The sequence below is a fragment of the Ensifer sp. Root423 genome (assembly GCF_001426275.1).
In the GTDB taxonomy this organism is placed as follows: Bacteria; Pseudomonadota; Alphaproteobacteria; order Rhizobiales; family Rhizobiaceae; genus Ensifer; species Ensifer adhaerens.
On record NZ_LMEG01000046.1, the window covers coordinates 57672 to 115342 of the forward strand.

The following is a 57671-nucleotide window of genomic DNA, read 5'->3' on the forward strand; positions in this document are numbered from 1 at the left end:
AAGGGTCTTTAGCCGTCTTCCCATCGTCGGCTGCGTCAGGCCCAACTTCCTCGCGGCCGCACCCAGCGTTCCCTCCCTCGCGATCGCAAGGAAAAGACGGATGTCGCTCCATTCCATCATGACTTAAGGCCCATTCAAAAATGCATGATCAACATACAATCTATACGATTTCCATTCGGAAAATTCCATATCAAAGTGCTGACATCAACTGAAAGGGATCAATCCTATGGGCACGATGAAAGCATTAGTTCTTGAAAATCACGGTACCGAATTCCGCATCGCGCAGATCGCACGACCGGCCGCGGCCGAAGGCCAGGTGCTCGTCCGAGTAAAGGCGAGCGGCGTAAATCCTCTGGACACGAAGATCCGCGCAGGAGCAGCCGCTCATGCCAGACATCCTCTTCCCGCAATCCTGGGTATCGACCTTGCTGGGGTTGTTGAAGAAGTCGGCGCAGGCGTGACCGGATTTCGCCGCGGAGATGAAGTCTACGGCATGACAGGCGGTGTGGCTGGCGTTCAAGGTTCGCTGGCAGAATTTGCGGCCGTCGATGCACGGTTGCTGGCCATTAAACCATCTCACCTTTCCATGCGGGAAGCAGCCGCTCTACCCCTCATCTTCATCACGGCGTGGGAAGGCCTCGTGGATCGCGTCGGCGTCCGGGCTGGCCAGAAGTTGCTCGTCCTCGGTGGCGGTGGTGGCGTTGGTCACGTAGCAGTTCAGATTGGCAAATCTCTTGGTGCGGACGTCTATGCAGTCGATGGAGCCCGGAAGGCTGACTACATCAAGAGCCTCAATGCGACGCCGATCGACTACGCCACGGAAACCGTCGAAGAATACGTCGCCAAATACACACAAGGGCAAGGATTCGACGTCGTCTACGACACGATTGGCGGCGCTGGCCTGGACACTGCGTTCAAGGCAGTCACCCGATTTGGGCGCGTGGTTAGCTGCCTCGGCTGGGGCTCGCACGCCCTCGCCCCGCTTTCATTCAAGGCGGCGACATACTCCGGCGTGTTCACACTGCTTCCGTTACTCACTGGCGAAGGTCGTGAGCATCACGGGGACATCATGCGGGAAGCAACGCGCCTTGCAGAAAGGGGTCAGTTGATGCCGCGTCTCGACGGTCGATCTTTCACACTTGAGAATGTGATGGCGGCCCACGAGTTGATCGAAGTCGGCAAGGTTGACGGAAAGCTCGTCGTAGACATCGCTTAAAGGCCAGGGTCTCGCGTCATCATGGCCGGGACCCGTTTGCCCTGCAATCCCATCGAGTTCTGCATACGCCCAGACGCGAGGATGTCCTTCTCTTTGTCTCGCTCGCAAAAGATCATGCGGGACAGCTGGGTGGAACAGATCTGGTGTGTCTGGTTTAGCAGCAAAAGACCTGCCGTTCGAACGGACCGTGATCCCGACGGCGAACAAGACTGCCTTCGCGCCGATGCGAGGTCTTCCATTCAACTTCGCCAGTCCCGATCGATGTGGCCTTCTTCGGCTTTTTGAAAGTGTTGGGAGCATACCAGCCAGCCTTTCAAAGGCCTCAACAGCACGACACATGCTGCCGTGGTTAAAGGTAGAGTTGAAAGGAGATGTACCGAGAGCGAGGGCTCGAATGTCAGTTGGAGCCACAGAGCGAAAGCAAGCGCAGGAACGGCGACGATACTCATGGCGAAAAATGCGGGGCCGTCCGCAGGGTCAGCGAACGCATAGACCAGACCACAGACCTCACAAGACGGCGCCAATGACAAGAGCCTGTTCAACAGGTATCCCCGTTGACACCGCGGACAACGCCCCTTGAACCCGGAGAGCGCAGGATTGGTAGTCTCGTTGTAGTCGATGGTCATGTATTCGTTCCCTCGCCATCGAAATCGAGATGGATGCTGTTGAAGGCTAACTGGCCTCGGCCTTGGGTGGCAACGCCGCTGCAAACTCGTCACGAGACGTCGGGTTCCCGTCAATCATCTCGTAGACGGCCTTAGAGCGGCCAAGGGTTTCCATTAGCGAGGATGGCCCGGCGAAGGGTTGCCCGCCAATGTGCCAGCCATCGGTGTGAAGCTCCTCTATCAGAACCCAGGTAACGGAACGGAACGCCTCCGAGCCTTCGAACTTGACCATTACATCGGTGATCGCCTTCGCCAGCGCGTGTTTTTGGGTGCTTGTAAACACACCATCCACGAGTTTGATATTCACAAAGGGCATCGTCTTCTCCTCTGGTTTCTTGGGGAAATTCGACAGGGCCGACCGCAACTAATCGAGCTCGACAACAAGCTTGCCGTTGGCCTTTCGGGTCTCGATTAGCTCGTGGGCGCTTGCAGCGGTCTCGAGCGTGAATGTCCTCGGATCGAGGCGCGGCGACACCTTCCCTGCCTCCACCAGTTTCGTAGCCTCCCGCATGATATCGCCATGGTGCTCACGCCCCTCACCGGTCAGGAGTGGGATCAGAGTGAAGACACCAGAGTAGGTAGCAGACTTGAACGAGAGGGGAGCCAAGGCATGAGTTCCCCAACCGAGGCAACTCACCACGTGTCCGAATCGGGCAACGGCCTTGAATGCGGTGTCCAATCCCGCGCCGCCGACAGTATCGTAAACGACATCGAATCCTCTACCGCCGGAGTGCTTTGCAACGTAGGTCTCCACGTCTTCGGATGAGTAATCGATCGGCGTTGCTCCCAGACTGCGCAGATAGTCTGCCTTGCTCCCCGAATCGACGGCACAGACGTCAGCTCCCAACGCAACAGCGATCTGGACGGCGATATGCCCAACGCCACCGCCGGCGCCAATTACGAGAACTGATTGTCCGGCCTGAACGTTCACTCGGTCGACGAGCCCCTCCCATGCGGTGATGAAGATCAGTGGCAGTGCCGCCGCTTCGCGCATCGAGATGTTCGACGGCTTGATAGCCAGAAGGCGCTCGTCAACCGCCGCATACTCCGCAAGCGATCCTTGATTGCCGCCCACACCTCCGGCCATCCCGTAGACCTCGTCACCGGGAGAAAACCTCGTCACACCCTCACCAACCTCCTCCACGACCCCGGCAAGATCGATTCCAAGTATCGCAGGTAATCCATGTCGGGCGTGCGCCGCGGCTCCGGCACGGATTTTTGTGTCCAGGGGATTCACACCGCTAGCCCTGATACGAACCAAGACCTCACCAGACTTGGGTACCGGATGCTCCAATTCAGAAACCAGGAAGGGACCATTCGCGGCTTCTACCACCGCTGCTCGCATCGTCGGCATCTCGCGTCTCCTTGTAGCGTTCGTCCGGGGAGACTGTGCGCCAACTTCCTGGTGGCGGAAATCATATATACCTTTAGACGCTTGCTTTCGGCGAAGTGGCAACCGAGTCCGGCGGTTGCAAAATCGGATTCGAGCTCTCGCCCTAATGGAAGATATGATTTCCGATTTTCCGCAGAAGTGTACCCTTTGATCAGGGCTGATCAGACATGATCGAGCCGATCGTGGCCACTTGGTATTGGGAGCAAAAGTTTGAACAAGCTGCTCGACAAGGCCATCGTTGCTCATGGGGGGCTGACAAACTGGGGCGCACATAATGTTGCGAAGGCAACGGCTTCACTGGGCGGCGATTTATGTGTGAAGTTCGGCGAACTGACACCTCGACAGATAACTGTCTTCCCGCATCTTCAACGAGCGGTTATTGAGCCCCTCGGGTGCGTCGATTGCCGAAGCGACCTCGAACGCAACCGCTTATCCATCCTGGGTAGCGACGGGTCCCTTGTCACTGGGGTCGAGGACGTGCGTTCCGCGCAATTGCAATACGACTTCAAACTGCCGGTCGATCCATTAGTCGGAGTTTTACTGGCGTGCTCCACTGTTCGATCGTTCTTGACCGCGCCCTTCCACTTGATACTGGAAGGTGTCGAGGTATGCGAACTCGTTCCCTGGAACGAAGGTGGAAACCAATGGCGAGTTCTCAGGGCCGAGTTGCCGCCAGACCTTGCAACCGCCGCCCGGGTCCACGACTACTTCTTCGACGCCAACTTCCTCTTGCGGAGGCATGACTACCACGTCGATGGCGACGCGGGCATAACCATCACGGAATTGCTTTCTCACTACGAAGATTGTCGTGGGGTCAACATGCCAACGAAGCTACGCGGGTACCCTCGCCGGGCAGACCTTACGCCCGATTTATCTCGCTTGATGATATCCATTGATATAAGCGGCCTGCAGTTTTCGGTCGCCTAGAGTTCGCACCCGACCACGCACTTGCAGGGGCCGGATGTGGTGGACACTTCTGACTTCCGCTTCGGTGAAAAGGAAAATGCGATGAAGGACCTCACGCGCTGTGTCGTGACACCCAACGTAAATGCCGAAGGCTTCGCAACGCTCGGGGTTGGAGTGCATCGTGCTTCAACGATCGTCTTCGACACCGCCGAGGGTTACGCAAACCGCGGACAACGCGGACCTGACGGCTACAGTTACGGTCTTTACGGGACACCGACCACCAGAACGCTCGAGGCAAAACTGACAGCTCTCGAGAACGGTGCCAGAACATTCCTCGTGCCCTCGGGCCAGGCGGCCAACGCGATTGCGATGCTTCCATTTCTCAAGGCGGGTGACGGCATCCTCATAGCCGATTCTGTGTACCCCCCGGTGCGCGATTTCGCCAATACGGAACTCGCGCGCTTCGGTATCGAGGTTGCCTACTACGATCCCGTCGATCCATCCGATCTCGTCGCTAAAATCAACGCCAGAACCAAGATAGTCTGGTGCGAATCTCCTGGGTCGACGACAATGGAAGTCCAGGACCTACCCATTATTGCGGACATAACCCATCGGCACGGGGCACTGGTTGGCTGCGACAATACCTGGGCGACACCTCTGAACTACAAACCCCTGACGCTCGGAGCAGACATCGTCACAGAGGGGCTGACCAAGTACATTTCGGGGCATTCAGACGTACTGCTGGGATCGTTGACGGTCCGCGATGAACAACTAACCGCTCCGATACGGTCAACGCTCGGACGAATGGGGATCTGCGTGTCACCGGATGACGCCTCTTTGGTCTTAAGAGGACTAGAAACGCTCGGCGTTCGCATGAGACATGCAAGTCAAGGTGCCCTGCAGTTGATCGAAAGGATACAGGCAGCGGAAATCGTGGAACGTGTTATCCATCCAGCATTGCCGACCGATCCTGGCCATTCGATCTGGAAGAGGGACTTTCTTGGGGCGTCAGGTGTCTTTGGCGTCGTTTTCAAAAGAGGCCTGTCCGATCGCGTCTCGCCCTCTCTCAATGTGCTCAAGACATTTGCAATAGGGGCATCCTGGGGCGGAACTCGCAGTCTCATTGCGCCCATGCCTGTCAAGGCCTACCGCACGGTGCGGACGTGGGACGCAGATGATCTCGTCTTGCGCATAAGTGTTGGCCTTGAAGATCATCAGGACCTTGTCGATGATATCGAAGCGCTTCTCGCCGAGATTTCCAGATGATGACGGCACGGACACTTGGGCCTCCTGGCTCAGGCGATCTGGCTCTGGTCTGCCGGCTTAGCCGAGTCGTGCAATTCACATCGAGGTAGGCCTTCGTCGCCCCCGATGGCCTCAGGCAGTTTTCGGGAGTGCCTGAGCATGAACCGAATCTTTCTTTTCTCAACCGAACCTCCGTTCACCCAATTGCGGGTAACCCTGACAGGCCCGACCTGGGCTGAGCCTCAATGTAACCGCTGAGGTTGTCATAAAGCCTTTGATTTGACGGCATCCATCACTCGCGTGGAATAAACGAGTCCTGCTCCAGCGTTGACGCCAATAGCCGTCCCGAGCGCCTCGGCGATCTCTTCGCGCGTTGCACCCGCTTTAAGCGCGGCGTCGGTGTGAACAACGATGCAGCCATCGCAGCGCAGCGAGACCGCAGCCGCTAGAGCGATCAGTTCGTTGACCTTGCTACCCAGCAGATTGGTTTTACGGGCCGCTCCACCGATTGCCTGGTAGCCTCTGATCACGTCCGGACTCAGTGCGGCGATTTCGCCTACCCCCGCAAGCACCTGCTGATGATAGGCATTCCAATCGATCATAGACATCACATACCCTCGTGATTTCGCAACTCAGACGCCATGATAGACAAGACGCGTGAAGAACTCGGGACTGATGACGAACTGCCCCCACTTTGCGTCGAAGTCGGCAGTCGGTTTCGCGGCAATGATCTCGTCGATGGGCTTTCCCTCGGACTTCAGCTTTGCCACATTTCCGCGGATGTCGACGAGCATCGTACGGTAGTCACTTAATTCGGACTTTTTGCTGAGAGGCTGACCGTGCCCCGGAATGACAACTGTCTCTTCGGTGATGTTAGAGAGAATGTCTTCAACCGCCTTGATCTTGCCGTCGATCCCTCCACCAGTCGAATAGTCGATGAATGGGTAAATGCCGTTCCAGTACAGGTCTCCGGTGTGGACGATGTTTGCCTCGCTGAAGGTGACCGAGATGTCGCCGTCAGTATGCGCGTTCGGATGGTGCTTCAGCATCAACGTTTCCTTGTTGAGCTCGAGCGACATCTCGTCGCCGACCGTCTCCGACGGCACGGCAGCGAGCGGCGACCGTGGAAACTCGAAGTCCCAGTCGTCCACCCTTTGAACGGTCATGAGATGTTTCCTGGTGTTCTCGTGCGCCCGGATCGCGGCCCCTTCGGCGTTGAGCCACTCGTTTCCATCCGTGTGATCGAAATGCCAGTGTGTGTTGATAAGGTGCTTGATTGGCTGCTTTCCGAGCCCGGACAAGGCTTCGAGGATGCGAGGACGGGACGCGGTTATGCCTCCGTCGATCAAGACCTTTCCGTCTCCCCCGGTCAACACTGCTATGTTCCCGCCTGAACCTTCAAGGATCGAAACGCCCGCCTTAGTTTTGTGAATCTTGATCGGCGCTTTTGCCGCCTCGTCGCGGATCATGTCCACGATGCCCTGGGCTTTCGCGAAAACCTGCCGGGGACTAAGCCAGCCTCCGGATGCCGCGAACGTGGAGGCTGCCATGCAGCAGAGACAAAACCCGCGGCGGGAAAATTTGAAATCTTGGGTCATGGAAGATCCTTTCGGAAATGGTGGCGGGGCGGCTCCAGGGAGCTTGGGGTATCACCTGAAGCCGTCTTTCCCGCCGGGCGATCATGCCTGGAAAAACGCCAGCAGATCGGGATTTATGATATCGGGATGTGTGCTGCACATACCGTGCGGCAGCCCCTTGTAGACCTTCAGCGTACCGTGCTTCAGTAGCTTGATCGACAGGAGGGCAGCGTCGGCGATCGGAACGATCTGGTCATCGTCGCCGTGCATTACCAGAACCGGAACATCGATCTTCTTCAGGTCTTCAGTGAAGTTTGTCTCCGAGAAGACCTTAATGCATTCATAGTGCGCGATCGCTCCGCCGATCATTCCCTGCCGCCACCAATTCTGGATCAGCCCCGGGAAAACCTTGGCGTCCTTCCTGTTGAAGCCGTAGAAAGGACCCGTGGGAACGTCGAGGTAGAACTGCGCGCGGTTGGCTGCGAGTTGGGCGCGGAGATCGTCGAACACTCCGATGGGCAAGCCACCGGGATTGTCGTCGGACTTCAGCATCACCGGTGGGATCGCCGAGATTATCACTGCCTTGGCCACTCTACCCTTTCCATGCTGGGCAACGTAGCGAGTGACTTCGCCGCCTCCTGTCGAATGCCCCACATGGATCGCGTCACGCAGGTCGAGCGCCTTTGCAAGCTCAGCGACGTCGGCCGCATAAGTATCCATGTCATTACCGGTCGCGGTCTGCGTCGACCGGCCATGGCCGCGCCTGTCGTGGGCGATTACCCGGTAGCCCTTGCTGAGGAAGAAGAGCATCTGGTTGTCCCAGTCATCGGCGCTGAGCGGCCAACCGTGATGGAAGACGATGGGTTGGCCCTTTCCCCAATCCTTGTAGAATATCTGCGTCCCATCCTTAGTGGTGATCGTACCCATTGTCTTTTCCTCGGCTGATCGTTGCTGTGTCTGTCCACTCGCGGTCGATACCGGAGCAATTGGTGAAAACCCAAGGAGGGAAGCTCCGACAGCTCCTGCGGCGCTGCCCAACACGGCGCGACGTGAGATCGGAGGAAGCCCTGATTTTCGTTCTGCCATGACCTACATCCTTCAGTGGGCCATCGCTTGGACGGCGGCTGGGACAGCGAGTTCAACGGGATTTCAATCTCGTGCGTCGATCGCTTTCGGTGTCTTCAATGTTAGACAGGAGGCCCTGCTCGGCCAATCATATGTTTCCGTTAGTCGTGGAAGCGCAACTAGCCTGATCTTATTGATCGAAGTATAGTTTCACCGAACTCCAATGGTGCAACCTGGGAGAATGTCGTGAGGGTGCATCAAGTACGGCAATACGCACCTGCACTTGCTACGGGATGCGCCGGAACTGCTCTGGGGATGATGGAGCAGGAGCCGTACGGTGCGTTGTTCCTAGCCCTTGCGGCACTCATGCTTATCAAACGCAGGCAGGTCGCTGTGGCAATTGCGTTGCTCTTGATTGTCGTCGGCGCTCTGATCGTCTTCCTATCGTCCGATGGGTTCGCCTCCATAGCCCGCTCGGCGGCATTTCTGTTGTGCGCACTGGGCGCCTTCTGGCTGGTAAACATATGGCGAGCGCGTGCTGCTGCCGACCAACACCTCAATGACGCGAAACTGATCGTTGAAAGCATGCCGGGGCTAGGTTGGGCTACCGACGCCAAGGGAAACTTCGTCTACGTGAACCCGAGCGTGGTCGAGTACGTCGGCAAGCGGACCGACGAATTCAACGCCACAGGGCGAACCGGGCTGGAGGCCGTTCACCCAGACGAGGCCGAGCGCGTAACCGAGGCTTGGCTTACTAGCATGCGGACCGGTACCTCCTTCGAGTCAATTCATCGCATAAAACGGTCGGACGGCGAGTATCGCTGGTTTCACGCTTACGGCCGCCCCCATGTCGATAAGGAGGGCAACACACTCGGGTGGTTCGGAACAACAATCGACATCGATGAGAAGAAGCGCGCTGAGCAGCGGCTGGAGGATAGCGAAAGGCAGCTTCAAACACTGATCGATACGATGCCGGTGATGATATGGTGCGCCTCCCCGTCGGGCGTGCCGATCTACCAGAACCCCAAGACCCTCGAGTACCTCGGAGCGACATTCGAAGAGATCAGGGCGAACAATTTCGGTGTCGTTCATCGGGATGATGTTGAAGGTTTCCAGTCGGCGTGGGCGGCCTGCGTCGAACGAAAGGCATCGCTCTCACTGGTCTGCCGATTGCGATATAAGGACGGCACCTACCGTTGGAACAGGATCGACGCGGCCCCGCTCCTCGGCGAGGACGGTGAAATCATCGAGTGGTATGGGACCAACGTCGACATCGAGGAGCTTCATAGGACGCAGGAGGAACTCCGGGCGAACGCCGACCGGCTGAGATTGATGCTCGACACGCTTCCTGCCTTTGTGTGGTGCGCGAGTCCGGAGGGACAGCCCACCTATTTCAACGAGCCATTGATGAAATATTCCGGGGTGACGCTCGAGGAGCTTCGTGGGGTAAACGGTTCGGGCTTCGCGCCGATGATCAGCAGTCTCGTTCACCCGGCGGACGCGCCTTTTTTGCGGCATCGCTTTGAGCAAAGCTTCAAGTCCGGCGAACCCATTGCACTGAAATACCGCCATCGTTTGGCCAACGGCCAATATCACCTTGTCGACTGCAGGGCACGTGTCCTGCGCGACTGCCAAAGCAGGCTCTTTCAGTGGTACGGTGTCATTGTCGACGTCGAGGAAGAAACCCAGGCGCAGGCGCAGCTTCAGAAGGCCCAACATCAGCTTGAACTCGCGGCACGTGCCGCCAGTCTATCTGAGTTATCCGCTTCAATTGCCCACGAGTTGAACCAACCTTTGGTGGCCGTCGTCACAAACAGCAGTGCCACCGAAAGCTGGCTCAGTGCGAAGCCACCAAACATCGACAGGGCGAAATACAGTGCAAGAAAGGCGGCAGATGCCGCGAACGACGCAGGCGAAGTGATCAGCAGGATAAAGGCTCTCTTCAGGCAATCGGGCGGGGTGAAAAGCCCGGGAAACATCAACGAGGTCATCGAGGAAGCCTGCACGCTGCTGCGCGAGAGGATTTCAGGTTCGAAATGCGATCTGCGAACTCGCCTGGAGCCGGACCTGCCGACGGCGAACTTCGACAGGGGCCTCATCCTCCAGGTACTTGTCAATCTCATTCAGAACGCGATGGATGCGATGGCGACATTGAACGGGGCAATACGATTACTGGAAATCCGCTCGCGGTTCGATGACGGGACAATCCTCGTGGATGTGCGGGACAGCGGGGTCGGGCTACACGACAACGAGAAGATATTCGAACCATTCTACACCACGAAGCATAACGGCATGGGCATCGGGTTGTCGATCTGCCGAAGCATCGTCGGCGCACACGCCGGAAAGCTATGGGCTTCGCCCGCGGAGCCCACCGGCGCGGTATTCAGCTTTGCACTCCCCTTGTCCGGAGAATAACCGATGTACAGTGAGGATCATGCAGTCTTCGTGATAGACGACGACAAGCGCGTCCGGGACGGACTTTCCGAGCTCCTAGAATCGTGGCAGGTCAACGTTGCGACGTTCGCAACGGCGCAGGAATATCTGGATGCCCCAAAGCCCCAGAATCCTTCATGTCTCGTACTCGACATACGGTTGCCAGATATCGACGGTTTCGAGCTCCAAGCGCGGTTGGCGGATGAACCGCATCCTCCGATCATTTTCATAACGGGCCACGGGGACATACCGATGACGGTCCGCGCGATGAAGCTGGGCGCAGTCGATTTCCTTGCGAAACCGTTCAGGGAGCACGACCTGCGCGCTGCGATCGAATTGGCACTCGCGCGCGACCGCGAGGCGCGACACGATCGAGCCGCACTCAGTGAACTACAATCTCGGCTGGAATGCCTTTCCGCCAGGGAACGCGATGTCCTCCCACTCGTTGTAAGTGGATTAATGAACAAGCAAGGTGCCGCCGAGCTTGGAATAAGCGAGATCACCTTCCAAATCCATCGAGGCAACATGATGCGCAAGATGCATGCCGACTCCTTGGCCGACTTGGTGCGGATCGCCTCCAAACTCAGCATACCGATTACGCACTCCCGACATGGAAACTGACGAATGATAGCGCAGGCGAGCCATACCTTTGCAATTGTGGATGACGATAAGCGGGTTCTTGAGGGGCTGCGTGAGCTTCTTGAGTCCGTAGGTTATCTGGCCCGAACCTATAGGTCGCCGAAAGCTTTTCTCTCGAGTGGAGACCTCTCCGCGTGTGACTGCGTAATCACGGATATCAGCATGGGCTCGATGGACGGGTTCGAGTTGGAGCAGGCGGTCAGAGGCCGGGAACCTGAAATGCCGATGATACTGATGACAGGTCGCAGCGACATTGAGGATCGTGGTTTCGCGGGAGCCGATGACCGCAGAGTCTTCATGCGAAAACCACTGAACAGCAAAGTGCTTCTCCAGGCGATTACGCGGCTTCTTGCATTTCCGCAATGATCGGGGTCGCCCGGCCCTCCTTGGCCTCGGCAAGGTTTTTTCTGTATTGGCTGGGCGCGGTCCCCATTACCTTCCTGAAGGCCTTCGTGAACGCTGCCTCCGACCGATACCCCACGCTTCGCGAGATCACAGAAAGCTTGTTTGCATTGCCCTCAACCAGCCTGGCAGCCTGGTAAATCCGCCATTCTGTCAGATACTCCAGCGGAGCTTGTCCTACGACATCCTTGAAGCGGGCGGCGAAAGCTGAGCGCGACATACCAGCCTTCTTTGCGAGCTGATCCACCGTCCACGGCATTTGGAGCTCTGAGTGCATGGCATCGACCGCCAAGACCAGATTCCTGTCGGAGACTGCCGCCAGCCATCCCGTCTTTGGCGCCAACCCTAGTTGCGCGAAAGCACGGATCGCATGAACAAAAAGCAGCTCGAACAGGCGACGCACCACGGCATCCGAACCGAGCCCCGGAGAATCTGCTTCTGCCGCGAGCAACTCAAGCACCGATTGAAATTGCCGGCTCCGGCTCTGCTCCGATTTGAGGTGAAGCAGTTTAGGCAGCACATTCAGCAAGGGCCGGGCGTCAAGTCTGTCGATCTCGAAGAAGCCGCTGATGAAAGTGGTCGTCGCACCGCCTCCACCGAACTGGATCCTGTTGCCCACACGAAGGGTCTCGACATCAAGACAGTCCGCCGTGCGCGAGTCTGCATGATCGTAAACCCGGTAAGGCTCGTTCCCGAACATGATGAAGACGTCGCCTGCGCGCAACGACACCGCATGGGGATTTTCCCGTGTGGTGAGGACTCCTGATCCGCGGACCACGAGAACGAATTTAATCGCCGGGTCACCGTCCGAGGCGACGCCCCATGGGGCAGTCGCGTCCAGCGTCGTGAACTTCGCTTTCCTAATTCGCATCGAAGAGAAGATGTCGGTCAAAGGGTCCAACTAAATGTTCCTATTATGGACGATCGAGCCAGAACTTGGGACGATCGAGGCTGAAGGCTCTTGCATGTCATCGCTATATGGAGGCTCGAAAAGGAGATTCCAATTGCAAAACCATCACGCCCTGGTCGAAACCATACGCACGTCGAAAGCTCGCTACTGCCGATACGTGGATACCCAGAACTGGTCGGAATTCGCTGCGATGTTCGCACGTCATCCGTCGCTCCGTTTTATCGGCGAGGACGGTGTCGTGGTCGCCGAGTTCGACTCCCTCGACGAATTCCTGGCCGTCACCAAGGGCTACCTTGCCGGGGCACGGACAATCCATCAGGTCCACAATGACGAGATCGATGTCATCTCGGAGACCGAAGTCCACGCAATCTGGTCCATGGAAGACTACCTGATTTTTCCCGATGTCAATGACAGCCGACCCGCCTCGATGCACGGGTACGGCCACTATCACGAAACATGGCGGCTCGAAGACGGAAAGTGGCGCCTGGCGCACCTGGAGCTTCGCCGCACGATCCTAGAAATCAAGCCGAAGGAGAATGCGGTATGACCCTTAATCCCATCAAAGTAGGCATCATCGGCGTTCATCCGGACAAGGGCTGGGCCACCACCGCACATATCCCTGCCCTGAAAGCGTTGCCTGAGTTCCGGATCGCGGCTGTAAGCCACAACAGGTCGGAAATGGCTCGCGCGTCGGCCGAGAAGTTTGGCGCGGATCACAGCTATGGAACGACGCATGAACTTGTGAAGGATCCGAACGTTGACCTGGTCGTCGTGACCGTCAAGGTTCCACATCACCTTGAACTCGTCACCATGGCCCTGGAAGCAGGTAAAGCCGTTTTTTCGGAGTGGCCCTTGGGCATGAACCTGCGCGACGCCGAAAAAATGCTAGCGCTGGCCAAGAGCAGGAATGCGTTTACGGCGATCGGCCTTCAAACGCGTTCCGTTCCGGCCGTCAACTTCATCAGGGATCTGATTAAGGACGGCTATGTCGGCGACGTGCTGTCTGTTTCCGTCATCGGATCTGGCATCATCTGGGGTGAGGAGATCAACGAGAGCTACCTATACACACTGGATATGGCAAATGGAGCTTCGATGTTCCACGTGCCTTTCGCCCACACGCTTGACGCGACCCTCTACGCCATCGGCTCGAGACTGAAGTCCGTCAGGGGCGCGCTGTCGAACAGCCGTGCGATGACCCGTATAGCGGAGACAGGGAAAGAGGTTCCATTAACAGCGCCAGATCAAATCATTGTCGCTGGCTTGCTCACGAACGGCGCAGCCCTCAGCGTCCACTTCCGCGGCGGTCTCTCGCGCGGCACGAACTTCCACATCGAGATCAACGGCACCAAAGGCGATCTCATCCTGACGAGCCCCGTCGGTTATGTCGGGCTGGGCGGCTTCACTGTAAAGGGTGCACAGGGGGCCGAGCAGATGCAGGAATTGCCAGTGCCGCCTCTCTACGAGACCCTTGGCTTCGAGGAAGGATTCAGTCAAAGCGTGGGAGTCGCCTATTCCCGCATCGCGTCCGACATGAGAAATCACACCAACCTGTCTCCTACATTCGAAGACGCTGTGAAACTGCACCGCGTTCTGGATGCCATCGTCTCAGGCAACGGGGAACGGCGCGATGTTTGAGAAGATGCAGGCACTGGTTGTCACTAGGCCCGGCGGACCTGAAGTCCTTCAGGTGCGCGAAGTCGACCGCCCTCGGCTACGGGACGAGCTTGATGTTCTGGTTGAAGTGAAGGCGGCCGGCATCAATCCTGCAGACTGGCAGAACAGGAAGAATGGAGCCGTCTACGACAGCGAAGGGAGTTCACAGAAAGAGCCTACGATCCTCGGCATCGACGGTGTCGGCGTTGTGGTCGAAGCCGGACGAGACGTGGTGAACGTCAGCGTTGGTGACGAGGTCTGGTACGTGGACGGCGGCTACGCCGGAAACCCCGGAAGCTATGCAGAATACAAGGTCGTCCGCGCCGATTACGTCACTGCGAAGCCGAAGAAACTGGACTTCGTGGAAGCCGCCGCCCTGCCAGTTGTGGCCCTTACCGCATGGGAGGCCGTGTTCGAAAAGGCGAAGGTTAGCCGAGGTGATCATGTCCTGGTCCACGGCGGCGCGGGCGGACTCGGGCATATCGCAATCCAGTATCTGACTTCTCTCGGAGCCAGGATCGCCACCACCGTTTCCAACGAGGCTAAGGCCGCATTGGTGAGGGAGCTGGGTGCCGATATTGTAATTAACTACCGGGAGGAGAGCGTCGAGGAAGCCCTTCAGGCTTGGCGAGGTGAGCCCGGCGCGAAAGTCGTATTCGACTTCGTGGGCCACGGGAACTTCGCGGCAAGCTTCGGCCATACGGCGCCCTACGGACGGCTGATAAACACTGTTGTATCGGATTGGCCCGCCGAGGGAAACGGCCCGGCCGAGTGGAAGAACCTGGACATCAGCTTCGTCAACATAGGTCTGCCGCAGATCAGCCGCCATCATGCACATCGCCTACGCCAAACCGCTGCACTCTCCCAGATTGCCGAACTCGCTGATCGGGGCAGCTTGCGGGCACACATTGACAGGGTGGTGTCTCTCTCGGGCGTAGGCGAAGCGCAAAGGGCACTTGAAGCAGGCGAAACTCTGGGCCGCCCGGTCCTTTTGATCTCAGGTAAATGAAGCCATGCAGCGTTGGGAATATCGGCCGCAGGAACGCGGTCTCGCACAATGTGACGTTCCGATCCCCGAGCCTGGACCGAGGGAAGCTCTCGTCAAGGTGAAAGCGGTGTCTCTCAACTATCGGGATGCCGCCTTGATCGACGGAGCGATGGATTCTGGCCCAGACGGAGTCCTGGTGCCGGGGTCAGACATGTCGGGAGAGGTTGTCCGACTGGGACCGGATACAAAACGCTTCTCGATCGGAGACCGTGTCATCTCGGCGGATACCATGAACTGGATCGATGGTCCGGCTCCGCCATACGAGACCAATAGCGTCCCGCTTCTTGGAAGGCTCGCCGAATACGTCTGCGTGCCGGAAGACCGCCTCGTCGCTCCGCCGCAGAATCTCACGCATGTCGAAGCAAGCACCCTCCCCGTCGCGGGACTGACGGCATGGTTTGCGCTGGTTGAACTTGGCCACGTAAGAGCCGGACAGACTGTGGTGGTCCAGGGTACAGGGGGTGTCGCGTTGTTCGCTGTCCAGTTTGCCGCAGCGCACGGGGCGCGCGTTATCGTGGTGACGAGTAGTGACGAGAAGATCGAACGTGCGCGTGCGGTCGGTGCCTCCGATGGCATAAATCGCCAGACCCATCCTGCCTGGCACGAGCGTGTGTTGGAACTCACCGATGGCTTCGGCGCACATCACGTACTGGAGATGTCGGGCGGCGAGAACCTTGGATTCTCCGTTGTTGCGCTGGCTCTAGGTGGGCGGATATCTCTGGTCGGGTTACTAGGAAGCTCGGAAATCCGCGCGCCGATCGGACCAATTCTGTTCAAGCGGGCACAAATCGTCGGCATCGGTGTCGGACATCGCCGGGCGCAGGAGGACATGGTCGCGGCAATCGACCGGCTGTCCCTGCGACCAGTGATCGACAGGACCTATCCATTCGCACAGACCCCGGAGGCGATTGCTCATCTGCGTCGCGGTCCGTTCGGGAAGATTGTCGTGTCCATGTGAAGAGTTCGAGACCCGGTGCCAAGGGCACCGGGTCTCTGTCTTGCTGGCGGCTATTGCAGTCCATGTTCACGAAGGAACGAAACGAAAGCTCGCATGGAAGCGCTCAAATGGCGATGTCGAGGATAATACAGTGATAGTCCGGGATACGGTGGCGTCCATTCTTCCAGGACCTGCGCAAGGATTCCGGCATCCAGGGCAGGACCAGCCATCCACTTGGTCAAGTAAGCAAGCCCGTAGCCGTCGATGGCGGCTGCTAGAATGAGGCGGGAATTATCGAGGACCAGGCCACCCCTTGTCTCGGTAGCAAGAGCTTCCCCCCGCCGTTCGAATTCCCAACGGTAAAGACTCCCGCTGGGCATCCGGAGTTGAATGCATCGGTGATCGACCAGATTGGCCGGCGAGCGCAAAGCAGGCGCATCCGCGAGATAGGAGGGAGCGGCCACAACGACATGCTGCTGCATCGGCCCAATGGGGACGGCGATCATATCGTCGGAAACAATTTCACTGGAGCGGATGCCGCAGTCGAAACCGTGCTCGGCGATGTCGACCAGCCGTCTCTCGCTCACCACCTCAACCTGCACGCCGGGAAACGACGCCATGAATTTGAGCACCAAGGGTCTTAGCACCTGCTCGGCAGCCGTGGCATCAGAGTTTATTCTCAACGTTCCCGACGGCTTGGCATTGAAATCACCTAATTCATCGGCGGCCTTCGCGATCTCGTCTAGTGCGGGTTCAAGCCGGGAGAAAAACCGCCGCCCGGCATCGGTCAGTGAGACATTGCGCGTGGAGCGATGAAAGAGCTGGGCGTTCAGACGGTTCTCAAGGTTCGCAACGCTGTGGCTGAGAGCAGATGGGCTGAGGTCACATCTGCGAGCGGCGGCGCGAAATCCGCCGAACTGAGCAACGGCAACGAAAGCCGCCAGCTCAGCAGGCGACAGGGCGCTCACTGTGCGAAATATCTCAGCATACTGTCCAGTCGTGTCCATCTACACAGAACAATGCACCAAGGTTATCTGAGTTGCAACCATAACAGTGAAAGGTCGAAGCAATGACTGACCAGCTTCCTTTTGGATTCTCAACGACGGCATCAGAAGTGCTCTCAGGGGTAGATTTGACTGGCAAAACGATGATCGTCACAGGCGGAGCCAGCGGCATCGGTATCGAAACGGTGAAGAGCCTTGCCGCAGCAGGAGCGTCGGTCACCATCGCGGCGCGCCGCCTGGGAGCTGCTGGAGAAGTCGCCCAAGCCCTCAGAGCCGAAACTGGAAACCCGAAAATTGACGTGCGCGCGCTCGACCTATCTGACTTGAAGTCCGTCCGCACTTTCGTAGCGGACTGGGATAAACCTCTTCATGCCCTGGTCAACAACGCGGGGATCATGGCGTTGTCCGATTTGCAGCGCTCGGCCGAAGGGTGCGAGATGCAGTTCGCGACAAACTTCCTCGGTCACTTCGCTCTGACGCTAGGCCTCCGTCGCCATCTCGCGAACGCGCAGGGTGCGCGTGTCGTCTCGGTCAGTTCAACAGGCAGTCTCTTCGGGCCTGTGTTCTGGGACGATCCTCATTTCCGGTTCATCCCCTACAATCCCCTGCTCGCATATGCTCAATCCAAGACCGCCTGCATCCTGCTCTCGGTCGGCATCAGAGATCGCTGGGCCTCTGATGGAATCGTCTCGAACGCGCTCAACCCCGGTGCGATCGCCACCAATCTTCAACGTCACACCGGAGGATTGAGAACGCCCGAGCACCTTCGCAAGACACCTGAACAAGGGGCTTCCACATCCGTTTTGTTGGCCGCGTCGCCTCTGGTGGAAGGAATGAACGGACGGTATTTTGACAACTGCCAGGAAGCCCCTTTGGTCCCGAAAAGACCGGAGGGTAAGCTCGAAGGGGTCGCGTCGTACGCAATCGACAGCTCCAACGCGGATCGGCTTTGGGAAATGGCTCTCAATTTCGTCGGAGACGCGAAATGAGCGCGGTCGTGCGTGTGGGATTCATCGGCCTGGGCGATCAGGGTGCGCCCATGGCAGTGGCAATCGCCGAAAAGTTCGAGCTTCATGTGTGGGCCCGACGAGGCGCCTCATACGAGGCCCTCAGACACGCCCGGCACATACGGGCCTCCAGCCCGGCCGAGCTGGCGGCAAGCGTGGACGTCTTGTGCCTGTGTCTCCGAAGCGACGCAGATTTGCATGAACTGTTCGCGGATGGCTCGGTGTTCCGCGAACTCGGCGGGCATAAGATCATCATCAACCATGCGACGGGCGATCCGATCGAATCGGAAGGATTCGAAAGACTGGCGGCCGAGTGGGGCGTCCGGTTTCTTGATGCGCCGGTCAGCGGCGGGCGCCCGGGTGCGGAAGCTCGCTCTCTTACCTGTTTCGTCGGCGGACGAACTGACGCCCTCGACGAAAGCCGCGGCATCATCGAGTGCCATAGCTCCAGCATCATAGCCATGGGTCCGGCAGGTTCCGGACAGACGGCGAAGCTCTGCAACAACGCTCTCACGATCTTGAACCTGCGCAATGTGGTCGAGGTGTTCGCCGTGGCGGACAAGCTGGGGCTATCCCTCGTCGGCCTTCGCGAGGCGTTCGCGCACAGCAGTGGAGGTAGTTTTATCCTCCAGGCTCTCGGAACCAAGGTGACGGTGACGAACGCGGCGCACATCGCCGAACTAAACCGAACGGACCTGCGTGAGTTTGCGGAGGCGATGAGCCGAAAGCACGTCGATCCGACGGCTGTATTGCAATGGGGTATCAGGGGCCCAGACGGCCTTGAGGAATTGGTCCGTAGCCTGCAGCAGTCGAAGCCTAATATGAACCCATGATTGGTGGGGGCCGCCCCTATGTGTAGCTTTGTTCAAGCGGGCATCTTTCCATAGTTCGAAATCGCAAGTCGCTCGCGCCGTCTTCGCAACAAGGGAGTCAAGACATGTCTGACGCCAATCACGCAATCACTATCGATGTCCCGGTTGAACTGAAGTCCGTAAAATCCGTGCACAGCATCGGCTCGCTTCAGTTCGAAGGCGATCTGCCGGCCGCGATTTTCCACCTTCAACTCATTACGAACGATATTGCGGACTGGGGCGCTGACTCCGAAGTGATAGTGGTATTCCACACGAACGCGGGGCATCTTACGCTGCATGACGAGGCGTACAACGGCTCACGGAAGATCGCAGCGGGAAATCCCAACAAGAACCTGATCGCCGATTTGGTGAAGCGAGGTGTCAAGATAGAGCTCTGCGGGGCCACCGCAGTGGCGAACGGCTGGGGCAATGCAGACCTCCTTCCGAACGTGAAAATCAACACGGACGCGATGGCACGAACCATCCAGCTTGTTCAACAGGGCTTCGTGAAAATCACAGAGGCGTAATGGCTCAATGGTGCTCCGCTGGGGCAACCCCTATTAAAGGATCGCAAGGTTCGCCGCCTCACGATGCGGAAACCAAGGCAAGGGTCGAAACAGTCCCCCCAGCGGGAGTCCTATCGCCTCAAGCTAGAAATACATCAGCTACGTCCGCCACCAACGACTCCAGCCCCGACCGGCACCCTCAGTGACCTCGATTCGCGTCGCGGCGAAACACGCGCTGTTCCAGCCGATACATTATGCGATCTTCGTGGCCCAAAGAGTGAACATCACAGCAACAAGGCTACAAGGCTTGCAGTTCAAGCCGCCAAATTGTTGATGTCGGGGCGAGTAGCGGTCGCGACCAACGCGCCTGCCCATTGACAGACGATCAGCTCTGATGGCTTCGTTCAGACCGTTTGCGGTCAGAAACCGAGGATCGCTCGCCTTGTTCTGATTGCATACTACTGCGGACGATTGTTGTTCGCGTTCGAAGAGCGCGAGTCTTGTTCTCACCTTGGCTTGGCCTCAAGGAGGGGAGCCACGAGACGCCGACGATGCCACCTCTCGCTGCATGTCTGCGACTACTCGCTGAAGTCGACGAGATACTCGGACCCCGGTCTCAGGCCGGTCAGAACCAGATGTTCCCGCGCGCGGGTGCACGCCACGTAGAGCAGCCGCCGCTCCGTTTCGTATACATCGTCAAGCTCCGCCTCGTCGGCGGCATCCGCTACGCGCTCGTCGAGAGGCAGGATTCCTTCATCGCAAGCCATCACGACTACGGCGCGAAATTCCAGACCTTTTGCCAAGCTCATCGGCGACGTGACAATGTCGGCAGCCTCATCGCTTCCAGGCACTCCTGATCGGGCACGCTGGATCAATTGTTGTGTCCGCACGAAGACGCCGATCTCATGAGCGGCGATACCTTCATCCAGCCAGGTTGCGATGGTCGCGCGCACACTATCGGCCTCCCCGCGCTCATTCTCGAAGGTTCTGATTTCCGGCGGCGGACCAGAGAACACGGAAACGATACCGCGACGCTCGTCCTCGAGCCCATCGGTGTCGCGTAAAACGTTGGGCAGGAGCTTGTCGGCAGCCCGGCGGATCTGCTGTGAAGTGCGATAGCAGACCTTGAGCGTATGCGACCTGCCGCGAACGTCGATGCCCAGGCCAGCCCAAGAAAAAGGATGCTGGAAGATGCGCTGGCCAACATCTCCAGAGAGAAAAATGGCGTCGGCACCGGCCGGAGCCAATGCAGCAAAGAATCGGAGCTCTGCCGGCGCAAGATCTTGTGCCTCATCGATGATGATGTGGTCAAATGGCTTCGACTTCCTGTCGCTGATCGAACCGGCAAGGCTCGTGAAGACCTCAGACCAGGTTGTATAGCGCTCAGCCGACAACGACGCGCGTACCGACGCAAACACGGGCCAGAGCCGCTCCCGCTGGTTCGGACCTAGGCGGCTCTTGCGGCCCATTCTTTGAACGGTCGCATAGGCCTCCGGCGACGTAATCCCCCAGGCGTCGATCACATGGGACCACTCCGACAGCAGGAATCGATCCGAAAATCCCATCAGATCGGCTTTGGTCGCGGCATCGTGGAGCCATTCCCTAAGCATCGATTCTGACGCAATCCGGGGGCGCACGCCATACTCTAGCTGATGCATCTGTTCCGCTATTCCGCGAAAAGAGGCGGTGGTGATGCGAGGTACGATGCCGCCAGTCTCCGGCGCGAGCACGAGAAGCTTCTTTGCCATGGCGTCGGCAAGGGGCTGAGAGAAACTTGCCAACAGGATCCGAGCATTCGGGTTTTGCCGGGCCAGCCGGACCGCGCGATGGATCGCGACGATCGTCTTGCCTGTCCCGGCCGAACCCGCCACGCGGGCAGGTCCGGCGAACGTTTGCTCAACCAGCGACCGTTGCGAGGGATGGAGGAAGACACCCCATTTCTCCCACGGGAAGGCGAGTGCCTGTTCCAGTTCATCTTGGTCAGCGATCGGACGAATCCTGCGCAATGCATCAGGGTGGGAGAATGGATCGGCGAGGCGAGCAACAGACGGGGGCAGTATTCCCGTGGCAGCATATTCCAATAGCGCTTCGGAGGCTTCTGCTGGCAGATGCGCCGCAAGCGCAAAAAAGCCTTCCTCGTAGGTGTCGCGGACATCGGCTAGCCAGTCTTCGGGAACACCCGCTGATAGCAGCGCCTCATCGTCGAGAGACGCGAAAAGCGGCTTAGACGATGAATCCTCCTTCACGCCTTTCGCAGGCTCGGGGAAAACGAGGTTGAGCGTTCCGGGCGGCGCAACGTCTTCGACGCGCTCGCGCACTTCGACGATCTGTATTGCACCGGTCCGTGGATGCGCCTAATCCGCCGGCGCTCAGCCCACGCATAAGCCGCGTCGTGATGGTCGACATAGGCGACCAACACGCTGTCTCTCGTCCTGTGGACGATCAGCCTTATGTCTCGATTGACACGAGCCGACCAGAAGTTCGGATCCTTGCTGTTGTCAATGCGATGGAGCTGTAGCCCGTTGCCGGACGGATCCATCTGTAAATCAAAGACACTGGCCTTGACTGCCTTCTGATCCACGCCTGATAGGCGGCTGAACGAGGCCGTGAATGTCTCTGCTATCAGGAAGTTCACGTCACCACCTCACTTCCATTGTGCACGCAGCCGGTCGAGCTGTTCACTCCAAAATTCGATCTCATCAATAAAGGAATATCCGAGCGATCGCGAAAGGTCGAAAAAGCCCTTGCCCGGTTGCAGATCGTGTTTGTGAACCACCAACGCGGTGATGAGTGGTCGTCCGCCTTCGTGCTCATCAGTGGAAAGTTCACCAAGAAAGTGAGCGAGCCGCGGGTCATGCGGCTCCATCTGAATCGCCGAAATCTTGCTTGCCAGTGCCGAATAGGTGATCGGGTCGCAGCGCTTCGCTCGTTGCCTGAGAATGATTAGGGCCTCGCCCTTGGCCTTCTTCCAGGCCAAGGCATCAAATCCGTGATCGAAGTTTTCCCGCCGCATTTCCATTAGGCCCATTGGTCAGAAAGGTTGTGGCGAGTTCCGAGCATGTAGAGGCCACTATGCACGTCCAAGATACTCCAATCCGATTTACCCTTAAGGAGTTGTTGCATCAAAGCGTTGTTTTCATAGATGGCGCCGGGCTCGAATGCCTCGTCATCAAGTGCGCTTCCCGCAGGCTTTTGGGGCAGCAACTTCGCTTGGTGCAGTAGCGACAGACCCATATAAATTGGCCCTCCCGGCGGAAGCATGACTTCACGGTTCTTGAGTGTGGAGGCCAAGGCAGGCTTCGAGAACAATGCCACCATAAACATTGCTGTCGCATTCCAACTGCCTATGTAGCGCGGTCGCTCTTCTGTTTTCGACAGTATCGGCTGCAGCCATCGCTCTTGCGCGCGGCCATAGCTCGCAAGATCATCCGGCAAATCTATGGGCAACCTGACTTTTTGAAACATTGCATAGCCGCCGGTGAGAGACTGTTCTATCGGGGTGGGGCCGCGCTCAAGGTGAAATGTCTTCGCCTTGCCAAGTGACGTAGCATCAAGACTTGAGAGCACCTTCGTCGCGTTGTCCGTAAAGTCGTCGTGTATCTGTGCTAGATGCCCCCAACCTAGCCCGACGGCGAAGCAGACGTGCCAGGGGTCCCGATCGGGAAACTTCGCCAACTGATCTATGATTTCGTCGAACGCGAACTTATTCAGTTTCTTACTCCCATCGTGCAGGAGTTGCTGAACTTTTGATCGTGCGGGGCCTCCGCCGATTCCGCCGCCCTTCGCGCAAAGTTCGTTGAAAGTTGTTTGGACCATATTGAGCGGTTTTGCGATCTTCATGCTCAAGCTCCGAACACTTTCATCACTTCATCCCCAAAATGATTGATGACCTTCACCGCAATCCTGCCCGTTGACGGGCGTTCGAAAGGGCGAGACGTGTCCGAATAGAGCGTCGCCCAGGCGTCCTCGTCGATATCGGCCTTGAGCGCCGTGCGCAGGCTCTTGTAGGGATCGTTGGCGCCGAGGAAGTATGCGTGGCGGACGAAGAAGCTTTCCTCGTTGTAGTCTGAGTCGATGAACCAAGCGGCGATGCCGGCGGTGTCGTTCGAGCGTATGTCCCCTGTGTTCGGGTCGAACACATCGACGCCGTTCACCTTCACGCGGATCTGCGGCCCGCCATCATCGAGAATATCGACGTCCGGTTCGCCGAAGACAACGAACATATTGCCCCGGCCGGTGTTCTTCAGCTCATCCGACATATGCATGTCAGGGTTGATGCGCGCCTTGAGGATTTTCAGGCTGCCGAGGCTCCCAAGTTCCGATGAATGGGCGTCGAAGTTGAAAGCGCAGGCAATCAACACATCGAAGCGGGCGTCGACCGCCTCGCGCGCGGCAGCGACGATGTCCTGCCGCCCGACCGTGCCGTACTCTGGCCCGATCAGGATTGCAGCACGACGCTCCGGCCCGCTCTCGCCCTCGATGAAGGTGCCGCTTGCGCCGATAAACTTGCCGCCTGGCCAGGGTGTCAGGCTGTCGAAGATGATGCGGTCGCCCTTATCCTGCTGCTTGACGCCTTCGGTCCTTAGATAGTCGATGACGATCGCCGCGAAGTCCTGGCCCGCGAGATCGGCGTCGACGGCAGAGCGCCGGCCCTCTACGGCTGCGATGTCGTCGATCAGTTCCTCCTCGCTGGCCGGCAGCACGCGGTGCGGCGACAGGCTTTCCACAGTGAACGGTCCGGCGACGCGAACGCGGTTGTTATCGGCGTAGGGCTTGTCGTAGAGGTATTCGACATCGGCCCGAGCGGCGATTGAGGCGTCGATCTCCGTCTGGCGGGCGATTCGGGCATCCCACCAAGCTTTATATACACCTCGGACATTGTCGGACCACGAATTGTCCGGTTCCCGCGGGATCTCCCATTCGTGCCAGTCCTTTCCGACAAGTTGGTTCAATTCGGCCCTACGAGGTTCAAGTACCGCCTGCCACTTTTCCCAGATGTCATCGATCACGGGATTGTTGGCGACAGACTTCAGCGTAATGTGCGGAACGCGCTCGTAAACGAATCCTTGTCGGATATCGTTGCGGACTGGCGTGTCTGGCTGCGGACGCTGTGTGAGCACGGCCTCCTTGGCGCGGCCCTCGCGGCTGTCAGCCAGCAGATACCACGGATACCGTGCCGCCATCAGCCGTGTGCGGGCGAGTGCCAGCGCGACGCGACTGGTATCCATGGTGATCCAGCGGCGGCCCCACTGCTCTGCAACGAAGGCAGTGGTTCCCGACCCACAGGTTGGGTCCAGTACGAGGTCACCCGGATCGGTGGCCATCAGGATGCAGCGCTCGATTACCCTGGGGAGGGTCTGAACGATGTAGACACGGTCCGCGCCGAAGCCGCTGGTTTGTGTATCCGTCCAGATGTTGAGGATCGGTGTGACGTCATAGTCGGTCAGATAGTTCACGAACCGAAGTGTCTTTCCCTGCGCTACAAATCGATCAGCTTTTGCGAGACGCTGTAGTCCTTCGCCATGTGTCTTCCAGTGTGAGTTAGACGAAGGTTTGAATTCATTGCCACGCCAGACAAGTGGCCGATCTCTCTGCGAGGGTCCGTCTGAAAACATCGGATACGGCTGCATGATCCTGCCGTCTCGCGGCAGAGACTCATCTCCGGATTTTTCTCGCGAGTTCATAGCTCGCCGCAATCCCGAAGCTTCTTCAACCCACTCGTAGTTGGTAGCGCCTTCCTCGCCAGGGATCTTCTTGCTGTACATCGGTCGCGACTTCAAACGGGTTTTGTCGCGCGCATACCAGACAATGTAGTCGTTGACGTTAGCGATAGCGGATGAGCTCTGACCACCTGTCTTCTTAAAGACGATCATTGAAACGAAATTGGTTTCACCAAACAATTCGTCTAAGATGGCGCGAACGCGATGAACATGTTCATCACCGATTTGCACGAATATACTTCCGCTCTCCGTCAACAAGTCGCGCATCGCAGTAACGCGGTCGCGTAAATACGTTAGGTAAGAGTTGATGCCGTCCTTCCAGGTGTCGCGAAACGCCTTCACCTGTTCGGGCTCTCGGCTGATGTCAGTCTGTTTGCCGTCTTTGACGTCACGGGACTGCGTCGAGACCTGCCAGTTCGAGTTGAACTTGATACCGTAGGGCGGGTCAAAGAAGATGCATTGCACCTTGCCGCGCAGGCTCTCGCGCTCGGCCAGGCTCGCCATCACCTGCAGGCTGTCGCCAAGTATCATGCGGTTCGACCAGTGCTGATCGTGCTGGTAGAACTCCGCGCGCTGGTCCGGCTCGATGCCGTTGAAGTCGGCGAATAGATCCGGCGCGTCAGTCTGCGCCTCCCGGTTTGCTGCCGTCCGGCGCTTCAGGTCGTCGATGATCGCCTTTGGGTGAATTTTCTCCTGGATGTAGAGCGGCGGCACGTTCACGATGAGCTCGGACCAGTCTTGCTGGTCCTTACCCCGCCAAACGAGTTGCGCGTCCGAGAGTGTGAGCCGCCCCGTTTCAGCCAACATCTGCATCTGCTCGTCGGAGATAGTGATCGTCGCGCCGTTCCAGATCAACTCGGGCTTGCTCGGCTCCTCCTCTGTCCGGGTCGTGCCAGGGGCCAGCGGCCGCGCCCGCGCATAGTGCTTCGGCGGCATCGGCGAGGTGTCCTCGTCACGCCGGAAGAAGCTTTCCATTTCGGCCGTTGGAATGTTGATGCGGCTGGCGCCGTCGTGCTTCAGCGCATCAATAATGCGGGGGGATTTAGGTGTACGGGCCATTCGGTCAACCTCGCTCCAGCGGAGCCGTGTAGTGTTGGATTCCGTGAAGCTTCACCAGAGCAGCTATCTCACCGGGCAGCTCATTCTCGGTTACGAGCAGCGCTTCAACGGAGGTGGTGTCTCGAACATCCATGGCCTGCCGTACCGCGCGGTACTTGACGCATTGATATACGCCGCGTCGCAAATCCACTTCGTTTGAAATCCGAGACTTCACCTCAACGACAATGGTGCGATCAACCAATTTATAAACGACGTCGATCCGGTCACCCGAGTCCAGATCAACTTCGGTGTCAGTTGTTGCCTCGGCAAAAGCATTGTCGACCAATCCGGGATTGTCCCTGATCCACAACCGAAGTGATTTGTGATAAGGTCCCTCGCCGCCGCTGCCATAGTTCCGACCGGTCTGAATTCCGTCCTTCTCAGTACCTCGCTTGCGGTCTTCGCGATCACTCTCAATCGCGCGCTCATCAAGAGATGTACCAAAGACCCTCCGATAAAGATCAGCCCACTCGCCTGCGGAAACCTTGTAGACTTCGCCCGCTGCTCGCTCGAAACTGTGCTGCCAAAGGGTTGGGAAGCGCTTCTTGGCGTCGTCGCGATCAAGACGCTTCTCTTTGAAGCGGTGTGCCATAAACGAGCCGGCGCCCTTGCTGGGTTGTCTATCCTTTTGGTTGACCGCCAAGACGTTGATTAGGGGAGCAGTCGGCTCGACCTTCTGGATCTTGCCCATCAGGGAGCCGACGACAAACCCGAGGCGCGTCCTGAAGATAGTGGAAAAGCCTGCATCGTCCTCGAGCTTCGCGCCAAGTTCCCCGTATGTCATCGTCGAACCATCCAGGGCAACCGCGATCAGAAGTCGCATGGTCGGTGCAAGCCCGTGTGTGATCAAGTTGTCGTTTGTCGCCGCATAAGGCTTCAGTTTAGCCATTCCTTGCCTCCAGCAACCTTATAACCAACGCGGAAAAGTCCTCCTCCATCACCGTCCAGTCCCGAAACTCAGTAAACTCCCATCGGCCGAAGCCACCAAGGGCATTGACACCCTTCACCCAAAGGTCCCGCGTCGTCTGGGCCTTCGCCTTGTCAGTTTCATCGCGAATGCCCTTGACCTCCAGGACCATATTGAGCGGCTCAGCGCTGCCGTCATCGAGTCGCACGAGGAAGTCCGGGACGTAGCGGCGCAAGACGCCGCCGTCGAGGTATGGAATTTCGAAGCCCATCGCCTGGTTCTTAGCATATGCCGTGACGCGCGGGTGCCCCTCCAGCGTTAGCGCGAGCTGTTCCTCCCAGGTTGAATCAAGGACGACATGGCTGATGTGGCTCTTTGCAGGCCGAGCCCCAGTCGTCCAGCACGGCTTTGATGTGATGAAGTTGACGTGCCGCGTGGATCCCTTGGGATTGTAGGGATCCAGGACCGCCAGGATTCGCCCTTCGCCGCCGCGCGTGAGCGCGATGTCGATCTTCTCGGCCGCGCGGGCAAGCTGGTCTTGGTAGAGGATCGCCCCGACAGGTACGCCCTTCGTGACGAGGTAGCCCTCGTCCAGCCATCGGCGCGCCAACCGTTGGATCTGCGGAAAGAGATGTTGCTTGGGAAAGCCGTCATCATCACGGAAATGAGTGTAGAGAAGGTGCTTCGCGAGATTGAAGCTGATCTCGGATGGTCGCAGGCGCTCAAGAACAGCCGGCGTAATCGTGACGCCTGCACCGACGATGCCTTCCATCACGACAGAAGTCGGTCCAATGTCTTCGGGCGTAATCACCAGACGGCTGTCGCCGTTAAAGACAGCTTCCAGCTTCTCTGATGGCAGTTCGCGCCGGTAGCCACTGACGCGTGGGAAGACGATCTCCAAGCTTGCCCGCTCCTTGACCGCGTGCACGCGGGTCACGGGCTTCGGTTTGGTCGGCTTAGCGACCTGTGGAGCTGACGCGAAGTCGAAGGGGATGCCCATGATATCGGCATACTCGACATCAAACAGGCCGGTCTTCGGGTTCAGCTCATAGGACTGGCGACGTAGCCCCCGGCCGACCACTTGTTCACACAGGAGCTGCGTGCCGAAGGCACGAACGCCCAGAATGTGGGTGACGGTGTTCGTGTCCCAGCCCTCCGTCAACATCGACACCGATACAACGCAGCGAATTTGCTCGCCGAGTCGGCCTGGACGTCCGACGGTGTTCATCACCTCGCGCAGCAGCGCGCTCTCGTCGGTCGCGGTCCCGATGCTGCCGGCGCCTTCCCGGTCTGCCATCTCGCGCCTGAACTGCTCGATCTCCGCTTTGGCGGCCTCGTGGAATCCTTTGTCCAGCACGTCCCCGGATTCAATTTGGCGCGAGTCGATGAGCAGCGTACGCGGGCGTGGCAACCTAACGCCGTTTTCGTCATAGTTTCGGAACAGTTCGAGATGTCCGGCATGGAAGGCGGCGCGTTCGCCTTCTTCGGCGTCGCCTCGCTCGAATCCTGCGATCCATTCGAACACGAGCTTGGAGATTGCGGTGTTCTGGCAGACCACGATGAAGACCGGCGGAACCTCGATTCCTTCGCGCTTCCACCGATCGAACTCACCCTCGTAGTGGCTGTAGAGGGCAGTAAGCGCGGTCCTGAGCTGGTTTGGAAGATCGAATGGGCTGAGCTTGTTCGCGCCGGCTGCTGTTTTCGGAAGGTCTTTTCCGATGTGCTTCCAGAGATCGCGATAGATCACCGAGTCGGTCTGAACGAGATTGTCCGTTACCGGGACGCGCGGAAGTTTCACGATGCCGCATTCGATTGCGTCGATCAGGCTGAAGTCAGAAACGACCCACGGAAACAGAAAGCCTTCGGGATATCCTGATCCCTTCAGGAAGAATGGCGTTGCGGACAAATCGTACACAGCGCGAACACCCTTCGACAGCTTTCGATCGAGGGCTTCGATACCATTGATCCAAAGACGCGCCGCCTCCTCGTTCTCGGCCGCCTCCTTCTTATCATCACCAGTCAGGGGGCCTTCGGCGTCTCCATCCACCTTGTGGCGATAGCAGTGATGCGCTTCGTCGTTGATCACATTGACGCGGTCGAAATTCAGCAGTTTTTCGCATGCTCGCTTGAGCATGTCCGCGTCCGTTTCGGTAGTCTTTACCGGCTCCGGCGAGTTGCCTTGAAGGAAGCTGCGAGCGACTTTGGGCAAAGCAAGCGTCTCGCGGTGCTGAAACGAGTGGTAATTTGTGATGACGATTTCGGCCCGGCGAATGTCTGGCAGCATCTCCGGCGGCACGATCTCGCGAGTCTCGTAGTAGTTATCGGCCTCGCTGGGCAACAGAACTCGCAGCCGGTCGCGGATCGTGATGCCTGGTGTGATAATTAGAAAGGCGCGGGAAAAATCCTTCGAAGTACGCCTGACAGCATTAACTGTTTGCCATGCGATCAGCATTGCCATCACAGTCGTCTTGCCGCTGCCCGTCGCCATCTTCATCGCTAGGCGGAACAGCGCTGGATTGGCTTCCGCATTAGCGGCAGCTATGTCATTGATGAAGGCCTTCGTGGCAGCGCGCTTCGGCGCCACCTCTGTCAACCAGATTATCGTCTCGACGGCCTCAACCTGGCAGAAGAAAGGTTTAGGTCCGTTGAACTCGTGCGTCCGCCAATGCTCCAGCAGTCTCTGCGTCGCCGCTGTTACACCCCAATCTGCCGGATTGTGTAGCTTGCGCCACGCGTCGAGATGTCCCCGGACCGCGTTGATCAACGCGTTCTCATTGTAGGTCTCGAGATCCAAGGACGCCTGGGATGCCGCCGCCTTCTTACGAGATGCTGGGACTGGGACGATGAAGCGGGACGCGCGACGACCTTGCCGAGGCTCGCCGTCGAGAGGCTGACCGTGCTTATCCAGTGGATGATGGAATTCGGGGGCGCGGTAAGGCGAATTAAGAATAGGACGGTCGTAAAAGCTGCTCACTACTAACGCTCCCCGAGAACGTCGATTCGATTGTGGTGTCTCGGTTGCAACTCGTAACGTCCATACGGGGCGACGACCAGTGGGAAATTGACGGTGCGAGAAGTAAAAGAAGCCTCGCACGCTTACCAACTTCTCAGACCTGTCCCCGAATCAAAGCGACCGGGCCGCGCCATGCGCGTCAACTGCAGCTTTCCCGCGGAGCCTGTCCGAGGGCCAGGTCACGGGCAACTTCGCCCGCGGCGACCTGATCTGAACCATGGTTGACGATTGGCGTGACGCGGGAACGGTCGATGCCGACCCGTACGCATCACTCTACGGCGGCAACAACGATCCGCGCATTCGGCTTCTCGCCGTGCAGATGATCGTCGGATCACACCGGGCGAAACCGGCATCGAACGGGTCATCGGTGCTAGCATTCCTGCCGTAAGCTTGACGGGAGGCCGGCACGGCACGCACTAAGCCAGCTTGGTTTCTCCGATCAGGCAACGGCCCGGCCAACGGCCGCGCCTTTCTATCGAACCAGCGGCCAATATAAATGAAAAACAACCTGGAGTTAAGACTTCGCAGCTAGACGCTTCCTGAACGCTCAGAAAGACACCTATGCCCATCATTCGTCAAAGGCGACGCGACATTAACGCTGCCAACCACATCACGCCCGGCACCTACCACAATGTTGATGTCGACTGGGCATCGATGCTCTGGGGAGCGATCACGGTTGGCCGTCGGTCCTGGTTCGACGTCGTCCGGTTTGGCTCGGCGTCTTTGATGGAAATTGTCTGGCGGTGCGCTATGGCACGGGCCAATATCCAGACGCACCTGTCTGGGGGCACAACGCACTTCCGCACGACATCGGCGTTCGATTCGCTCGATGGCTCGGAAAAAGGCGCCGTGACCTATTTCTTGGGGCTGATCCTGGCCAAGCTGGCGGCAGAAGACCTTCATTCGGTCCCCTGGGTCCTTCATCTAGACGTCTATAGTAAGATCAACGCGCATGGACACACGGTCGCGGTCACGACGACCCCCGGAACGAAAAGCAGGCCTGATCTGATCGGTCGCGCCGTTTCGGGGGACTGGTTAGTCTGCGAGGCCAAGGGCCGAACGACCTCCATTACCAACCACCAGCGGATTTCGGCAAAAGAACAAACGCGCCAGATCAGCACGATCAATGGCGTGGCGCCCAACGCGCGCTACGCGTCGTTTGCAAGTTTCAGCGGCAGTGCACGCAAGCTCATCCATGAGTGGATAGACCCGGTAGGGTCAAGCGATACCGCCGAGCCGCTCGAACTTCCTGAGCCTGAGTTCATCATGAGCTACTATCGGACGGTCACTGATTTCCTTCGATATGACAATCCAGCGGTGCTTGGCCGCCTTGATGAAAAAGACGGGCTCCTTCTTCGAGAGGTGCCGGGAATGGATCTCTGGATCGGTCTGGATCTAGAACACCCATCTGCCCGGATGCGCGACAGCCGCGGGGCAGACGACCCCGACTTCGCTCCACGGATCCTAGAGCGCGCCCTGAAATATAAGCCTCCCGAACGTGCCCCGGGTCGCAAGATCGGGCTCGACGGCATCGCAGTCGTACTTGGCAAGAGTTGGTTATAGCACGGATGGTCGTTATGCCTGTTCACGGCCGACGCTGCGCAAGCATTGGCCAGGGACAGGAGGGGCGTGGTTTGTAAACTGCATGAGTTGTTTGGGGGTGGCAATGGCGCAAAAGAAAACAGCATCCGAAACAGAACAGCAAACTCTCGACAAAAGCCGGATAAGGGCGAAACTGCAAGAAGCGTTTCAGCGCGGTCTAGAGAGCCTCCGGACTATCACACACTATACGACGCTTGAAGGCTTCCGTTCCATTGTAGCAAACAATCAATTGTGGGTTTCGAATATCCGGTTTTTAAACGATAAGAAGGAGATGGACTACGGTCTCTCCGAAGCCACTAGATTTCTGGATGAGCGGGCTTCCTCTAGTAGAATGACAGATGACACCAAGCTGTTTGCTGCCGTAAAAAAGCGCATCAAAGACAGAGGCATTCCCTCCGCGTACGCGTGCTGCTTTTGCGAACAAGCCGATAGCCTTGGCCAGTGGCGTGGCTACACCGGTGGAACGCAGGGTATTGCAATAGAATTTTACGCCAGCCGCCTGCGTCAACAGTTCAAGGCGTCAAACGCCACGCTTCAAAAAGTCATCTATGGCCAAGACCAGACTCGCAAAGTCCTGCAGCAGGAAGTCGATAACCTTTTCAACCAGATCAACGGCGATCTTTTTGCGGACGTTCTCGGCGACGACAGGTTGGAAAGATTTGAAACGCTCCTCCTGCAGCTTGCCCCACGATTTAAGCACAAAAGTTTCGAGGATGAACGTGAATGGCGGCTGATAATTAGCGATCCTGCCCGAGAGACCAATATCGAATACCGGACAAGGGACAACGTCCTCGTTCCTTATATCAAACTCGGCAGCCCAAGTGTTCCATTGCCTATAAGCCGCATTCGTATCGGACCAGGCAAAGACATGGACATCACACTCCAAAGCGTCGAGCTCTTTCTGCGAGCTCAACTCGAACATGACGAGGTAGAGGTCGTTAAATCGGCAGTACCATTTAGGACATGATCGTCCTATTATAATGGATATTGATGATGCACGAGACCTCTCGAGCCTTCTCCGAAGGCATTGCATCCAGTTGCAGATTCAGGCAATACCCAATCAACAATGACTCGTTACCAAAGACAAATGGGAGCGGGCCCTGTCTGGTGGCAGGGTTACTATTGAGCACTCGGTCGATACAGCACGACGGCTACGGTTAAGCTGCTTCTCGTTGCAGAAGATGCTCCCCAATCTGTGCAATCGAAAGCATCGGTCGAAAACGAATTTCTTCCTGATCCGCTTGGCGCTCTAGTTCCTGCACGCTTTCGAATATTTTATCGACTTGCCGCTGGCTGAGTTGTGGGTCATTGGCAGAGGGATGTTGAATGAGCATTTCATGCTCTCGGCGTAGAAGGCCAACGCGCTCATCGTCTCGAGCGACTTTGAGGTCCCACATGCGGCGCTTTATCCTGTCGATCGAGGCAGTGTAACCATTTGGAGAAAGTGCAGCGAAGTTCGCGACAAGCTTCGACCCCGAGAAATCTATATGAACACCGTGGGCATTTCCCCGCCGACGGCGTGCGTTTGTGAGGATGTCGCGACTAAACGCAGTCTTCAGCCTCGGGTTTCGTTCTACAACGTACTTCAACAACATACCGCCGAGGCGATCGCTGGCTTTGTCCGGCGCAATCTCGTCGTTCTCAAGCAACGTTGGCTCGTGATCATACGCGACAGCAACTTTTTCTCTCGGTGCCAAGTCGTACAGCGACGACATCCCAGCCAGCCATGAGCTCGCAATGATGTCGAGCGATGGACCTTCGGCTTCGTGCGAAGGGCCAAGGGTCAAACCCGACATGCTTAATCGGCGATCGGACGCGGGGCCGTTTGGATTGACTGCAACGTCCGCCTCTAGTTCATCCAGGGAAATGTCGATTGCGAGTATCGCGCCAACAGCTTGTCCGCCGTAAAAGCACTCCAACCTGTCGAGGCGATTTGCTCTCTCAAGATGCGCTTGGGCACCGTCAAACGCCACGACTCCAACGACGAATTGCTCAGGTGATCCAAGCAAGGGTCGGTAGAGAATGGGTGTCCGCGAGGCGCGAACGAAGCCGTGCTCGGGCGCCGGGAACACGCTTTGGTCAAGTTTGATCATGCGAGCCTGCCGAGGTGTTTAGCGGTGATGCTGGGCGCGCTCTTAGCACGGACGCCAAGAAATGCCAGAACTGCGTCGAAATCTTCCTCACCCAGTAGGCGAGGGACCAAGCTACCTTCGCCGGTTTTGCGCAAATCGACGCGCCCCACTTCTTCACAAAGCTGACCGATCGAGGCCACCAACTCATCTACCTCCTCAGGAGATAGCAGCGGCCTGAGCATCGCGGCCAGCACGTTGGCATAGTCCGCGTGCGGGTCCAGATCTTCCCGCTGCCAATTGGGGCCGGAAAAGCAACGGCCATGGTCGATCATCCAGAAGTCTCCACTGCCTGAAAGCAGCAGATTGCCGAGATGGCGATCGACATTGGCGCTCCAAGTGTCGAATTCAAAGAGACCGGTGAGGTTCTTCTTCAACAAGGCATCGAGGATCTTCCTAACAGCCGCAGCGCTAAAATTGTGCGGCTTTACAACCGTGGCTACTGACGGCACCTGGACGTCGCAGCTTGCGAACATCAGGTTTCCGCCTTCAATTGCTGGCGCATCGACGATCGGCAGCATTCCAGTTGGGACAAAAGCCAAGTACGCCTCCGGGACCGGCAATCGGAGAGGGGCCGCAACCGCAGCCACCATAACCTCATTTGCCAACTCACGAAGAGGGACGTCTTTGATGATCGCGTTGCGGACGGTTCCGTCGGCTAGGAAAATTTGCCCCCGATAAGTGGTGTTAAGGTTGGCTATGCCGCTGTCATGAAATGACTGCGCTCCGGCGAGAACGCGGGCGAACCCGACGGTCCCCACAGCGTTGTTGTTTGCTGCGTTATGCAATTCGCGTTGTTCCTCCCTCTCTCCACCTCTAATAGAGCACATTTCCCGCAGAATGCGAGGAGTAAACGCTCGGTTGCAAAGCATTTCACTGATAGAACCGAAGTTTCCTATTGCCAGGGGGCGGTAGGAGAGTTTGGTGTGTCCACGTCCTTGGCAATCGCAAAACCGTGATGAAATTGCACCGAAAACGAAATGCAACTCTGTGTTTTCTCTAGCACTCCGCGTATGTTCGGAAGAACGCGTGGCAGAATTCCCAGACGATCTCGCGCGTCCTGATCCCGCCGGCGGATGGATCGTTCCAGGGAAGCGCGACACATCACCGGCGGAAACTGACAAGTATCAGGCGAAAGGACGTACCAAATTGCTGGCCGGCAATGAAAGGGGGCTGAAATATGGACACACAGGATGGCGACCTCTCGAACGAAGCGGCGGCTCTTGATGACATACTGAAATGGTCACAAGACATCCCCACTTGGCAACGGGACGCCCTGCGGCGGTTATGCGTCCAGGCTAAGCTGGAGCCGGCTGACCTGACGTCGCTCGTGGCCATCGGCAAAGGCGGCGAGCAAGGCTTGCCGCTCGATGCGACCCACATCCGAGATCCCGCCGCTAGCCATGCCGTCGTCACGCTCGGCGCGCTCCACGATCTGTCCAACGTCAACGCGCTCGCTCCGGGCGAGCGGCTGTCATTCGGGAAAACCGGGCTGACGGTCATCTACGGTGACAATGGCGCAGGCAAGTCTGGCTACGCCCGCGTTCTCAAACAGATTTGCCGCGCGCGTTCGCCCAAGGGCGATGCGATCCTGCCCAACATCTACACCGCCGCCTCCGGTACGCCGTCAGCAAAAGTAGAGTTCTATATCGGCGGCCAGAAACGAAACGCCTCTTGGACACAGGGCAGTCCTGCCGACTCGATGCTCTCGGCGGTCAGCGTCTTCGATTCACGTACCGCTAACGTCCATGTCGAGAACACCAATGATCTCGCCTATACGCCACTACCGTTACGCATTCTCGCGGGCCTCGCGCAGGCCTGCCAAGACGTAAAAGCCAAGCTAGCCGCCGAGATCAAAGCCCTGCAGGAGCAGACGCCGGCGGTTCTCGCCAAGCCCGAATGCCAATCCGACACCGAAGTCGGCAAGCTAATCGGGGGCCTCTCGGGCAAGACCAAGACGGAAACCGTCGAGAAACTTGCCGGCCTGAAGGCCGAAGAGGAAGCCCGGCTTCAGACACTCGTCACCGATCTTGCCAGCGATCCGACGCGCACGGTGCGCCAACTCCAGTCGCATGAGACGCGGCTCAAGACTGTCATTGACCAGCTCCAGGGGCTGGCGGCGGTCGTGACCGAGGAATCGCGGACCAAGCTGCGCCAGGCCCATGCGCGCCTTGGTACCGCAAGGAGGGCAGCGGCGGCGGCTTCCGCGAATCTCTTCGCCGACGAGCCGCTGCCCGAGATTGGCTCGGACGTGTGGAAGTCGCTCTGGGAGGCAGCCCGCGACTACTCCCGCGCGTCAGCCTATCCGGACAAGTGCTTTCCCGTCATCGACGCCCGCGCGCATTGCGTCCTCTGTCAGCAGCCGCTCAGCGAAGAGGCCTCGAAGCGCCTGAGCAGCTTCGAGGCCTTCGTTCAGGACGAGAGCAAGCGCCGGGAAGAAGAGGCCGAGACCGCCTATTCCGAGGCCCTGGCCGATGTCGCCTCCAAGGCCATAGCGATGAAGGAGCTTCCGGCCATCGTCACACTGATCCGGGATGATCTCGGACAGGAACAGCTCGCCACATCGGTTCGTCGCAAGGTCCTCGTCCTCGCCTGGCGCCTGCGCGCCGTCCGGCGGACCCACATTCTCGAAAACCTGCCGGCCCTACCACCAGCGGCTGCGGAGTCTCTCGATCTGTTCCGAACGGCCCTTGCCGGCCTTGCGACCCGCATGGAAGCGTTGCGGTCGGAAGCCAACTCGCCCCAGAGAAAGGCGCTTGTCGCCGAACGGGACGGACTTGCCGACCGCAAATGGCTCGGCGTCGTACAGATTGACGTCCTCGCCCAGATCACCCGCCTCACGGCAATCGAGGCTCTTGAGAAGGCGAGCAAGGATACGACCACCAACAAGATCACCACCCAGAGCGCCCGGATTGCGCAGGCCCTCGTCACCAATCGGCTGCGCGGGCGTTTCGCAATCGAGGTCGATAAGCTCGGCGTTGCCGGCCTCGCCATTGAGCTCCAGCAGGCGAAAACGACTGCTGGTGTGCCGTTCTTCCAGGTCCGACTGATCAGCAAACCGAGTGAGCCGGTCGGCAAGGTGTTGAGTGAAGGAGAGCATCGTTGCGTGGCGCTCGCCGCGTTCCTAGCGGAACTGTCTACGATCGATGCACAGTCGGCGATCGTGTTCGACGATCCCGTCTCGTCGCTCGACCATTTGCACCGTGACCGGGTCGCCGCGCGCCTGGCCGAGGCCGGTCAGACCCGCCAAGTGATCGTCTTCACACACGACATGGCCTTCCTCCTGCTGTTGGACGAAGCGTGCCGCGCGAGCAAGGATCGTGAGGCGACGCCCGTCACCTTTCGCCTGATCAGCCGTGGTGGCGAACACTCCGGCTTCTGCCATCAGGATCCGCCTGCAAGCGTCATGCCACTCGACAAGGTGCTCGACGGCATGAAAGCGCACCTCGCCAATGTAAAGATCCACTACGAGCGCGGCGATCAAGCCAAGTGGCTGCGCGAGGTGACCTCCTTCCAGGACCAATTGCGCACGACATGGGAGCGCGCTGTCGAGGAAGTGGTCGGGCCGGTGATCCGCCGACTGTCGCGCAAGGTCGACACCGCCGGCCTCATCAAGCTTACGGTTCTCACCGAGAGCGATTGCACATCAATGCGCGAAGCCTTCGGTCGATGCTCGATGCTACTCCACAGCCAGCCCGGCGAAATCAATCCGCGTCTGCCAGCGCCGACGGTCATTCAGACCGAGATCGAAGCCCTTGAAAGTTGGATCGTGGATATTCGAGCCCGGCAGGAGGAAGCTGCATAGTCCTGCTAGACAAACCAACGCTACCCTTCGCAAAGGTGCGCGGCGATCAGGATGAGACGTATCGCGGTAGGGACGCCCATTGCTGAGCGCCCCCCGCACAGATCCACGCGGGCGGGTTTCCCGCACGAAATGTGGCCGGCCACATTTGATGCGTTGGACTAACCCGCTCCGCTACGCCGGAGCGGCAAGGAGGTCAGATATTCAGTAGGAGCCCCAACTGCGCGAGGATGGGACGGCTGGTTGTTGCAGCCCATCCATCGGACAGAGGAGCTCATCATGACCCCACTTCGCCAGCGCATGAGCGAAGACATGCAGGTGCGCAATTTCTCGCTCAATACCCAGCACTCGTATCTGCAGCAGGTGTCGCTGTTCGCACGACACTTCGGCAAGTCGCCGGACTTGCTCGGCCGTGAGGACATCCGGACCTATCAGGTCTATCTGGCCAACGAAAAGAAGCTGGCGCCGGGCTCGATCCACATCGCCCTTTCGGCACTGCGCTTTCTCTATAAGGTGACGCTCGAAAGAGATTGGGTGCCGGAAGAGGTCCTGCCGCTTCCCAGGAAGCCACAGAAACTACCAATCATCCTCAGCCCGGATGAAGTGCAGCAGTTTCTCGGTTGCGTGCTCGATCTTAAACATCACGCCATTCTGACGACGTGCTATGCGGCCGGTTTGCGCATTTCGGAAGCGGTGCACCTGAAGCCCACGGACATCGACAGCCAGAGAATGGTCGTCCGTGTCGAGCAGGGCAAAGGCCAGAAGGACCGCTATGTGATGCTATCGCCGAAGCTGCTGGAGATCCTGCGCGACTATTGGAAGATGCGGCGGCCGAAGGCATGGCTCTTCCCCGGCGATCGCGCCGACCAGCCGATCACCAGGGATGCGGTAGGGCAGGCCTGCGCGAAAGCGCACAACCTCTCCCGCTTGTCCAAACCGGTGACGCCGCACAGCTTGCGGCACGCCTTCGCCGTCCATCTTCTCGAGGCCGGCGCTGACGTACGCACCATTCAATTGCTGCTCGGTCACCGCAGCCTCGCGACCACCGCCCATTACCTGCGCATCGCCACCAACAAAGTCTGCGCAACCTCGAGCCCCTTCGAGCTATTGCCGCGTCCGGCGCCCACCCCGCCTCCGCCCGCCAAACCTGAGTATTTCTGAGCTCCCGATGGTCCGTTCGGGGCCGGAAGTGGCGGATATATTCCGTCGCTACGGTGAGGCCTATCGTGCCCGGCACACATCGCTGTCCACTGCTCAGCGCCGTGTCATGACGGCGATCGAGTTGTGCCGGACTGCTGCCCTCGGCGGGCACGTCGAAGCATGCGATCAATGCGGCCACCGGCGCATCGCCTTCAACAGCTGCCGCGACAGGCATTGTCCCCGCTGCCAATCGCTCGCTCGTGCCCAATGGCTGGAGGATCGGCGCGCCGAACTGCTTGATACACAGTATTTTCACGTCGTCTTCACGCTGCCGGAGGCCATTGCGGCCATCGCCTACCAGAACAAGGCGCTCGTCTATCGTCTGCTGTTCCGCGCCACCGCCGAGACGCTGCGCACCATCGCCGCCGATCCCAAGCATCTCGGCGCCGAGATCGGTTTCTTCGCCGTTCTGCACACCTGGGGGCAAAATCTACTGCACCATCCCCACCTGCATTGCGTCGTCCCGGGTGGCGGGTACTCGCCGGACGGCACGCGATGGGTCGCCTGCAAGCCCGGCTTCTTCCTGCCGGTTCGCGTGCTCTCACGCCTGTTCCGACGCTTGTTTCTGCAGCACCTGGAGAAAGCCTTCGACGCAGGCCAATTGCAGTTTTTCTCCGACTTGCGAGCCCTGAGCGAGCGCAAAGCCTTCCGGTGCTACCTGGCGCCCCTTCGAAAGACCGACTGGGTGGTCTACGCCAAGCCGCCCTTCGCCGGGCCCGAACAGGTGCTCGATTACGTCGGTCGCTACACGCATCGTGTCGCCATCTCCAACAACCGCCTCGTCGATATCGAGGATGGCGCTGTGCGCTTCCGCTGGAAGGATTATCGGCACGGTGATCGGCAAAAGGTCATGACCGTCTCGGCCGACGAATTCATCCGCCGCTTTCTGTTGCATGTCCTGCCCGAGGGTTTCCATCGGATCCGCTATTACGGTTTCCTCGGCAATCGGTATCGCCAACAAAAACTTGCCCATTGCCGCGATCTGCTCGGCATGCCAGTCCCCGAGCCATCACAGAGCCAGGCTCCGAAAGAGTACCGCGACCGCTACGAGAAACTCACGGGGCATTCCCTCAGGCGATGCCCGTCCTGCCATCGAGGGCAGATGATCACCATCGAAATCTTCGATGGCACCGGCAGGCCCCTGCGACATTGGGATACGTCATGAAGAAGCGCAGCACTTTCATCGTCATCCAGTTGCATCGCTCGGCCGCAAACCAGGTCGGTCTCCGGAAGCTGCGTGCCGACCGCGCCCGCCAGCCCCTCGCGGGAGGCCACAGCACCAATCGCCGCCCTTATCGAACCCGCATCCAGGCTGCTCTCGTCCCCTGCGGCCCGGCAACCGCCGCGTCCGCACCGCCAAACAATGCTTTTGCGATGGAGGGGCATCATTCAATCCCCATAGGACCGCGCGCGCCCGCGGCTTAGCCCAACACGTTTTTAGCTTACCGTCGCCGGAGGCCTCACCGCACCCCGCAACGTCGATACTGGCGACGCCAAGCTAAAAACGCTCTGCATAATGTGGCGCCGGAAGATATGTGGCGCTCAAGCGCGGCGCCCAGCGTTTCCGCCGCGAAGGCGCTTTCGATCGCCACATAACAAACGGACCGATAGTGGTCGGAGCTCCTCATAAACCCGGAGTTCCGATCATGTTCGACGCCCTCTTCAATTACCCCAAGGTTCGGGCACGGCATCAAGCCGGTCCGGCAGCTGACGAGCGACAGCGCTATCTCGTGCATCGCGCCACAGTGGATGGGGTTGCGCATGCCACGTTGCTGCGGATTGCCAGAGAACTCCTGATTGTCGCCCGATGGATCGATCTTGCGCCTGGCAGGCCGGTCACGCTGGGCGCCGCGCTTGAGCGCCACATATCTTCCGGCGCCACATTACGCATCCGGTTCCTCACGGTAGAGCTTGGCTCACGGTGGCGAACCTATGGACGATCCTAACTGGCGGCAGCGGGTGGCGTTTCAGGATCTCGTTGAGGCGCGTCCATAGGACGACGCTTTGGCGATCTCGCCGCGACAACCACTTCTGCCATATCCTCACGACCTTATGGGCGAACCATCGCAAACGCCGACTATTGCCACCGACGCCGTAGTAGGCGAAGTGGCCCCGCAACATGGCGGAGAGGTGGCGATGCTGGTCACGGATCGACCAATGCCGGTTTTGCCGACACCAGTCACTCACCGCAGCCAGCCCACGAGCAAAACGACCTTTGGCCGTAAATTGCATCACCATGTCTTTTCCTCTGCCCGACCGTCCCCACACATGGGTCAGGCCGAGAAAGTCGAAGTTGGCGCCATCCGTTTCCGGATGCCGTGTGCGCTCCGTCCGTCGCGGGCGAAAGTCGACGAGGCGCGTCTTGTCGGGATGAAGCGTAAGCCCAAACCGTTCAAGACGCTTGCCCAGTACTGCCAAGACCCGTTGGGCGTCGACGATATTGTCGAATGCCATGACAGCGTCGTCGGCGTACCGTGCAAGGGTGCAAGCCCCGCGGAGCCGCGGTCGTACCTCGGTCTCGAACCAATCATCCAGCACATAGTGCAGGAAGATGTTCGAAAGGCAGGGTGAGACCACACCTCCTTGCGGGGACCCCTCTGTCGTTCGGCGCAGGACACCGTCTTCGACGGCGCCTGCCCCCAGCTATTTATCGATCATCCGTCGGATGATGCCGTCCGTTACTCGCTGGTCGAGAAACGCCCGGAGATGAGAGTGCGGGATCGAGTCGAAATACTTCCGTATGTCGATATCGACGACCCAATAGAGCCGCTTTCCCCACAGCTCGCTCCGCAATGCGTGGAGCGCCTGATGGGCGGAGCGACCCGGTCGGAAGCCGTAGGAGCAGGGGTAGAAATCCTCTTCATACACAGCCTCCAGCACCATCGTGACAGCGCGCTGCGCCACCTTGTCTTCGAAGGCCGGAATGCCGAGCATCCTTTGCGACCCATCCGCTTTGGGTATGTAGGCTCTGCGCACCGGCGGCGCTCGATATCGACCGGACTTGATGCGTTCCAGAAGGTCCAGAAGTCTGGCCTCAAGGTTCACTTCATAGTCTGTCGCCGTGACGCCGTCGATGCCAGGAGCACCGTCCTTGCGGGTCAGCCGATAGGCCTCTTTCATCCATTCCAAGTCGATGACATGGTGAAGCGAGCAAAGTGCCACACCTCGTTTCGTCCTCGCCAGATTGGCTATCCGTTGTCGGTTCGTGGACAGGTTTGTGGGGTCCAGTGTCCCCTCCCATGTTTCAGGTCAACGGTTCTCTACACATGACGCCTCCCTTCGATCCGTCGGGTCCCGGTGAGCCCAGTTCCCCGACATCGTCGCTACTATGAAGGCGCTACGACTTCCCGCTCGCGCATACCTGCTTCCTTATGGTTTCGGTCGCAGGCCCCATGCGCTCCTCCTTCGTTCGTGATCGCCGAGGCGCTCCCGAGCAGCGTGGAGGACGCAGCCCGAGCCTGGAACCATGGTCAGCCGGGGTTCCTTGTTCCGGCGTTCTCGCCCGTGGGCGCAAGCGGGAGCTCTCAGGTTCCCTGGTCACCCATCCCATGCCTTTGCCTGTTCCAAGACCCCGGCCGAGCCGGCAGAATCTCGCCCTAGCGATTCCGCCGCTGCTGCCCCCGGGCCCAACAGACCGAAGGCTCTCAGCAACCACATGATTTCGGGGCTAACCCAAGGCTTTAGCATCCGCTGTCTACGCTTCACGAACGACGTCGCCGCCGTCCATGCAAGACTCGCTTCCGGCTGGCGGGCTGCGCCTTTGCCGGGAGGGCGTCGAACCCTCTGGGTGACTTCAAAAGGTTTCAGGATCTACATTCCATTCTCCTTTTCAGGGCTTGCCCTGACGCAAGCTGGGTTCACGCGGAGCGGTTGCTGCAAAAACTGATGCCGGCAACGCCGCGACAGGTCCGCAAGGTCGAGACGGTGCGCGATCTCGTCTGGCGGTTCTACCGGACGCTGAAGAGCGTCAGGCGAAAGGCCCCACCCGGCCTTGCCGCCGCATTCCACAAACGCTTCGCGCGGATCTTCTCGCTGCGCACCGGCTATCAAGAGCTCGATAAGCTTCTGGCTCGTCTTTCTCGCCGGAAGGACGAACTGCTCAAGCTGTTGGAACGGCCGGGTATCCCGCTGCACACCAATGCCTCGGAGAACGATCTGCGCAGCTTCGTCACCAAACGAAAAATCTCCGGCGGCACGATGAGCCGGGATGGTCGCGTCCACGCGACACCATGCTTGGGCTGATGAAGACCGTCGGAAGCTCGGCCTGTCGTTCTGGCAGTATCTCGGCGATCGCCTCGGCCTCGAGGGCCAGGCTATTCCGCCGCTGGCTGCCCTTGTCGCGGCAAAAGCCTAGGCGCCGCCCCTCCCCCACAATCGGGCACTGGTACTTCCTCAGCCCATGGCATGATCCGCATCGCGACGCGCTTCGCCCATCAAAGCGGCATGGCCACTGTGGATTTTACTTTGTCGTTTCAAACCGCAAAATGTCATATGCCCGTTAGCTTTAGCCGGTAGATGCGGTCTTATTTTCCGCTAACGATTTCAGTGAAACTCTGACTTTGCCCAAGCGATTGCACAACCGGACCTCGACGGTGGCTCGCCCGATTTCGGACGAGCAATGGTCGACGGCGCGTCGTGTGGCCCATGAACTGGACAAGATTGTCGAGGGCACCGGTCCGATACAAGCTGCCGTTGACCGGACTGCGGCCGAGCTACGGCTGTCCGTGCGGCAAGTTTACAATCTGCTTGCCCGATATCGCAGCGACCGAACGGTCACGGCTCTGCTGCCGCGCGCCGCCGCAACCCGGCGCAAGCGGCTTGCGGGAGAGATTGAGGCAATCATCAACACGACGCTGCGCGAGCAATGGCTGACGCTCGAGGCGCCTCCACTTGCACCCGTTGTTGCCGAAATCCGTGCGCGCTGTGAAGAAGCCGGCCTTGCCCTGCCGTCCTATGTCACCGTCGCCCGGCGCATCCCGGCGCTGTTTTCGCCTGAAGAGATCGCCAGAAAGCGGTCGGCCAATCCAAAGCACCTGCTTCGGTTGAAGCCGCGACCGGGCTATATCCATGCGCCGCACCCGCTCGACGTCTGTCAAATCGACCATACGCCGACCGATATCAATTTCGTCGAGGTTGTCGATGGAGGCGGACTGTTCGTTGGCCGCCCTTACCTGAAGATCGTCACCGACGTTGCGACACGGTCCGTTCTCGGCTTCTGCCTCGCACTTGAAAAGCCTTCGGTCCTGTCTGTCGCACTTTGTCTTGCCCAGGCCCTGTGCCCAAAAGAGGCATGGCTTGCGGCCCGCAACCTCGATCATGCCTGGCCGATGTTCGGCCGGCCAAAAGTGCTCGTCACGGACTCGGCGAAGGAATTCAAGGGGCATGCGTTCCAACGCGGCTGCGATGACTATGGCATTCGTATTCGCTATCGCGATCGCGGCCGCGTGCATCAGGGCGGCGTGGTTGAGCGCGTGCTGGGCAAGCTCAACGCCACTCTCGCCGCATACCCCGGTTCTTCGGGGCGCTCGGTGGCAGACCGCGACGAATATCCGTCCGAGCGGCGCGCGCGCCTGCGTTTCGCGGACCTGGAGCGATGTGTCGCCCTTGCGGTCATGGATCACAATCTTCAGGAAAACGCCAAGACCCTGAAGGTGCCGATCACGGAATGGCAGCGCAACAGCGCGGCTCTGCCAAGCTTCGGTGACGATCCCCAACACGTACTGGTGTCGTTTCTGCCGGGAACTGAGCGGCAATTGTCGCCGCAAGGGATCAGCATGTTCGCCTTGCACTACTATGCGCCGTGGCTTGGCAGCCTCGTCCCACAGCGCGATCGGCTCGGAAAGCTGCAGGTCCAATACGATCCACGGGACATCAGCAATATCTACGTCCGCGACCCGGAAACCCGACAGTTTCGTCCCGTCGAGCGACGCGATCGCCAGTTGACGTCACTGACGCTGTGGGAGCACGAGGCCAACCGCGCCGACCAGCGCGCCGCAAATCACCGCTCAAGCAACGAGAAAGTCGCGCTCCGCCGTGAGATTGCAGCCATTGTCGAAGCGGCGAAACCGTCCAAGCGCCAATTGCGCGATGCCGTGCGTAGCGCGCGCGCCACCGCAACGGCAAAGCCCTATCATGCAATGCGGCCACAAGTGTCTGATCCCGTGCAACACCCCGTGCGCCAGAAGCGACGGCTGCCGGTGGAGGATTGGTAGCCTCCCATGTCCGATCATTTGCTTGATCATGTCCGGTCGTATCTCGACCGTGACCCCGCCGAGCGCATTGCATATGTCCGCGCCCCGCGATGGATCGCTCACCAAGTTGCGAAGGACGCCCATCGCCGGCTGGCGGATTTGCTGTCGCGACCAGCGTCGTTGCGGACACAGGGCCTGATGCTGGTTGGGCCCTATGCCAACGGCAAGACGATGATCGCCGAGCGCTTTGCAGTCGACGACCAGCTCCTGACGGAGATGCTCAAGCATCCGGTCCTCATCAACCGCCCGCTCGTCGTGACGCCAATGGGCACGCGACTGGCCCGCCCGTCGGAGGCCGTCCTCGATATCCTGCCTGCCGACGCCTTCAAGTCCGCTTTCGTCAAGGAGGACGGCGAGAAGGTTCTCGATGACGAGGGCCGCCGCATTGTCTGATCTTCCTGCCGCCGACCCGCGTCATCTCAAGAAGCCCGACATCAATGCGCTTTGGCCGCCGGTCTCGGCACATCCGCCACGAATTCTCATCCCAATTGCTAAGCAGTGAGCGAGGAAATGCAGAGCCCAAAGACCAATTGGATCAAACCCTGGTGGAAGCCGGTCCTGATCGGCACCTGCGTCGTCCTCGGACTCGCGCAGGTGACCGGCAGCATTGTTGTGTATTTCGCTTATCGATAACGCGGGCGGCGATGGTGCTCATGTCGTCGCAGTAACGGTGCGTTTTGCGGCCGCTGCCACCGCGACGAATGCTGCCGCCGGCGTGCACGGTGCCTCAGCAAAGGCGAGCTGGCGGCAAAATTCTCCGGTCATTCGCTGCGCGCCGGACGCGCCTCCTCGGCCGAAGCTGACGAGCGACATGTGCAGAAGCAGCTCGGCCATGTCAGCGCCGAAATGACCCGCCAATATCAGCGCCGGCGCGAGTTTCCGGATCTATCTCACCAAGGCATCCGGACTTTAAGAGCCCTCCCTTTCTCCCGGCTGAAATCGTTAGGTCAAAATTTAAGCGCGGTTTTTCAGCTTAGCGCTTCAATTGAAATCGCTAAGTAAAAGCCACACTCAAACTCCGCGTCGAGCACGGCAGCGCACGCGAAAATGGAGAATTTGCCAACTATTAACCATATGAATTAACAACATAAACTCTGTAAACGGAAACTAAATTGCCTTTTCTTTCCGTCATTCTTACATCCATTTCTCACCCCAATCACTATCGATAGGTATCAGGTATGGATAGTGATAGCTCCGAAAACGCAAAGCCTCGGTCCCCGGATCAGCACGGGGAGAATCACCTGCAAGGTAGAATGGACTGACCGAAGGGGCTGGTCCAGAGTGAGCGCTATCCGTCTCCCTTTAATATCCAGATTTTCCTTCCAATGAGTTACGACGCCTTGCGACTTCGTTTGGAGCTTCCAGTCAGCGCGATTTCGCCCACAGAAACCCGCTGGAGCGTTTTCTCCTTCATCTATGATCTACCGACCATATTCCCTTCCAGTTTGCGTCTGATGGCCTCCCATTTTCGCTATAAAACACGCTTGCAACTCACCTGTTTCTCACGCACTTTCTTTCCTCAATCAAGCGGTGGGTCGAAAGCGCGATGGCGAAGCAACAAACAGCTGATGTCGAACCTCTGCAGCGGCTAGTCGGTTACGCCCGCGTGTCGGCGGATGACCAGGCCAACGATACCCAACTGGACGAGCTGCGGCGGGCCGGCTGCGATCGGATCTATCAGGAGCATGGCACCGGCGTTTCGCGCGCTCGGCCTGTCTTGACCAAATTGCTGGGCGAGCTCACATCGGGAGACGTCCTCGTCGTCTTGCGTCTCGATCGGCTGGCCAGCTCCGTGAGCCATTTGCTGCAAGTAATCCGGGATCTTGAACATCGTGGGGTGCATTTTCGGTCAATCCACGATCCGATCGATACCTCAACTCCGCAAGGCATGTTTTCCGTTGCGGTCCTCGATGCCGTCGAAAGGCTCGAGCGTTCGCTGAACGCCGAGCGAACCAAAGCGGGCATCAAGGCCGCGAAGGCTCGGGGCAGGCTGCCTGGAAACCCGGGTCTTCGAGAACGGCGGCCGGAGGCGATTGCAGCAGTTTCAAAGGCGCGCGAGAAGCTCTATCTCGATGAACTGATCGCGTCTTCACAGGCGTGGCTTCCGATGGTGCGGCAACTCCGGCCTCAGCATAGTTGGGAAAATGTCGTTCGAGTTCTCAACCGACGTGGCCAGGACTGGACCGTCGAACGCCTTCGTCGAGCCGTGCATCGCATGGTCCGCGCAAAGCTCGCGGAAAATGATCTCCTCGCCCGATCCCCGCGTCGCGCCCCCGAAGACCATTTAATGCAATTGGTGGCGGCGATCGCGATCGCCGATCCTAATCTGTCGCTTCGCGAGATTGCCGCCGAACTGGACAAACTGGGAGAACGGCCGAAGGGAAGCGCAAGAAAATGGATCACCTCTTCCGTCCGAGAATTGCTGGACGAGGCGCATCGGTTCGGCCTCATCCGCCGCTGAGGCGCATTCTATCAGGCGCCATGGCCGACATTCTGCCGAAGGAATGTCAGCAACGCCGAGCTCCTTGGCTGACGTGACACACACCCTGCGCCGAACTCACCTTGCCTCCGTGGCCGCCAGTGATCGAGGTGACGGCCTGCGCGATGCCGAACTCGCCGACAAACCCGAGCCCCTTTCAAGGGTCCGTGCCGCGGCAGTTCCCTCCCCTCCGTTGCTCTCTCGATCCGCTCCGCCACACAAGGACAACATCAGGTTTGCCCAGGGCGGCGGCCGCCAGGCAGGGCGCCGCCACGACAATGCATCAGAGCGCCGACAGCCACGGCAGCGCAGGTGCTCGTTCGTTATCTGGGTACACGAGCATTCACGAACAGGCCCCCTTTCCAGCACGCAAGCACGGGCTACGCACCATGCCGTTCCAAGCGCGAATCTGATCCGACACGTATTCATGGGCCAGCAGGTTCCCTCGCTTTGTTTGTTGACCCCAGCGGTTGAAGCGCACGCACATATCGGTGAGCAGTTTGGCCCTGAAGAGCAGCAACGATTTTTACAGCAGTTGGGGCGATTGAGCGCCTAATCGAAACCACTGGCAGGCCAGACCTCTCGGCCCCAGCGAGCGTTGCCAAACTGTCTAAGCGCTGCAATGGATATTCTGCTGCCGGCGCAGGCCCAGATCGTGCTGTTTGGGGCGAAGAATTCGTCGCCTTTACAACGAAGCCTATGCACCTACCATCAGTGATAAGCACCCTCGCGCATTTGGACGTCCTGCCCGAGAAAAACTGGGGCGAACTCTGGAACGATCGGGAGACCCTGGTTCGAAGGGTCCTCAACGGCGGATCGACGGTCTTGGCGAAGGACCGCCCCGTCTACATCGAAGGCCACGGCTACCCGGAAACAGTCCAGTTCGACATCTCCTATTCGCCCGTCCGCGACGCGGGTTCTTTGCATCGTCAACGACACAACGGACCGGGTGAAATTCGAGAGTGCATTGCAGGCGAGCGAAGAGCGACTGAGGGCGATTTTTTCGCAGTCCGCCGCGGGGGATCGTCCAGACAGACCTCACGGGCTGCTTTCTCCCGGTCAACAACCGCTTCTGCGAGATCCTCGGCTATAGGGAAAGCGAGCTGTTATCGATGGGAATGCTGGATATCTGTGTTGCCTGAGACATCGCCGAGGCGGACCGGCTCTTTAAAAAACGATGGCTGAACGCGGCCAGAGTTTTGAGATGGGAGCCGCCTTCTGCGAAAAGATCTAACGTTGCTCTGGGTGGCGAGCTCGGTTTCGAGCGCGTCGCGACAACGATGGCGGTTTCCAGTCAGCGACCGCCATCATCTTCGACATTACCGAACGCAAGCGCGCGCAGGACGTCGAGCGTCACCTGGCCGCGATCATCGCTTCGTCCAACGATGCCATCCTTGGCATCGACCTTGGCATGAAAATCACGCGTTGAAACACTGCGCTGAACGGCTCTACGGATATACGGGTGACGAGGTCATAGGCCGATCGCTCCTGGTATTGGTTCCGGAAGACCGCCAGGGCGAGAGCTTGCATTCTTGCGCCAACTCAGCGCCGGCGTGAATGTCGAGCTCTACGAAACGGCAAGGCTCCACAGGCACGGTCGAAGCGTCGATGTCCTCCTCAGCGCCTCACTTATCTATGACCGCAATGGCGTGATCGTCGGAGCCCCCCGGTGCCCCCACCGACCCGCAGAGGTTTTGGATCCCGGCTCATTGAGAGCCTGTTGGCGGCCGAGCTCAATGGCACGGTCAAAATCACCTATGACCCAAAGGGCGTCGCATGCGAGGTCGATGCCAATCTTCTTAGCGAGTGGGGTCAGCAGTCAAAAGCTCATTGAGCTGGAAGCGTGGGGTGCACTTCCTGCCATGAGCGTTGATTGGGTGCGCGATCACATAATGCCCGAGCGGACCTTTTCGTTTTCCGGTGTCATCACCACGATGCAAGTAGGCAGCGATAGTTGCAGGTAGCCTTTCGAGAAGCTGCGCGGCGCCATGATACGCGTCCTCATCACCTGCGTGTTCCAATGCCTTGGAATCTGTGCACTCACGCAGCTGTTTCCCGGTCCTCATCCCGAAAGAAATCCAATAAGCGGTCACGATCTCAGCGGTGGGCTGCTGTTCGGACCAAGGGAGGCCGACTACCGTTCGCATTTCCGCCGACGCTCAATGTTTTTCGGCAAGAGGCTGCACATCGCGCAGGGACTTTCACTAGTGACGGCGTCACAACTAGGCTCTAGCGACCAGTTCAAACCATGGAACCGTGGAACCCAAAACCCTGACAGCTGTCAGGGTTTGATGGAAATCTCGCGGCAAACCGGGCAGGGAAGCGCATTAAGTTGGTCGACCCCGTGCTTGCTATCTGAGTCACGAGGTCCGCGGCTCCTTCGTTATGGTTGGTGAGGCTCGCCATTCAAAAACCCTGACAGCTGTCAGGGTTTCTCGTCGGGCAGTTTGATCAACCCGCTCAACCGGAGCCCGCTTCATTCACAACATCAATCACAGACGGCACCGTCATGGAGTGCTTCACGTCGGCCAAAGAACGATCTGCGAGGAGAACAGGCCCAGAAAACCCCGTCACGGTTGACCGTATCTAAGCCGGCTCACGCCTCCACCCATCTCTCAACGTGGCGACACCTCATTGTCCCGGTCGCTGGCCACAGGAGCACCGTCAATTGAAGAAGCGAGACCGGGTTTCAGTTCAGCGGATACTTTCGGTCTGGGAACCAGATTTTCTAGACGCATGAGATCGAGAGCCAGCTCAGTGAACGAGAAGGCGGGGCGAATGACCAATGAAGCCAAGCTTTCCACCTTAGGCCGAACAGCCGTCCATTGAGCGTGAACCTCACCATCTCCAATGGCCGAACGAGCTATCTAAGTCACAGACACTGATCTCACCAGATTGGAATTGCCACCGTTTTTGAGATCGGCCCACCAACCGAGGGAGAAGCCGTTTCTCGTCATCAGGTGCGTTTCCATTTCGGGAGAGATCAGCCTCGTTTCGCGGACCGATTTCGATCTACAGCGTGAGAGATGGTAGCCCGGGGTCTATCCAACGCGCCGCTCTGAACCTCCATTTGTCCTCAACAAAGCCATCAGCATCGGCCCGAGAGAGAATTCCCCGCGCCGTGCCTTTGTCGTCAGATCGCGCAGGTAACCTCCGGCCGAATTGATGTGTCCTGCCCGCTCAAGGATGCAAGCGACCGCAACCGCAGCATTTTCAGGTCCCATCACCTCGCAAGCGTCCTGGTAGGCGTTCGGGCTCACTCCCAACATCGAACGGACGACGATGGCAGCGGACACCAGGTCACGCCAGCTCGATATGGCTCCATCCTGGGCGTACAGTGCGATCTCGGGGCAGGCCCGCATCACCATGCTAAGCGGAAAAGCCTTGATCGGCTCTTTCTCACCCCGCTTTGCTGGTTCGGATTTTGCCTCCAGCTCCTCTCCAGAGCCAGGTTCAAGTTCATGTAAGGATTCGGTATGTGAATTCTGTATGTGGCGCTCATTTTGAGCACCATTGCTGCTCAAACTTTCCGAATTATCCAAAATATCCAACTGATTGACGATCTCCGAGCAAAGCAGTTCCATCTCGTCGAGGATCGGTGTCAGGTCGTGGATGGTTGGGGATCGCGGTATCCGGGCAACGAGAGCCTGATAAATACCTTCGATCTTTCTCCAATCGCCGCTCGCCCCTTCTTCAATTGCCGCAGAGATGAGCTTGCGGGCGTCGCGTCTACGGATCGTGAGCGCTTCTTTGGTTTTCCGAAGCAAGGCGTGCTCGGCAGCCACCTGCTGCGCCAGCTGCGCAAGTTCCTCCGATCGGGCGAGAAGTGGGGAAAGATCGAAACCGAAAGCATCCTGAACATCGCCAGCCCTGTCCTTGCGGGCGTAGCGCTTCCCGTTTGCACTGTCTTTGCGATTGATCAGTCCGGCATCAACAAGCGCTGCCAAATGCCGCCGCAGCGTCGCGCCGGCAATACCGTGCGCACGCACCGACAGTTGGGTATTCGAAGGAAAAACGATGAGAGAATCTCCCTGCCGGAGATAAGTCTCAGGATAGAAGCTCAAAAGCGCGTCAAGGACGGCGAGAGCACGATCCTGTAGTCCAAGATGCGCCCTGGCTTCACAGGCATCCCGGAACACTTTCCATTTGTCGACCGATTTGTTCGGCCTGATCTCGATGGACGCTTTTTGTCGCTTTAACAGCGCAAGCGTCATCGGCCGCCGCCCAAAAGGCGTCGTCACACTTCCACTTTGCATCTTCCTTCACCCTTCAGAAGGCAAAAGATGTCCGCTCACCCAAATCGGTGCCAAAAACTCTTGACTGGGATTCGTGGAAATGCGATTCTCAGATTGTCCAGATATGAGAGAGGCTTCCACGACGGCAACGTTAAGGGGGCCTTTTTCTTTTGCGGTATTCCTTTCCGTATTTCCCTTGTCGAATAGACCAGCTGACAGCTTGGCTATAATTTCGAGCTTTGACGCTCACGCGAGAAGCGTTCGATGAGAGCCGGCAACTCGTCGCCGACGAACTTCACGAAGTCCTGACCGAGCGGGCCATCCGCAGAAATACGAAGCTCCTTGGTCGAAATTTTCCAAGCGCCGAGCTTCGATCCTGCATGGTCCAGAAGGTCACGGCTGTCCTCCCGCGCAGGGCTCGAGGGCTTTATTGCCTCGAAAGCACGCTGGAAGCGTTGATCCGATAGGGAGCCGCCTTCACGTGCATGCGAGAGCACCTTCCGCACCACCTCAAGCGATCCAGGATCGCTTGCTATCGTTCTTGCAAACTCTATCCAGCGCGGCCGACCCACTTTGGGGGCACGTCCAATCGCTTCGATCACGTCTGCCGGGATCGTTCGATAAACGCCGCGCATTCGAGCAAGTTCTGCATCCGCAATCGACAGTGCCGCATAGATGTTGCGGGCTTTGATGCCGGCGTCATCCATCCGCGATGCAAACAATGTGCGCTCAATCCAGGTCAGATCTTGCCGGCTCGCGTTCTCGATGCCTTGTGCGACGACGAGATCGAGATCGGAGATGTCGACCTCAAGCGCGCGAACGTTCCGAAGAAGTTCCTTGGCAGCACGCCAACGCCGGTGACCGTAGACAATCTGGTAGCGCCCTGCAGACGAGGGATGCTGCCGAACCTGGATGGGGACCTTTTGGCCCTCCGCCTCGATCGAGCGTTTGAACGCCTCGAAATCGCTGCCGTCATCATCCGACAATCGGTCGGGGTAGGGGGACGGATCGATCAGCGCGGGATCGAGCTCAAGGACCGTTCCGCCGCCGGCTTCGACGATTGCCTTCAAGCGGTCCCGCTCAGCCCTGATGTCATCGATCGCGCGGTGCGCCGCGCCGACAACGCCAGCCCCGACGCGCGGCGACGGGGCTGGTGGCGCAGGTTGCGGATCGTCCGCGAGCTTGTTCTCCAGTTCTTGCGACAGCAGACCGAAGCTCGCGACAATTGATTTGCGAGATGACTTGCTCATGTCCGCCCCCAGCTATCGTTGATAAGGCGGATAATCGCCTCGTTGACCGAATCGACGGCTTCACGGGCGCGCTTATGGGTGTCACGACCAATCTGGCCCATTTCGAGCTCGTAAATCGAGCGCTTGGCGAGGCCTGCGGCTTCGACGGCCGTGCTTTCGATGGCGGTCGGCAAGAGGACGTCTGTCCCGAACATATGTCGCAACATCGCAACGACCTGCGATTGCGGCGCATCGTTCGGGTCATGCCTCGTCACGAGATATCGGATGAAATCCTGGTCGAGCTGGGCGCCGCTTTCATTCAAGACGCTGATCAGATCGCCCATCATCAAGAGGAACTGGCTCATGGACGCCACGTCCAGCATCGCAGGATGGACCGTGATGACCATACTGGTTGCCGCATAGATCGCGCTTAAGGTCAGGAAGCCAAGGGAGGGCGGGGTGTCCAGGATGACGACGTCGTAGTCCTGTTCGACGTCTGCCAAGGCAAGCTTCAGGCGTTCGAAAAAGATCGCGCCAGAGCTCGACTTGTTTGCCAGAACACGAGGCGTTTCGTGCTCGTATTCCATAACTTCAAGGTTGCCCGGAACAAGATCGACGCCATCGAAATAGGTTTTGCGAATGATGTCCTTGATCGGTCGCCGCTCGGCGTCATCGTAGCGAAGCGCTGCGTAGATCGTTTCGTTCGCACCGACATCGATTTCCGGCTGCGCACCGAACATTGCAGACAGCGACGCCTGGGGGTCAAGATCGAGTGTGAGGACGCGATAACCATGGAGGGCAAGGTAATGCGCCAGATGAACACACGTGGTGGTCTTGGCACTGCCGCCCTTGAAGTTCGCGATCGCCAGCACCTGGAGGTGCTCACCCGGTCGGCGGCGAGGCAGGAAGCGGAGTGCTTCCGCAGGCTTCTGCTTGGCAAACAGCTCTCGCAGTTCGTTGATCTGTGCGAGCGTGTAGACGCGATGGTTGTTCTCAAGGCGGCCCGGCGTCGGCCCGCGCCCTTCCGATGACATCAGCTTCAGGGTCGAATCCGGTATGGACGTCAGCTTCGAGACTTCGTTCGTGAGAAACGACCTCAAGGCCTTTTCCGACCTCGGCGGGTACATCCGTGTCCGCAGTTGCTGCAGCTGGTTCGACAAAAGACCGGCGTGCCGCAAGATCTTTGCGGCTGCGTCTTCCTTGAGTTGAACGTCATTTTCTGCGCGTTGAGCTATCGCCATTTTTCCCTCTTGGCGGTCAAAGACCGGTTTGACGGCCATTATCCGCCAAGAGATAGAACACGATTCTCCTGAACCGTCCAGAATTATAGGGTTAACAAAGCTTTAACGTCGATTGTGACGACTCGGTGACCAAACCCGCGCTAGTCGTTGGAATCGCGTGTGTTTTTCCCAAACGCAACGCTCCCGGCGGCTGAAATTGCGCACACATTTGTTAAGCTCGACGCCGTCAGTTGCAGGACAATCACCGTTGCGTTGTCCCCCTGCCACCCGAATCAGTGTCGGCAATGCGACAGGAATTATCACCGCAAGCTTCCTACAGCCTGTGCCTGTGTCTGTGTCTGTGCATGTGATTGCCGGATCGGGAGAGACGATCTTCCCCGCCGAACCTCACCCCCTGGACTAAATGCAACGAAATCTCGGGAGCGTTTTCACCCTCGAACGGTTTCCAGTCTTAGCCTTCTCCGGCGTTCGTCGGTGCTTGGTCGGACGCAGCTATTGTCCCCGAGTTTCAGCAACGCGCGTCAAAGGAAGCATTTTGCCCGCACGCGTGAATGCTCGAGAGTGCGCTGCCAACGCGAGGGCTTCACGTGCCTGATTGGTGGAACGCTACGGTCGGGGGCAGTCGGTCCCGCTTTCCCTTCGGGCCACTATGTTAAAGCTCCTGCGGCGGCCCTTTTCCCGCCCTTCGCGTGACGCGAATTCCCGCTTTCCCGCTGAAGCGGCGCTATGCTGAAAGCTCCGATACGCTTCATTGTTGGTTGACCGATCGACCCCGATCGGTCGAGGGGGCCGAGGGTCTTTGCCCCTTCTCTCCCCTAAACAGTCTTTCGCCCACCTTCCTTCGCTTGCGCTTTCGTGCAGGCGGTTCCCCGCAAAGACTGTTTTCCCCTCCGTCCCCACCGCTCGCGCGGCCCCGGGAAGCAGGACGCGGCCCTGCTTCGCGGTCCAAGGGAAAAGGAGAAATGACAATGAGCATTTACGCCAAAACTGCCCGATTTGACACCGGTCGAGCTCTCACCGAGGACGAGATGCGTGGCTTTGCACCTTCGATATTTGCCACCTCAGCGCACGAGAGCCGCTCCGAGCGCTTCAAGCCGATCCCGACAATCGAGATTTTGCGCGGTCTCGCAAAGGAGGGGTTCATGCCGGTCGGAGCGCGCCAATCGGTTAGCCGCACCGAAGGAAAGGCGAATTTTACAAAGCACCTCATCCGGCTTCGCCGTCTCGATGATGGCAATATCTATCACGTCCGCGATACCGTCTGCGAAATCCTGCTCAAGAATGCAAATGACGGAACGAGTGCATACGAATTGCTCGCAGGACTTTTCCGCGTGTGCTGCCTCAACTCGCTCGTTGCGCAAACGGGAACGATCGACGCGATCAAAGTCCGGCACTCCGGCGATGTTCAAGGCAAGGTGATCGAGGGCACCTATCGCGTCCTTGGGGAGGCGGAGCGCACTCTGGCGGCGCCGCAGGACTGGTCGGGCTTAAGAGTGGGGCGTGAGGCAAGGGAAGTCCTGGCCGAGGCTGCACATCTCGTTCGTTTTGGCGACAGCGAAGGGTCGGTGACAAACCCGATCAAACCGGAGCAATTGCTGGTGCCACGCCGCATCGAGGACCGGGCAGAAGATCTTTGGACCGTGTGGAATGTCGTTCAGGAGAACAGCGTTAAAGGTGGATTGCGTGCTGTAAGGCGTGATGAATTCGGCAGAGCGCGCCGATCGACGTCTCGACCGGTTAACGGCATCGATCAGGACATCAAGCTCAACAAGGCTCTTTGGCTCATTGGTGAGAGAATGGCCGCTTTGCTCCGCCGCTGACCTTCTCGGCCGATCGATTTCCTCGCGTCCGGTATGCATCTGGACGCGAGGCGATCGCGTGCCTTGAGGGGCGCCCCAAAGCCCCGCCCCTCAAACTCCCCTGCCCACCCGGAAGACGCCAGCGCTGACGCCAGCGCGAAGGACGCTCGCGTCGACCTGGACAGTTTGCCTGGTCGGTCGAACGCTGGATGTTCAGCAATTTTGGATTGGGACAGCGCCAGGGCATCCATCAGGCAACTGAAGGGCGCTCGCTCTGACGTTGAGCGACGACATCGGTGGCCGCGGACGGGCCCTGTTCTGCCGAATTGGCTGCAATGGGTTCGTCGGTCACGCGCAGGTCCATTTTTCCCCAAATCGACGCCTTTTGCGCCTAGTTCCGCGGTTTTCTGGACGGCTTGATTTCAACGATGAACGGTCTTGTCTGCTGGCGCATGTCTCCTCCACTGGGCGGGTCGCGATCAAACGAATTCGCGCGACGGGATTGGCAGCTGTGCCTTGATCGAGGATGGAGACAGTAACGGCGAAAGTCGGTTCCGGCGCCATTCGCCGGCAGTGGACGACCGCCGAACGTTTTGATCGGTGCTGGCCCGCTTCATTGCCATGGAGATGTTTCTTCCGTGCCTCAGGCCGCTCCCTACGCGGGCTCGATGGGGCGTGTCTGACCGGAAAACGGCTGACGCCTCGATCGTCCGCCCGCAACGGCAAGCGCACTTTTCTTGCCCCTGGCGGCTCAGGCCGCCATTCCCCGCCAACCAACAAAAGTGTCCCTTGCCGTCCTCCATTTCATTGCGGCCCAATGGGTGCGGTCCGATCGTCCCCGGTCCTATCGACAGCCATCGAGGCCGCGAAGGGCGCGGCCCGAAACAACGGAAAGGAACTTCGACATGGCTACCATCGGCACTTTCACCTCCACTGAAAATGGCTTCAACGGCTCGATCCGCACCCTGGCCCTCAACGTCAAGGCTCGCATCGCCCGGATCGAATCTCCTTCCGACAAGGGCCCCCACTTCCGCATCTATGCCGGCAACGTCGAGTTCGGGGCGGCCTGGCAGAAGAGCTCCGAGCAGACCGGTAAAGACTACCTCTCGGTCAAGCTCGATGATCCAAGCTTTCCTGCTCCGATCTACGCGACACTTGCGGGGGGCGAAGGTGAAGATGGCTACCAGCTGATCTGGTCGCGCCCGAACCGGGACTAACAAGCAGCAGGCCCCGCCGCTAGGCGGGGCCTCTCTTTCAACGCCGGGAGCCGACAATGACCATCGAACACTGATTAAGCCACGCGGGCCGAAATCAGGAATGCGCGCTGCTTCCTGGCGTCGTTTGGTCCATTGGTGAATCCTGCAATTTCGCGGTCGAAATTCGACCGCTATGATCCAGATTTTCGATCTGAAGCGCAGCATGAAATGACCGGCAGACGAAGAGATCCGGCCCTGAGCCAGGACGCCGTCGATCGGGAATTGGCCCGCTCCTGAGATGGAGCCTTCCATA

47 protein-coding genes and 5 pseudogenes (2 of these 52 cut by a window edge) are annotated in these 57671 nt (G+C 58.7%); 29 read left to right on the plus strand and 23 right to left on the minus strand.

All coding sequences use genetic code 11. The features are described from left to right. On the minus strand, positions 1-117 hold the start of the coding sequence (locus ASD01_RS32395; protein ID WP_060644996.1) for a LysR family transcriptional regulator. The gene continues 753 nt to the left of window position 1, outside the view; only the first 117 of its 870 coding nucleotides appear in the window; its start codon is at positions 115-117; the stop codon falls past the left edge of the window. Positions 118-226: 109 nt separating this feature from the next. Here ASD01_RS32395 and ASD01_RS32400 point away from each other — a divergent pair, with 109 nt between their 5' ends. Next, entirely contained in the window at positions 227-1216 is a 990-nt protein-coding gene (locus tag ASD01_RS32400) for a zinc-dependent alcohol dehydrogenase family protein (RefSeq protein ID WP_200954165.1), read from the plus strand. A 239-nt stretch (positions 1217-1455) separates the two neighbouring features. On the opposite strand, the gene ASD01_RS32405 is transcribed toward ASD01_RS32400, so the two are convergent. The 3 genes from ASD01_RS32405 to ASD01_RS32415 are packed head-to-tail and all read right to left on the minus strand — an operon-like array spanning position 1456 to position 3235. Next, positions 1456-1842, minus strand: coding sequence for a DUF983 domain-containing protein (locus tag ASD01_RS32405; protein ID WP_060644895.1), 387 nt, complete (start codon positions 1840-1842; stop codon positions 1456-1458). A gap of 46 nt (positions 1843-1888) precedes the next feature. After that, the gene (locus tag ASD01_RS32410; protein ID WP_025431004.1) at positions 1889-2197 is read right to left on the minus strand and encodes a tautomerase family protein; all 309 of its coding nucleotides are present in this window, start codon (positions 2195-2197) and stop codon (positions 1889-1891) included. Positions 2198-2245: 48 nt separating this feature from the next. Next, complete coding sequence (locus tag ASD01_RS32415; RefSeq protein WP_060644896.1) at positions 2246-3235, minus strand: zinc-dependent alcohol dehydrogenase family protein; 990 nt, start codon at positions 3233-3235, stop codon at positions 2246-2248. A 249-nt stretch (positions 3236-3484) separates the two neighbouring features. Between ASD01_RS32415 and ASD01_RS32420 the strand changes: the two genes are divergently transcribed. Both ASD01_RS32420 and ASD01_RS32425 read left to right on the plus strand, forming a co-directional pair. Beyond that, positions 3485-4201 carry a hypothetical protein gene (locus ASD01_RS32420; RefSeq protein WP_060644897.1) on the plus strand — a complete coding sequence of 239 codons (717 nt, stop codon included), beginning with the start codon at positions 3485-3487 and terminating at the stop codon, positions 4199-4201. A gap of 81 nt (positions 4202-4282) precedes the next feature. Then, positions 4283-5446, plus strand: a complete 1164-nt coding sequence (locus ASD01_RS32425; protein WP_060644997.1) for a trans-sulfuration enzyme family protein — start codon at positions 4283-4285, stop codon at positions 5444-5446. Between the two features lie 242 nt (positions 5447-5688). Here ASD01_RS32425 and ASD01_RS32430 read toward each other — a convergent pair whose 3' ends face one another. The 3 genes from ASD01_RS32430 to ASD01_RS32440 all read right to left on the minus strand — a co-directional run bounded on the left by ASD01_RS32430 (position 5689) and on the right by ASD01_RS32440 (position 7929). Further along, positions 5689-6033: a carboxymuconolactone decarboxylase family protein gene (locus ASD01_RS32430; protein ID WP_082584721.1), complete on the minus strand. Its 345-nt coding sequence runs from the start codon at positions 6031-6033 to the stop codon at positions 5689-5691. A gap of 24 nt (positions 6034-6057) precedes the next feature. Further along, positions 6058-7023, minus strand: a complete 966-nt coding sequence (locus ASD01_RS32435) for an MBL fold metallo-hydrolase (RefSeq protein WP_458574513.1) — start codon at positions 7021-7023, stop codon at positions 6058-6060. Positions 7024-7104: 81 nt separating this feature from the next. After that, positions 7105-7929: an alpha/beta fold hydrolase gene (locus ASD01_RS32440; RefSeq protein WP_060644900.1), complete on the minus strand. Its 825-nt coding sequence runs from the start codon at positions 7927-7929 to the stop codon at positions 7105-7107. 504 nt (positions 7930-8433) lie between these two features. On the opposite strand from ASD01_RS32440, the gene ASD01_RS32445 reads away from it, so the two are divergent. Genes ASD01_RS32445 through ASD01_RS32455 form a run of 3 tightly spaced genes read left to right on the plus strand, consistent with a single transcriptional unit; the run spans position 8434 to position 11505 of the window. Further along, positions 8434-10482 carry a PAS domain-containing protein gene (locus ASD01_RS32445; protein WP_060644998.1) on the plus strand — a complete coding sequence of 683 codons (2049 nt, stop codon included), beginning with the start codon at positions 8434-8436 and terminating at the stop codon, positions 10480-10482. A gap of 3 nt (positions 10483-10485) precedes the next feature. Continuing rightward, entirely contained in the window at positions 10486-11121 is a 636-nt protein-coding gene (locus tag ASD01_RS32450; protein ID WP_057223500.1) for a response regulator transcription factor, read from the plus strand. 3 nt (positions 11122-11124) lie between these two features. Then, on the plus strand, positions 11125-11505 hold the full coding sequence (locus ASD01_RS32455; protein WP_060644901.1) for a response regulator transcription factor: 381 nt from the start codon (positions 11125-11127) through the stop codon (positions 11503-11505). On the opposite strand, the gene ASD01_RS35100 is transcribed toward ASD01_RS32455, so the two are convergent. Then, a complete protein-coding gene (locus ASD01_RS35100; protein WP_082584722.1) occupies positions 11477-12442 on the minus strand; it encodes an AraC family transcriptional regulator in 966 nt (321 codons plus the stop codon). The genes ASD01_RS32455 and ASD01_RS35100 overlap by 29 nt on opposite strands. Before the next feature lie 103 nt (positions 12443-12545). On the opposite strand from ASD01_RS35100, the gene ASD01_RS32465 reads away from it, so the two are divergent. From ASD01_RS32465 to ASD01_RS32480, 4 genes are read left to right on the plus strand one after another with little or no spacing between them, the layout of a single operon-like run. Further along, positions 12546-12998 carry a nuclear transport factor 2 family protein gene (locus tag ASD01_RS32465; RefSeq protein WP_244495322.1) on the plus strand — a complete coding sequence of 151 codons (453 nt, stop codon included), beginning with the start codon at positions 12546-12548 and terminating at the stop codon, positions 12996-12998. Continuing rightward, complete coding sequence (locus ASD01_RS32470) at positions 12995-14086, plus strand: Gfo/Idh/MocA family protein (RefSeq protein WP_060644902.1); 1092 nt, start codon at positions 12995-12997, stop codon at positions 14084-14086. The genes ASD01_RS32465 and ASD01_RS32470 overlap by 4 nt, the downstream gene beginning before the upstream one ends. Beyond that, entirely contained in the window at positions 14079-15113 is a 1035-nt protein-coding gene (locus ASD01_RS32475) for a quinone oxidoreductase family protein (RefSeq protein ID WP_060644903.1), read from the plus strand. The genes ASD01_RS32470 and ASD01_RS32475 overlap by 8 nt, the downstream gene beginning before the upstream one ends. A 4-nt stretch (positions 15114-15117) precedes the next feature. Further along, entirely contained in the window at positions 15118-16110 is a 993-nt protein-coding gene (locus tag ASD01_RS32480; protein ID WP_060644904.1) for a zinc-dependent alcohol dehydrogenase family protein, read from the plus strand. 50 nt (positions 16111-16160) lie between these two features. Here the strand turns inward: ASD01_RS32480 and ASD01_RS32485 are convergent, their stop codons facing one another. Then, positions 16161-17057: a LysR family transcriptional regulator gene (locus ASD01_RS32485; RefSeq protein WP_244495323.1), complete on the minus strand. Its 897-nt coding sequence runs from the start codon at positions 17055-17057 to the stop codon at positions 16161-16163. Between the two features lie 101 nt (positions 17058-17158). Here ASD01_RS32485 and ASD01_RS32490 point away from each other — a divergent pair, with 101 nt between their 5' ends. The 3 genes from ASD01_RS32490 (at position 17159) to ASD01_RS32500 (ending at position 19478) form a co-directional block, all read left to right on the plus strand. Beyond that, positions 17159-18082, plus strand: coding sequence for an SDR family NAD(P)-dependent oxidoreductase (locus ASD01_RS32490; protein WP_200954166.1), 924 nt, complete (start codon positions 17159-17161; stop codon positions 18080-18082). Then, on the plus strand, positions 18079-18933 hold the full coding sequence (locus tag ASD01_RS32495; protein WP_060644907.1) for an NAD(P)-dependent oxidoreductase: 855 nt from the start codon (positions 18079-18081) through the stop codon (positions 18931-18933). Before ASD01_RS32490 ends, ASD01_RS32495 begins: the two co-directional genes overlap by 4 nt. A 104-nt stretch (positions 18934-19037) precedes the next feature. Further along, positions 19038-19478 (plus strand): DsrE family protein, encoded by a 441-nt coding sequence (locus ASD01_RS32500; RefSeq protein ID WP_060644908.1) that lies wholly within the window; start codon positions 19038-19040, stop codon positions 19476-19478. Positions 19479-20035: 557 nt separating this feature from the next. Here the strand turns inward: ASD01_RS32500 and ASD01_RS32505 are convergent. The 6 genes from ASD01_RS32505 to ASD01_RS32530 all read right to left on the minus strand — a co-directional run bounded on the left by ASD01_RS32505 (position 20036) and on the right by ASD01_RS32530 (position 30156). Then, entirely contained in the window at positions 20036-21775 is a 1740-nt protein-coding gene (locus ASD01_RS32505; protein WP_244495324.1) for a 3'-5' exonuclease, read from the minus strand. A gap of 326 nt (positions 21776-22101) precedes the next feature. Beyond that, a complete protein-coding gene (locus ASD01_RS32510; RefSeq protein WP_156623716.1) occupies positions 22102-22434 on the minus strand; it encodes a hypothetical protein in 333 nt (110 codons plus the stop codon). A 41-nt stretch (positions 22435-22475) separates the two neighbouring features. After that, entirely contained in the window at positions 22476-23297 is an 822-nt protein-coding gene (locus ASD01_RS32515; RefSeq protein WP_060644910.1) for a hypothetical protein, read from the minus strand. A gap of 2 nt (positions 23298-23299) precedes the next feature. Then, entirely contained in the window at positions 23300-26236 is a 2937-nt protein-coding gene (locus ASD01_RS32520) for a site-specific DNA-methyltransferase (protein ID WP_060644911.1), read from the minus strand. A gap of 4 nt (positions 26237-26240) precedes the next feature. After that, entirely contained in the window at positions 26241-27164 is a 924-nt protein-coding gene (locus ASD01_RS32525) for a hypothetical protein (RefSeq protein ID WP_060644912.1), read from the minus strand. After that, the gene (locus tag ASD01_RS32530; protein WP_060644913.1) at positions 27157-30156 is read right to left on the minus strand and encodes a BPTD_3080 family restriction endonuclease; all 3000 of its coding nucleotides are present in this window, start codon (positions 30154-30156) and stop codon (positions 27157-27159) included. Before ASD01_RS32530 ends, ASD01_RS32525 begins: the two co-directional genes overlap by 8 nt. A 256-nt stretch (positions 30157-30412) precedes the next feature. On the opposite strand from ASD01_RS32530, the gene ASD01_RS35880 reads away from it, so the two are divergent. The 3 genes from ASD01_RS35880 to ASD01_RS32540 all read left to right on the plus strand — a co-directional run bounded on the left by ASD01_RS35880 (position 30413) and on the right by ASD01_RS32540 (position 32764). After that, positions 30413-30583 carry a hypothetical protein gene (locus tag ASD01_RS35880; RefSeq protein WP_156623717.1) on the plus strand — a complete coding sequence of 57 codons (171 nt, stop codon included), beginning with the start codon at positions 30413-30415 and terminating at the stop codon, positions 30581-30583. 173 nt (positions 30584-30756) lie between these two features. Then, a complete protein-coding gene (locus tag ASD01_RS32535) occupies positions 30757-31758 on the plus strand; it encodes a hypothetical protein (protein ID WP_060644914.1) in 1002 nt (333 codons plus the stop codon). A 103-nt stretch (positions 31759-31861) separates the two neighbouring features. Continuing rightward, entirely contained in the window at positions 31862-32764 is a 903-nt protein-coding gene (locus ASD01_RS32540; protein ID WP_162251060.1) for a DUF2971 domain-containing protein, read from the plus strand. A gap of 190 nt (positions 32765-32954) precedes the next feature. Here the strand turns inward: ASD01_RS32540 and ASD01_RS32545 are convergent, their stop codons facing one another. After that, on the minus strand, positions 32955-33890 hold the full coding sequence (locus ASD01_RS32545; RefSeq protein ID WP_060644916.1) for a hypothetical protein: 936 nt from the start codon (positions 33888-33890) through the stop codon (positions 32955-32957). After that, positions 33887-34714: a HipA family kinase gene (locus tag ASD01_RS32550; RefSeq protein WP_156623719.1), complete on the minus strand. Its 828-nt coding sequence runs from the start codon at positions 34712-34714 to the stop codon at positions 33887-33889. Before ASD01_RS32550 ends, ASD01_RS32545 begins: the two co-directional genes overlap by 4 nt. A gap of 392 nt (positions 34715-35106) precedes the next feature. On the opposite strand from ASD01_RS32550, the gene ASD01_RS32555 reads away from it, so the two are divergent. From ASD01_RS32555 to ASD01_RS32565, 3 genes are all read left to right on the plus strand, one after another. Then, entirely contained in the window at positions 35107-37731 is a 2625-nt protein-coding gene (locus ASD01_RS32555; RefSeq protein ID WP_060644918.1) for an AAA family ATPase, read from the plus strand. A 276-nt stretch (positions 37732-38007) separates the two neighbouring features. After that, complete coding sequence (locus ASD01_RS32560) at positions 38008-38889, plus strand: tyrosine-type recombinase/integrase (protein WP_060644919.1); 882 nt, start codon at positions 38008-38010, stop codon at positions 38887-38889. Between the two features lie 7 nt (positions 38890-38896). Next, positions 38897-40093: an IS91 family transposase gene (locus ASD01_RS32565; protein WP_060644920.1), complete on the plus strand. Its 1197-nt coding sequence runs from the start codon at positions 38897-38899 to the stop codon at positions 40091-40093. A 295-nt stretch (positions 40094-40388) separates the two neighbouring features. Here the strand turns inward: ASD01_RS32565 and ASD01_RS35885 are convergent, their stop codons facing one another. Both ASD01_RS35885 and ltrA read right to left on the minus strand, forming a co-directional pair. Next, the gene (locus ASD01_RS35885; protein WP_156623720.1) at positions 40389-40793 is read right to left on the minus strand and encodes a hypothetical protein; all 405 of its coding nucleotides are present in this window, start codon (positions 40791-40793) and stop codon (positions 40389-40391) included. A gap of 34 nt (positions 40794-40827) precedes the next feature. Then, a pseudogene (ltrA, locus tag ASD01_RS35105) lies at positions 40828-42048 on the minus strand (group II intron reverse transcriptase/maturase). Positions 42049-42780: 732 nt separating this feature from the next. On the opposite strand from ltrA, the pseudogene ASD01_RS32580 reads away from it, so the two are divergent. From ASD01_RS32580 to ASD01_RS37085, 7 genes and pseudogenes are all read left to right on the plus strand, one after another. Then, positions 42781-43282, plus strand: a pseudogene (locus ASD01_RS32580) (IS66 family transposase); the annotation flags it as partial. Positions 43283-43487: 205 nt separating this feature from the next. Beyond that, entirely contained in the window at positions 43488-45140 is a 1653-nt protein-coding gene (locus ASD01_RS32585; RefSeq protein WP_060644922.1) for a Mu transposase C-terminal domain-containing protein, read from the plus strand. Positions 45141-45146: 6 nt separating this feature from the next. Beyond that, positions 45147-45377, plus strand: a pseudogene (locus ASD01_RS37685) (TniB family NTP-binding protein); the annotation flags it as partial. Beyond that, positions 45375-45572 (plus strand): annotated as a pseudogene (locus ASD01_RS37690) (ArsC/Spx/MgsR family protein); the annotation flags it as partial. The pseudogenes ASD01_RS37685 and ASD01_RS37690, both read left to right, overlap by 3 nt. A gap of 313 nt (positions 45573-45885) precedes the next feature. Beyond that, a pseudogene (locus tag ASD01_RS37080) lies at positions 45886-46092 on the plus strand (integrase); the annotation flags it as partial. 633 nt (positions 46093-46725) lie between these two features. Beyond that, positions 46726-47640 carry a recombinase family protein gene (locus ASD01_RS32600; protein ID WP_060644924.1) on the plus strand — a complete coding sequence of 305 codons (915 nt, stop codon included), beginning with the start codon at positions 46726-46728 and terminating at the stop codon, positions 47638-47640. 1040 nt (positions 47641-48680) lie between these two features. After that, the gene (locus ASD01_RS37085) at positions 48681-48800 is read left to right on the plus strand and encodes a PAS domain S-box protein (RefSeq protein WP_112975522.1); all 120 of its coding nucleotides are present in this window, start codon (positions 48681-48683) and stop codon (positions 48798-48800) included. A 743-nt stretch (positions 48801-49543) separates the two neighbouring features. Here ASD01_RS37085 and ASD01_RS37695 read toward each other — a convergent pair. The 4 genes from ASD01_RS37695 to repA form a co-directional block, all read right to left on the minus strand. Further along, positions 49544-49702: a hypothetical protein gene (locus ASD01_RS37695; protein WP_192358455.1), complete on the minus strand. Its 159-nt coding sequence runs from the start codon at positions 49700-49702 to the stop codon at positions 49544-49546. A gap of 997 nt (positions 49703-50699) precedes the next feature. Continuing rightward, on the minus strand, positions 50700-51914 hold the full coding sequence (gene repC / locus ASD01_RS32615) for a plasmid replication protein RepC (RefSeq protein WP_060644927.1): 1215 nt from the start codon (positions 51912-51914) through the stop codon (positions 50700-50702). Between the two features lie 203 nt (positions 51915-52117). Then, entirely contained in the window at positions 52118-53143 is a 1026-nt protein-coding gene (gene repB, locus ASD01_RS32620; protein WP_060644928.1) for a plasmid partitioning protein RepB, read from the minus strand. Further along, positions 53140-54402, minus strand: a complete 1263-nt coding sequence (gene repA, locus ASD01_RS32625; protein ID WP_089045425.1) for a plasmid partitioning protein RepA — start codon at positions 54400-54402, stop codon at positions 53140-53142. The genes repB and repA overlap by 4 nt, the downstream gene beginning before the upstream one ends. A 929-nt stretch (positions 54403-55331) precedes the next feature. On the opposite strand from repA, the gene ASD01_RS32630 reads away from it, so the two are divergent. The 3 genes from ASD01_RS32630 to ASD01_RS36345 all read left to right on the plus strand — a co-directional run. Beyond that, positions 55332-56183 carry a DUF932 domain-containing protein gene (locus ASD01_RS32630; RefSeq protein WP_060644929.1) on the plus strand — a complete coding sequence of 284 codons (852 nt, stop codon included), beginning with the start codon at positions 55332-55334 and terminating at the stop codon, positions 56181-56183. Between the two features lie 884 nt (positions 56184-57067). Then, on the plus strand, positions 57068-57379 hold the full coding sequence (locus tag ASD01_RS32635; RefSeq protein WP_060644930.1) for a DUF736 domain-containing protein: 312 nt from the start codon (positions 57068-57070) through the stop codon (positions 57377-57379). 291 nt (positions 57380-57670) lie between these two features. After that, position 57671: a 1-nt sliver of a hypothetical protein gene (locus tag ASD01_RS36345; protein WP_029742947.1), read on the plus strand. It continues 176 nt past the right edge of the window; just 1 of its 177 coding nucleotides falls inside the window; the start codon is cut by the window's right edge — 1 of its three bases falls inside, at position 57671; its stop codon lies off the right edge, out of view.

Coding starts and splice junctions, on each gene's coding strand:
- ASD01_RS32525 (WP_060644912.1), bottom strand. CDS start 27,164: ATGGCTAAACTGAAGCCTTATGCGGCGACAAACGACAACTTGATCACA.
- ASD01_RS32425 (WP_060644997.1), top strand. CDS start 4,283: ATGAAGGACCTCACGCGCTGTGTCGTGACACCCAACGTAAATGCCGAA.
- repB (WP_060644928.1), bottom strand. CDS start 53,143: ATGAGCAAGTCATCTCGCAAATCAATTGTCGCGAGCTTCGGTCTGCTG.
- ASD01_RS32435 (WP_458574513.1), bottom strand. CDS start 7,023: ATGACCCAAGATTTCAAATTTTCCCGCCGCGGGTTTTGTCTCTGCTGC.
- ASD01_RS32405 (WP_060644895.1), bottom strand. CDS start 1,842: ATGACCATCGACTACAACGAGACTACCAATCCTGCGCTCTCCGGGTTC.
- ASD01_RS32555 (WP_060644918.1), top strand. CDS start 35,107: ATGGACACACAGGATGGCGACCTCTCGAACGAAGCGGCGGCTCTTGAT.
- ASD01_RS32630 (WP_060644929.1), top strand. CDS start 55,332: ATGAGCATTTACGCCAAAACTGCCCGATTTGACACCGGTCGAGCTCTC.
- ASD01_RS32440 (WP_060644900.1), bottom strand. CDS start 7,929: ATGGGTACGATCACCACTAAGGATGGGACGCAGATATTCTACAAGGAT.
- ASD01_RS32400 (WP_200954165.1), top strand. CDS start 227: ATGGGCACGATGAAAGCATTAGTTCTTGAAAATCACGGTACCGAATTC.
- ASD01_RS32540 (WP_162251060.1), top strand. CDS start 31,862: ATGGCGCAAAAGAAAACAGCATCCGAAACAGAACAGCAAACTCTCGAC.
- ASD01_RS32535 (WP_060644914.1), top strand. CDS start 30,757: ATGCCCATCATTCGTCAAAGGCGACGCGACATTAACGCTGCCAACCAC.
- ASD01_RS35880 (WP_156623717.1), top strand. CDS start 30,413: ATGGTTGACGATTGGCGTGACGCGGGAACGGTCGATGCCGACCCGTAC.
- ASD01_RS32545 (WP_060644916.1), bottom strand. CDS start 33,890: ATGATCAAACTTGACCAAAGCGTGTTCCCGGCGCCCGAGCACGGCTTC.
- ASD01_RS32600 (WP_060644924.1), top strand. CDS start 46,726: ATGGCGAAGCAACAAACAGCTGATGTCGAACCTCTGCAGCGGCTAGTC.
- repA (WP_089045425.1), bottom strand. CDS start 54,402: ATGGCCGTCAAACCGGTCTTTGACCGCCAAGAGGGAAAAATGGCGATA.
- ASD01_RS32430 (WP_082584721.1), bottom strand. CDS start 6,033: ATGTCTATGATCGATTGGAATGCCTATCATCAGCAGGTGCTTGCGGGG.
- ASD01_RS32515 (WP_060644910.1), bottom strand. CDS start 23,297: ATGAAGATCGCAAAACCGCTCAATATGGTCCAAACAACTTTCAACGAA.
- ASD01_RS32490 (WP_200954166.1), top strand. CDS start 17,159: ATGACTGACCAGCTTCCTTTTGGATTCTCAACGACGGCATCAGAAGTG.
- ASD01_RS32415 (WP_060644896.1), bottom strand. CDS start 3,235: ATGCCGACGATGCGAGCAGCGGTGGTAGAAGCCGCGAATGGTCCCTTC.
- ASD01_RS32480 (WP_060644904.1), top strand. CDS start 15,118: ATGCAGCGTTGGGAATATCGGCCGCAGGAACGCGGTCTCGCACAATGT.
- ASD01_RS32500 (WP_060644908.1), top strand. CDS start 19,038: ATGTCTGACGCCAATCACGCAATCACTATCGATGTCCCGGTTGAACTG.
- ASD01_RS32410 (WP_025431004.1), bottom strand. CDS start 2,197: ATGCCCTTTGTGAATATCAAACTCGTGGATGGTGTGTTTACAAGCACC.
- repC (WP_060644927.1), bottom strand. CDS start 51,914: ATGCAAAGTGGAAGTGTGACGACGCCTTTTGGGCGGCGGCCGATGACG.
- ASD01_RS32475 (WP_060644903.1), top strand. CDS start 14,079: ATGTTTGAGAAGATGCAGGCACTGGTTGTCACTAGGCCCGGCGGACCT.
- ASD01_RS32520 (WP_060644911.1), bottom strand. CDS start 26,236: ATGGCCCGTACACCTAAATCCCCCCGCATTATTGATGCGCTGAAGCAC.
- ASD01_RS32560 (WP_060644919.1), top strand. CDS start 38,008: ATGACCCCACTTCGCCAGCGCATGAGCGAAGACATGCAGGTGCGCAAT.
- ASD01_RS32455 (WP_060644901.1), top strand. CDS start 11,125: ATGATAGCGCAGGCGAGCCATACCTTTGCAATTGTGGATGACGATAAG.
- ASD01_RS32565 (WP_060644920.1), top strand. CDS start 38,897: ATGGTCCGTTCGGGGCCGGAAGTGGCGGATATATTCCGTCGCTACGGT.
- ASD01_RS32450 (WP_057223500.1), top strand. CDS start 10,486: ATGTACAGTGAGGATCATGCAGTCTTCGTGATAGACGACGACAAGCGC.
- ASD01_RS32495 (WP_060644907.1), top strand. CDS start 18,079: ATGAGCGCGGTCGTGCGTGTGGGATTCATCGGCCTGGGCGATCAGGGT.
- ASD01_RS32445 (WP_060644998.1), top strand. CDS start 8,434: ATGCTTATCAAACGCAGGCAGGTCGCTGTGGCAATTGCGTTGCTCTTG.
- ASD01_RS32635 (WP_060644930.1), top strand. CDS start 57,068: ATGGCTACCATCGGCACTTTCACCTCCACTGAAAATGGCTTCAACGGC.
- ASD01_RS32470 (WP_060644902.1), top strand. CDS start 12,995: ATGACCCTTAATCCCATCAAAGTAGGCATCATCGGCGTTCATCCGGAC.